Annotated in this window: 51 protein-coding genes (1 of these 51 cut by a window edge); 25 read left to right on the plus strand and 26 right to left on the minus strand. The window is 68.1% G+C overall.

All coding sequences use genetic code 11. From position 1 onward, the window contains the following. From VFZ09_RS04615 to VFZ09_RS04625, 3 genes are all read right to left on the minus strand, one after another. A protein-coding gene (locus VFZ09_RS04615) for an aldo/keto reductase (protein WP_329726243.1) crosses the window boundary here: on the minus strand, nucleotides 1-50 show its 5' portion. The gene continues 985 nt to the left of window position 1, outside the view; 50 of the gene's 1035 nt are visible here — the first part of the coding sequence; its start codon is at nucleotides 48-50; its stop codon lies off the left edge, out of view. A gap of 106 nt (nucleotides 51-156) precedes the next feature. Next, a complete protein-coding gene (locus tag VFZ09_RS04620; protein ID WP_329726244.1) occupies nucleotides 157-744 on the minus strand; it encodes an NYN domain-containing protein in 588 nt (195 codons plus the stop codon). Nucleotides 745-798: 54 nt separating this feature from the next. Next, nucleotides 799-1395: a dihydrofolate reductase family protein gene (locus VFZ09_RS04625; protein ID WP_329726245.1), complete on the minus strand. Its 597-nt coding sequence runs from the start codon at nucleotides 1393-1395 to the stop codon at nucleotides 799-801. Between the two features lie 276 nt (nucleotides 1396-1671). Between VFZ09_RS04625 and VFZ09_RS04630 the strand changes: the two genes are divergently transcribed. After that, a complete protein-coding gene (locus VFZ09_RS04630; protein WP_329726246.1) occupies nucleotides 1672-3390 on the plus strand; it encodes a trehalase family glycosidase in 1719 nt (572 codons plus the stop codon). A 17-nt stretch (nucleotides 3391-3407) separates the two neighbouring features. Here the strand turns inward: VFZ09_RS04630 and VFZ09_RS04635 are convergent, their stop codons facing one another. Then, on the minus strand, nucleotides 3408-4361 hold the full coding sequence (locus tag VFZ09_RS04635) for an alpha/beta hydrolase (protein WP_329726247.1): 954 nt from the start codon (nucleotides 4359-4361) through the stop codon (nucleotides 3408-3410). A gap of 60 nt (nucleotides 4362-4421) precedes the next feature. Between VFZ09_RS04635 and VFZ09_RS04640 the strand changes: the two genes are divergently transcribed. Together VFZ09_RS04640 and VFZ09_RS04645 are read left to right on the plus strand one after the other, a co-directional pair. After that, nucleotides 4422-5417, plus strand: coding sequence for an aldo/keto reductase (locus VFZ09_RS04640; RefSeq protein WP_329726248.1), 996 nt, complete (start codon nucleotides 4422-4424; stop codon nucleotides 5415-5417). 2 nt (nucleotides 5418-5419) lie between these two features. Next, nucleotides 5420-6211, plus strand: a complete 792-nt coding sequence (locus VFZ09_RS04645; RefSeq protein WP_329726249.1) for a phytanoyl-CoA dioxygenase family protein — start codon at nucleotides 5420-5422, stop codon at nucleotides 6209-6211. A gap of 6 nt (nucleotides 6212-6217) precedes the next feature. Here VFZ09_RS04645 and VFZ09_RS04650 read toward each other — a convergent pair whose 3' ends face one another. After that, on the minus strand, nucleotides 6218-8620 hold the full coding sequence (locus tag VFZ09_RS04650; RefSeq protein ID WP_329726250.1) for an ATP-binding protein: 2403 nt from the start codon (nucleotides 8618-8620) through the stop codon (nucleotides 6218-6220). Nucleotides 8621-8993: 373 nt separating this feature from the next. On the opposite strand from VFZ09_RS04650, the gene VFZ09_RS04655 reads away from it, so the two are divergent. After that, entirely contained in the window at nucleotides 8994-10112 is a 1119-nt protein-coding gene (locus VFZ09_RS04655; protein ID WP_329726251.1) for an endonuclease/exonuclease/phosphatase family protein, read from the plus strand. Between the two features lie 16 nt (nucleotides 10113-10128). Then, complete coding sequence (locus tag VFZ09_RS04660) at nucleotides 10129-10905, plus strand: WbqC family protein (RefSeq protein WP_329726252.1); 777 nt, start codon at nucleotides 10129-10131, stop codon at nucleotides 10903-10905. A gap of 93 nt (nucleotides 10906-10998) precedes the next feature. Here the strand turns inward: VFZ09_RS04660 and VFZ09_RS04665 are convergent, their stop codons facing one another. After that, a complete protein-coding gene (locus VFZ09_RS04665) occupies nucleotides 10999-12876 on the minus strand; it encodes an ATPase (protein WP_329726253.1) in 1878 nt (625 codons plus the stop codon). A 68-nt stretch (nucleotides 12877-12944) separates the two neighbouring features. On the opposite strand from VFZ09_RS04665, the gene VFZ09_RS04670 reads away from it, so the two are divergent. From VFZ09_RS04670 to VFZ09_RS04680, 3 genes are read left to right on the plus strand one after another with little or no spacing between them, the layout of a single operon-like run. Continuing rightward, nucleotides 12945-14606, plus strand: a complete 1662-nt coding sequence (locus VFZ09_RS04670) for an acyl-CoA dehydrogenase family protein (protein ID WP_329726254.1) — start codon at nucleotides 12945-12947, stop codon at nucleotides 14604-14606. Nucleotides 14607-14666: 60 nt separating this feature from the next. Then, complete coding sequence (locus tag VFZ09_RS04675) at nucleotides 14667-15716, plus strand: SIR2 family protein (protein WP_329726255.1); 1050 nt, start codon at nucleotides 14667-14669, stop codon at nucleotides 15714-15716. Continuing rightward, the gene (locus VFZ09_RS04680) at nucleotides 15713-17512 is read left to right on the plus strand and encodes an ATP-binding protein (RefSeq protein WP_329726256.1); all 1800 of its coding nucleotides are present in this window, start codon (nucleotides 15713-15715) and stop codon (nucleotides 17510-17512) included. The genes VFZ09_RS04675 and VFZ09_RS04680 overlap by 4 nt, the downstream gene beginning before the upstream one ends. A gap of 51 nt (nucleotides 17513-17563) precedes the next feature. Here the strand turns inward: VFZ09_RS04680 and VFZ09_RS04685 are convergent, their stop codons facing one another. Genes VFZ09_RS04685 through VFZ09_RS04700 form a run of 4 tightly spaced genes read right to left on the minus strand, consistent with a single transcriptional unit; the run spans nucleotide 17564 to nucleotide 20648 of the window. Continuing rightward, entirely contained in the window at nucleotides 17564-18391 is an 828-nt protein-coding gene (locus tag VFZ09_RS04685; RefSeq protein WP_329726257.1) for an alpha/beta hydrolase, read from the minus strand. A gap of 43 nt (nucleotides 18392-18434) precedes the next feature. Further along, complete coding sequence (locus VFZ09_RS04690) at nucleotides 18435-18806, minus strand: DUF2019 domain-containing protein (protein WP_329726258.1); 372 nt, start codon at nucleotides 18804-18806, stop codon at nucleotides 18435-18437. 43 nt (nucleotides 18807-18849) lie between these two features. After that, entirely contained in the window at nucleotides 18850-19221 is a 372-nt protein-coding gene (locus VFZ09_RS04695) for a DUF2019 domain-containing protein (RefSeq protein ID WP_329726259.1), read from the minus strand. After that, nucleotides 19218-20648, minus strand: a complete 1431-nt coding sequence (locus VFZ09_RS04700; protein ID WP_329726260.1) for a hypothetical protein — start codon at nucleotides 20646-20648, stop codon at nucleotides 19218-19220. The genes VFZ09_RS04695 and VFZ09_RS04700 overlap by 4 nt, the downstream gene beginning before the upstream one ends. Nucleotides 20649-20888: 240 nt before the next feature. Here VFZ09_RS04700 and VFZ09_RS04705 point away from each other — a divergent pair, with 240 nt between their 5' ends. Next, nucleotides 20889-21866 carry an SPFH domain-containing protein gene (locus VFZ09_RS04705; RefSeq protein WP_329726261.1) on the plus strand — a complete coding sequence of 326 codons (978 nt, stop codon included), beginning with the start codon at nucleotides 20889-20891 and terminating at the stop codon, nucleotides 21864-21866. Then, on the plus strand, nucleotides 21859-22785 hold the full coding sequence (locus VFZ09_RS04710; protein ID WP_329726262.1) for an NAD+ kinase: 927 nt from the start codon (nucleotides 21859-21861) through the stop codon (nucleotides 22783-22785). The genes VFZ09_RS04705 and VFZ09_RS04710 overlap by 8 nt, the downstream gene beginning before the upstream one ends. Nucleotides 22786-22851: 66 nt before the next feature. Here VFZ09_RS04710 and VFZ09_RS04715 read toward each other — a convergent pair whose 3' ends face one another. Continuing rightward, a complete protein-coding gene (locus VFZ09_RS04715) occupies nucleotides 22852-25881 on the minus strand; it encodes an error-prone DNA polymerase (RefSeq protein ID WP_329726298.1) in 3030 nt (1009 codons plus the stop codon). 245 nt (nucleotides 25882-26126) lie between these two features. Here VFZ09_RS04715 and VFZ09_RS04720 point away from each other — a divergent pair, with 245 nt between their 5' ends. Both VFZ09_RS04720 and VFZ09_RS04725 read left to right on the plus strand, forming a co-directional pair. Continuing rightward, complete coding sequence (locus VFZ09_RS04720) at nucleotides 26127-27248, plus strand: DUF3142 domain-containing protein (protein WP_329726263.1); 1122 nt, start codon at nucleotides 26127-26129, stop codon at nucleotides 27246-27248. After that, complete coding sequence (locus VFZ09_RS04725) at nucleotides 27235-29250, plus strand: hypothetical protein (RefSeq protein WP_329726264.1); 2016 nt, start codon at nucleotides 27235-27237, stop codon at nucleotides 29248-29250. The genes VFZ09_RS04720 and VFZ09_RS04725 overlap by 14 nt, the downstream gene beginning before the upstream one ends. A gap of 13 nt (nucleotides 29251-29263) precedes the next feature. On the opposite strand, the gene VFZ09_RS04730 is transcribed toward VFZ09_RS04725, so the two are convergent. From VFZ09_RS04730 to VFZ09_RS04740, 3 genes are read right to left on the minus strand one after another with little or no spacing between them, the layout of a single operon-like run. After that, the gene (locus VFZ09_RS04730; protein ID WP_329726265.1) at nucleotides 29264-30349 is read right to left on the minus strand and encodes a phosphotransferase family protein; all 1086 of its coding nucleotides are present in this window, start codon (nucleotides 30347-30349) and stop codon (nucleotides 29264-29266) included. 31 nt (nucleotides 30350-30380) lie between these two features. Beyond that, nucleotides 30381-31094, minus strand: coding sequence for a histidine phosphatase family protein (locus VFZ09_RS04735; RefSeq protein ID WP_329726266.1), 714 nt, complete (start codon nucleotides 31092-31094; stop codon nucleotides 30381-30383). Nucleotides 31095-31140: 46 nt separating this feature from the next. Then, nucleotides 31141-31908 (minus strand): glucose 1-dehydrogenase, encoded by a 768-nt coding sequence (locus VFZ09_RS04740; RefSeq protein WP_329726267.1) that lies wholly within the window; start codon nucleotides 31906-31908, stop codon nucleotides 31141-31143. A 105-nt stretch (nucleotides 31909-32013) separates the two neighbouring features. Here VFZ09_RS04740 and VFZ09_RS04745 point away from each other — a divergent pair, with 105 nt between their 5' ends. From VFZ09_RS04745 to VFZ09_RS04760, 4 genes are all read left to right on the plus strand, one after another. Beyond that, nucleotides 32014-32496, plus strand: coding sequence for an NfeD family protein (locus VFZ09_RS04745; protein WP_329726268.1), 483 nt, complete (start codon nucleotides 32014-32016; stop codon nucleotides 32494-32496). Next, nucleotides 32497-33564, plus strand: coding sequence for an SPFH domain-containing protein (locus VFZ09_RS04750; protein ID WP_329726269.1), 1068 nt, complete (start codon nucleotides 32497-32499; stop codon nucleotides 33562-33564). Nucleotides 33565-33756: 192 nt separating this feature from the next. Next, a complete protein-coding gene (locus tag VFZ09_RS04755) occupies nucleotides 33757-34143 on the plus strand; it encodes a hypothetical protein (protein WP_329726270.1) in 387 nt (128 codons plus the stop codon). A 185-nt stretch (nucleotides 34144-34328) separates the two neighbouring features. Continuing rightward, complete coding sequence (locus VFZ09_RS04760; RefSeq protein WP_329726271.1) at nucleotides 34329-35831, plus strand: ATP-binding cassette domain-containing protein; 1503 nt, start codon at nucleotides 34329-34331, stop codon at nucleotides 35829-35831. Nucleotides 35832-35839: 8 nt separating this feature from the next. Here VFZ09_RS04760 and VFZ09_RS04765 read toward each other — a convergent pair whose 3' ends face one another. After that, nucleotides 35840-36433, minus strand: a complete 594-nt coding sequence (locus tag VFZ09_RS04765; protein ID WP_329726272.1) for a DUF4136 domain-containing protein — start codon at nucleotides 36431-36433, stop codon at nucleotides 35840-35842. 112 nt (nucleotides 36434-36545) lie between these two features. On the opposite strand from VFZ09_RS04765, the gene VFZ09_RS04770 reads away from it, so the two are divergent. Then, complete coding sequence (locus VFZ09_RS04770) at nucleotides 36546-36713, plus strand: hypothetical protein (protein WP_329726273.1); 168 nt, start codon at nucleotides 36546-36548, stop codon at nucleotides 36711-36713. Next, the gene (locus VFZ09_RS04775; protein ID WP_329726274.1) at nucleotides 36710-37222 is read left to right on the plus strand and encodes an ATP-binding protein; all 513 of its coding nucleotides are present in this window, start codon (nucleotides 36710-36712) and stop codon (nucleotides 37220-37222) included. Before VFZ09_RS04770 ends, VFZ09_RS04775 begins: the two co-directional genes overlap by 4 nt. 3 nt (nucleotides 37223-37225) lie before the next feature. Here the strand turns inward: VFZ09_RS04775 and VFZ09_RS04780 are convergent, their stop codons facing one another. Continuing rightward, nucleotides 37226-38158 (minus strand): LysR family transcriptional regulator, encoded by a 933-nt coding sequence (locus VFZ09_RS04780; protein WP_329726275.1) that lies wholly within the window; start codon nucleotides 38156-38158, stop codon nucleotides 37226-37228. A gap of 78 nt (nucleotides 38159-38236) precedes the next feature. On the opposite strand from VFZ09_RS04780, the gene VFZ09_RS04785 reads away from it, so the two are divergent. The 3 genes from VFZ09_RS04785 to VFZ09_RS04795 all read left to right on the plus strand — a co-directional run bounded on the left by VFZ09_RS04785 (nucleotide 38237) and on the right by VFZ09_RS04795 (nucleotide 41608). Then, nucleotides 38237-39481 carry an acyl-CoA dehydrogenase family protein gene (locus tag VFZ09_RS04785; protein ID WP_329726276.1) on the plus strand — a complete coding sequence of 415 codons (1245 nt, stop codon included), beginning with the start codon at nucleotides 38237-38239 and terminating at the stop codon, nucleotides 39479-39481. Further along, the gene (locus tag VFZ09_RS04790; protein WP_329726277.1) at nucleotides 39478-40302 is read left to right on the plus strand and encodes an SDR family oxidoreductase; all 825 of its coding nucleotides are present in this window, start codon (nucleotides 39478-39480) and stop codon (nucleotides 40300-40302) included. The genes VFZ09_RS04785 and VFZ09_RS04790 overlap by 4 nt, the downstream gene beginning before the upstream one ends. A gap of 286 nt (nucleotides 40303-40588) precedes the next feature. Beyond that, nucleotides 40589-41608 (plus strand): DUF481 domain-containing protein, encoded by a 1020-nt coding sequence (locus VFZ09_RS04795; protein WP_329726278.1) that lies wholly within the window; start codon nucleotides 40589-40591, stop codon nucleotides 41606-41608. A 9-nt stretch (nucleotides 41609-41617) separates the two neighbouring features. Here VFZ09_RS04795 and VFZ09_RS04800 read toward each other — a convergent pair whose 3' ends face one another. The 9 genes from VFZ09_RS04800 to VFZ09_RS04840 all read right to left on the minus strand — a co-directional run bounded on the left by VFZ09_RS04800 (nucleotide 41618) and on the right by VFZ09_RS04840 (nucleotide 50124). Then, the gene (locus VFZ09_RS04800) at nucleotides 41618-42580 is read right to left on the minus strand and encodes an NAD-dependent epimerase/dehydratase family protein (RefSeq protein ID WP_329726279.1); all 963 of its coding nucleotides are present in this window, start codon (nucleotides 42578-42580) and stop codon (nucleotides 41618-41620) included. Nucleotides 42581-42677: 97 nt separating this feature from the next. Continuing rightward, complete coding sequence (locus tag VFZ09_RS04805) at nucleotides 42678-44036, minus strand: protoporphyrinogen/coproporphyrinogen oxidase (RefSeq protein WP_329726280.1); 1359 nt, start codon at nucleotides 44034-44036, stop codon at nucleotides 42678-42680. Further along, on the minus strand, nucleotides 44033-44758 hold the full coding sequence (locus tag VFZ09_RS04810; protein WP_329726281.1) for a glycosyltransferase family 2 protein: 726 nt from the start codon (nucleotides 44756-44758) through the stop codon (nucleotides 44033-44035). The genes VFZ09_RS04805 and VFZ09_RS04810 overlap by 4 nt, the downstream gene beginning before the upstream one ends. Beyond that, on the minus strand, nucleotides 44755-45372 hold the full coding sequence (locus tag VFZ09_RS04815) for a hypothetical protein (protein ID WP_329726282.1): 618 nt from the start codon (nucleotides 45370-45372) through the stop codon (nucleotides 44755-44757). The genes VFZ09_RS04810 and VFZ09_RS04815 overlap by 4 nt, the downstream gene beginning before the upstream one ends. A 7-nt stretch (nucleotides 45373-45379) precedes the next feature. Further along, the gene (locus VFZ09_RS04820) at nucleotides 45380-45970 is read right to left on the minus strand and encodes an FMN-binding protein (RefSeq protein ID WP_329726283.1); all 591 of its coding nucleotides are present in this window, start codon (nucleotides 45968-45970) and stop codon (nucleotides 45380-45382) included. Next, nucleotides 45967-46491, minus strand: coding sequence for a hypothetical protein (locus VFZ09_RS04825; RefSeq protein WP_329726284.1), 525 nt, complete (start codon nucleotides 46489-46491; stop codon nucleotides 45967-45969). Before VFZ09_RS04825 ends, VFZ09_RS04820 begins: the two co-directional genes overlap by 4 nt. Before the next feature lie 14 nt (nucleotides 46492-46505). Then, a complete protein-coding gene (locus VFZ09_RS04830) occupies nucleotides 46506-47891 on the minus strand; it encodes a hypothetical protein (RefSeq protein WP_329726285.1) in 1386 nt (461 codons plus the stop codon). A 5-nt stretch (nucleotides 47892-47896) separates the two neighbouring features. Further along, the gene (locus tag VFZ09_RS04835; RefSeq protein WP_329726286.1) at nucleotides 47897-48601 is read right to left on the minus strand and encodes a hypothetical protein; all 705 of its coding nucleotides are present in this window, start codon (nucleotides 48599-48601) and stop codon (nucleotides 47897-47899) included. Next, nucleotides 48601-50124 carry a glycosyltransferase family 39 protein gene (locus VFZ09_RS04840; RefSeq protein WP_329726287.1) on the minus strand — a complete coding sequence of 508 codons (1524 nt, stop codon included), beginning with the start codon at nucleotides 50122-50124 and terminating at the stop codon, nucleotides 48601-48603. The genes VFZ09_RS04835 and VFZ09_RS04840 overlap by 1 nt, the downstream gene beginning before the upstream one ends. Before the next feature lie 103 nt (nucleotides 50125-50227). On the opposite strand from VFZ09_RS04840, the gene VFZ09_RS04845 reads away from it, so the two are divergent. From VFZ09_RS04845 to VFZ09_RS04855, 3 genes are all read left to right on the plus strand, one after another. Further along, nucleotides 50228-51244, plus strand: coding sequence for an FAD:protein FMN transferase (locus tag VFZ09_RS04845; protein ID WP_329726288.1), 1017 nt, complete (start codon nucleotides 50228-50230; stop codon nucleotides 51242-51244). A gap of 85 nt (nucleotides 51245-51329) precedes the next feature. Beyond that, the gene (locus tag VFZ09_RS04850) at nucleotides 51330-52190 is read left to right on the plus strand and encodes a TIR domain-containing protein (RefSeq protein WP_329726289.1); all 861 of its coding nucleotides are present in this window, start codon (nucleotides 51330-51332) and stop codon (nucleotides 52188-52190) included. Next, nucleotides 52187-52723 (plus strand): hypothetical protein, encoded by a 537-nt coding sequence (locus VFZ09_RS04855; protein ID WP_329726290.1) that lies wholly within the window; start codon nucleotides 52187-52189, stop codon nucleotides 52721-52723. Before VFZ09_RS04850 ends, VFZ09_RS04855 begins: the two co-directional genes overlap by 4 nt. Nucleotides 52724-52787: 64 nt before the next feature. On the opposite strand, the gene VFZ09_RS04860 is transcribed toward VFZ09_RS04855, so the two are convergent. Continuing rightward, nucleotides 52788-53192 (minus strand): hypothetical protein, encoded by a 405-nt coding sequence (locus VFZ09_RS04860; protein ID WP_329726291.1) that lies wholly within the window; start codon nucleotides 53190-53192, stop codon nucleotides 52788-52790. A 209-nt stretch (nucleotides 53193-53401) separates the two neighbouring features. Between VFZ09_RS04860 and VFZ09_RS04865 the strand changes: the two genes are divergently transcribed. Further along, a partial coding sequence (locus VFZ09_RS04865; RefSeq protein ID WP_329726292.1) for a sigma factor-like helix-turn-helix DNA-binding protein occupies nucleotides 53402-53872 on the plus strand: 471 nt, incomplete at its 3' end.

Genomic DNA, 53872 nt, shown 5'->3' on the forward strand with positions numbered 1-53872 from the left:
CTGAGCACGGGGACCTTGAAGCCTGAGCCACCCAGTTGCCGGAATTCCATGCAGTCGACCTTCCCATCCAGAGGACCGCGCCGACGGGCGCGGTGACGCGCGTTCTAGCGAATCACCGGCGATCCTCAAGCAGGGAGCCCCATGGCCCCCCGTGGATTACAGGAAGAGCGTGGGATCGAACTCGTCCACGCGAACCGGGAGCAGACGCGGGAGCGGCCGCTGGAACACCTTCGCGTTCATCTCCAGGTCGAGGATCTCCAGCCCGGCGGGGACGAGCTCCCGGAAGCGCTGGCTCATGTACTCGCGCAGCCCCAGGATGGCCACCTGCCGCTTCTCCTCGAGGAGCAGGCGCAGGGCGTCCGCGAAGTCCGTCCCGTCGTGGCTGGCGAGCCCGACCGCCGCCTTGGGACGCTGGGTGCGGATGGCCTCCAGGAGCTTGAGGATGCCCAGATCCACCACCTTCTGATCGGGCCGGCCATGCAGGAGCGCCACGTCACAGCCGGCGGTCTTCAGGGCGCGCACGAAGCCGATCATCACATCCGGCAACTGCTCGCCCCGGGCATTCAGCACCACGATACAGCGCACGGGCTTGGGGAAGTGATCTTCACAGAAGGCCACCAGCCGATCGAACTGCACGCGATCCTGGGGCTCGGGCTTGCGTCCCACGACATTGGAGACGGCCCAGTCGACGTTCTCGGCGTCGATGAGGACGTAGGAGGCTGCGGGAGGACGAGAAGAGACCATGGCGCGGGAGAATACCGCGATCCCGCGCCATGCGAGGACGATCCTCGTCCTGCCTCAGTGCTTGACCGCGTACTGCAGGAGCACCACCCCGTTGCGGTACGCCTTGGTCGAGAGCAGCTCGAGCTCGGCCTTCCGGGCCAGATGCGGGGCGAGCGTCTTGCCCGCGCCGATCAGCACCGGGTTCAGCTTGACGATGACCTCGTCGACGAGGCCCGCGTCGAAGAGCGCCGCCGCCAGGGGTCCGCCGCCGCACAGGTAGATGTCCTGGGGGACGCTCATCTTCGCCGCAGCCACCGCGCGGCTCATGTCGGTCTGCTTGCCGGGACGCGACTTGAGTTCCCGGACGAAGGCGACGGGGTCCTCCCGGACGAGGTGCACGCGTGGATCCGGGCTCTCCTTCAGGGTACGCGAGAAGACGTAGGTGTCCAGGGAGGGATACGGATCCGTGACACCCGCCTTGAGCGCGGGCGCGTAGGTGCCACGGCCCATCAACACCGTGTCGTACTCGGACAGCAGGGAGTGGAAGTAGTCCATCACGTGCTCGGGCGAGAGGTTCGCGGGGAAGAAGTCGACCGAGTCGTCCTCACCGGCGATGAAGCCATCGAGCGTCGTGGCCACGTGGTACTTGAGCTTGCGCATCTGGGATTGCATAGGGTCTCCGCTCCTCGCATGCACATGCAACGACGCACCTGCCGGACGTGACAGACAGCGTCACACCCGAGGGTCGCTTCACGGAGCGGAGGTCTTCAGCGAAGGGAGATCATGGACGACACGGCTTCCCGTGCCGGCGCGCAAGGTCTCATGGGCACGCACTGGAGACAAGCATCTCCTTCACCTCGGTGTCTCGTGGCGAACGGCCCCCCTGTCCGTTGCCATCCCGGGCCCGCCCGGCCAGTTTGTCCTTCGGGACAGGCGCGGGAGGGGAACATGGCAGGCACTCGACGGTTGCGAGGACCCACGTGGGTTCCGGGACTCCTCGTCGTGCTCTCGATGGTGGCGAGCGCCGCACCCCAGCCGGTCTTGCCCGAGTACTGGGATGTCCGCGCGTACATCTCCCTCAACTGGGATGTGCTGACGCGCTCGCTGGACACGTGCAAGGTCCTGACGGATCCCAAGGTCCCGGACAGGTCCGTGCTCTACCTGCCGAAGGATCTGCCCGAGCCCGCGTCCATCCAGCCCCTGCGCGAGAGGTGCCCGCGGGTGCGGATCGAGCGTCTGCCCTCGGACATCACCCGGCCCGGGCAGGCGGACGTCCGGGCGATCGATCCACCGGGGCTGCTCTTCCTCGAGAACCCGTATGTCGTGCCCGGCGGCATGTTCAACGAGATGTATGGCTGGGACAGCTACTTCATCATCCGCGGGCTGCTGCGCGATGGGCGGCGGGAGCTGGCCCAGGGCATGGTGCGCAACTTCTTCTTCGAGCTCGAGCACTACGGGGCGGTGCTCAACGCCAACCGCACCTACTACCTCACCCGCTCGCAGCCGCCCTTCCTCAGCTCGATGGTGCTGGCGGTCCACGACTCGCTCGGGGAGGCGGAGAAGCGCGCGTGGCTGACCGAGGCCCTGCCCTACGTGGTCCGCGACTACGAGATGTGGGTGAAGGGAGAGCACCTGGCCGGGGACACGGGGCTGTCGCGCTACTTCGACTTCGGCGAGGGGCCCGTGCCCGAGCTCGACACGCACGCCCGCTACTACCGGGACGTGGTGATGTACTTCCTGAGCAACCCGGAGGCAGGCCAGCCCTACCTGCGCAAGGTGGATCCGGACAACCCGGAGGCGGCGGCGGTGGGCCCCGTCTTCACCGCGCAGATCTGCGAACGGCGAGTCGGGACGACCAGCTGCACGGCCATGGAGTCCTTCACGCTCACGGAGGAGTACTACAAGGGTGACCGCAGCATGCGCGAGTCGGGCTTCGACGTCGCCTTCCACCAGGGGCCCTTCAACGCGGACACGCACCACTACGCGCCGGTGGATCTGAACAGCCTGCTGTACAAGACGGAGACGGACCTGGAGCGCATCAGCACGATGCTGGACCGGCCCGCCGAGGCCCGTCAGTGGCGGGAGCGCGCCGCCCGGCGGCAGGAGCTGATGAACAAGTACCTGTGGGACGCCCAGCGGGGCATGTACTTCGACTACGACTTCGTGGCCGGCAAGCGCTCCACCTACGAGTACGTGACGACCTTCTATCCGCTCTGGGCGGGGCTGGCGTCGCGTGAGCAGGCCCAGGCCGTGGCGCGCAATCTCTCCCGCTTCGAGCAGCCCGGAGGAGTGGCGATGAGCCGCAACGAGTCACACACCCAATGGGACTACCCATATGGGTGGGCGCCCATCCAGCTCCTCACCGTCGAGGGGCTGCGCCGCTACGAATATGACGAGCCCGCCGACCGACTCTCCCGGAAGTTCCTCGACATGGTCGCCGAGAACTTCCGCCGCGATAAGAACATCCGCGAGAAGTTCGACGTGGTGAAGCGCACCACGGAGGTGGACATCAAGGGCGGCGGGTACAAGGAGAACGTCGTCGGCTTCGGGTGGACGAACGGTGTCTTCCTGGAGCTGCTGCACGGGCTGCAGCCGGAGCCAACGCCCCGCGTGGGCACCGGGACGCAGCGTCCACGGCGGGAGCAGCGGACGATGGGGCCTCCCTGACGCGGGCCCGGTGACCCTCAGTGGGTGAGCACCGGGTAGGCCGGGCCCACCCCGCACTTCTGCCGGAAGGCGCGCACGGTCTCGGCGATCTCCGTGCCCGCCTCCACCAGGCCCGCGTGGCCCGCGTCATCCACGAGCACCCATTCCGCGGCCGGCATCCGCTCGCGCATCCGCTCCATCTCGCGCAGGGGGATCAGGAGATCGTTCTTCGCGGCGACGATCTGCGTGGGCACGCGGATCTCCGGCAGCACGTCCCAGCACGGCGGGCAGTCCACCAGTCCGCGCATCATCATCCAGAAGGCCTGCGGATCCATCCGGCGCAGGGCCAGCATGAACTCCACGATGTCCGCGCGAGGGGCGCGGGCCCGCAGCAGGCCCGAGACACGTCCCAGCGGGTACGCCAGCCGCGAGGCGAGCACCTGGTGGACGAGCGGCGCCACCCGGGGCACCAGCGGCGTCAGCGTCTTCAAGGCCCGGCCGAGGGTGGCGTGTCCGCCCGGCAGGGGGATGAGCCAGGCGCTCGGATCCGGGGATCCGGGGCTGCCGGCGATGAGCGTCATGGCGGGCACCAGCTCCGGCCGCCGCCGGTACAGCTCCAGCACCACCCGGACGCCCATGGAGAACGCCACGTGGTGGGGCGGACGGCCATCGCCCCGGACCATCATCTCCTCGGTGACGCGCTCCAGGTCATCCACGTGGACGCGCAGCGCGTAGTCACCATTGACGGACAGCTGGCTGCGGCCGTGGCCCCGGTAGTCCCAGTGCACCACCCGGTGGTCCTGCTCCAGGTCCGCGACGATGTACCGCCAGAAGTTCTCCGATGTGCCAATCCCGTTGGTGAGCAGCACGGACGGCCGGGAGGCGAGCGCGGGTTCCGCCTCACTCTCCGGGGCATTGCCCACATGCGTGTGATACGCAACGCGGGTGCCATCGGGAGCGGTGACGAAGCGGGTGAGGCGGAGATAGGGCATGTTGCTCCCACCATTCGGCCGCTCCCCCCTCGGCGCAAGGTCCGGCGTTCACTAGTGACTATGATGACCCCTTCCCCACCCCTCTCGCGTTGGCTCGAGCCCCGTCCCCTGGAGCCCGGAGCGCCGCCCGCGGCCGTCTCCGTGGGCACGATGAACTTCGGGGCGCGCACCCCGGCGCCCGAGGCGCAGCGGATCATCGCCCGGGCCCTGGAGCGCGGCGTGATCTTCTTCGACACCGCCAACTCGTACGGAAACGGAGAGGCCGAGCGCCTCCTCGGCCAGGCGCTGCGCGGCCGGAGGGCGGAGGTGGGCATCGCCACCAAGGTGGGGCTGGCGCGCGTCCGGGGGAAGCCCGAGGGCCTCTCCCGGGAGCAGGTGGTCCGTGCGGTGGAGGACAGCCTGAAGCGGCTCGGGACGGAGTCCGTGGACGTGCTGTACCTGCATGCCCCGGATGCCGCCACGCCGGTGGAGGAGACACTGGAGGCCGTGCACGGGCTGCTGCGCGCCGGCAAGGCGAGGCACTGGGGCGTGTCCAACCACGCCGCCTGGCAACTGCTGGAGCTGCGCGGCCTGTGCGACGTGCGCGGCATGCCCCGGCCGGTGGTGTCCCAGGTGCTCTACAACGTGCTGGTGCGTCAGGTGGAGGTGGAGTACCTGCCCTTCACGAGGCGCTACCCCCTCCACACCACCGTCTACAACCCACTGGCCGGAGGGCTGCTCTCCGGGCGCCACGTGCCGGGCGGCGCCATTCCCGCGGGCTCGCGCTTCGACGGCAACCGCTTCTACCAGCGCCGCTACTGGTCCGAGCGCCTGCTGGAGCAGACGGTGCGCCTGCGCGAGGTGGCGGAAGCGGCGGGCCTCACGCTGGTGGAGCTCGCCTACGCGTGGCTGGCGAGCCGGCCCGGGGTGGACTCGGTGCTGGCGGGCCCGGCGACGGTGGAGCACCTGGACGCGGCGCTGGACGCCTGCGCGAAACCGCTGCCCCCGGAGGTGGCCTCGCGCGTGGACGAGCTCTCCCGGGAGTGGCTGGGCACGGACGCCACGTACGCGAGGTGAGCATGCTGGCGGTGGATGCGGAGACCTTCGACCTGAGCGGGCCGCTGGCGCACTACGCCGAGCACGGCTACGCGCGCCTGGGCCGGTTGCTCGGCCCCGAGGGCCTGGAGTCCCTGCGCGAGCGCGCGGACGATCTCATGCTGGGCCGGGTGAGCTACCCGGGCTTCTTCTGGCAGATGGACGCGCCCACGGGCCGCTACGAGGACGCGCCGCTGGGGCTCGGCTGGCAGGGGCCGTCGCTGGACTACCGCAAGCTGGAGAAGCTGGAGAAGGATCCGCGCTTCCTCGAGTGGATGGAGAACCCGCTCTTCGAGCGCCTCGCCCGGACGCTCATCCCCGGGGACATCTGCCTCTACCGGGCCATCCTCTTCCACAAGGGCCAGCGGGGCGGCAGCGAGCTGCCCTGGCACCAGGACGGAGGCAAGCTGTGGGGCCTCACGAAGGATCCCGAGCTGCAGCTGTGGACGGCGCTGGACGACGCGCCGCTGGACGGAGGCTGCGTGGAGGTGGTGCCGGGGAGCCACCGCTGGGGGCTGGCCACGGCGCTCGGGGGCGTGGTGCCGCCGGATCAGGTGGCGGCGCGCGGGGCGGACACCCGGGCGGTGCCGCTGCCGGTGGAGGCCGGGGAGGTGCTGCTGCTCCACAACTACGTGTGGCACCGCTCGGCGCCGAGCCGCACGGGCCAGCGGCGGCGGGGCTTCTCGGCCTGCTACATGAGCGCGGACACCCGCTGCGTGCGCAAGAAGAAGGCCCCTCGGGACTTCTTCCCGCTCTTCCGCCGCGCCTCGCGCTGAGCCGCCCTACCCCGCCGTCTTCAGCTTCTTGCGGATGGCGGGCAGGCTGATGCGGAAGGTGCTGCCCCGGCCCACCTCGCTGTGCGCGGTGATCTCCCCGCCGAAGCCGGTGATGATGCCGTGGCAGATGGACAGGCCCAGCCCCGTGCCCTCTCCCACCGGCTTGGTGGTGAAGAACGGATCGAAGATGCGATCCATCACCTCGCGGGGCATGCCACACCCGGTGTCCTTCACCTCGATGATGGCGTGGTTGCTCTCCGCGCGCAGGGTGACGCGGATCTCGTTCTTGTCCGGCTGGCCGGTGGTGATGGCATGGGCGGCGTTGATGAGCAGGTTGAGCACCACCTGGCCGAACCGGGCCTCGCTGCCCTCCACCAGCGGCACCTCGGACACGTCCCTCACCACGTTGGCGCGGTGGCGCAGCTCGCCGCGCGCCAGCATCAGCGCCGAGTCGATGACGCGCCGCAGATCCACCGCCGAGGGCTGCTCCTCGTCGCCGCGCGAGAACGTCTTCAGATCCTGGACGATCAGCCGCACGCGGTTGACGCCCTCGTTCGTCTCCCGGAGCACCTCCTCCACCTCGCCCAGCCGCCCCTCGGGCAGCAGCGAGGAGATGGCCTGCAGCTCCTCCGAGAGGAACGACAGGTTGGAGATGACGAAGGCCAGCGGGTTGTTGATCTCGTGCGCCACGCCCGCGGCGAGCGTACCCACCGAGGCCAGCCGATCGGCGACGACCAGGCGCGCCTGGATCTGCTTGCGCTCCGTCAGATCTCGCGCGCTCACCAGCGTGGCGGGCTGGCCGGCGAAGACGAGCCGCAGGCTGCTGATCTCCGCCGTGAGCAGACCGCCGCCGGGAGGCAGGAAGCGGACCTCGCGCACGCGGTTGGAGGCACCCCGGCCGGGCAAGCCATCGAGCGTGCCGGCGGCGGCGCCCCGATCCTCCGGGTGCACGAAGTCCAGCAGCGAGCGGCCCACCAGCTCACTGGCCTTGAGCCGCAGGAAGGAGCTCGCCGACGGGTTGACGTAGAGCAGCGGCCCGCCGCGGTGCACGAAGATGGCCTCGGGCGAGCCCTCGATGAGGGCGCGGAAGCTCTCCTCGGAGCGGCGCAGGGCCTCCTCGGCCGCCTTGCGCTCGGTGATGTCGAAGGACACGCCTCCGAGGAAGCGCCGGCCCGAGCTGTCGCGCGCGATGAAGCGGTAGGTGAGGAACTGGCGCGGCTCGCCCTCCGGCGTGGGCATCATGCTCTCGGAGACCGAGGGCTGGCCGGACTTGAAGGCCTGATCATCCTGCTCGCGCAGGTGGGCCACCGTCTCGGCCGGCATGAGCTGCTCGTCGGGGATGGTGCTCACGTCCACGCCGGGAGCCAGCCCGAAGAAACGGCGGAAGGGCTCGTTGACGAAGACGCGCCGGCCGGCCTCGTCCTTCATGTACGCGAGCGCCGGGTTGTTGTTGAGGAAGGAGTCGAAGAGGTGCTGGCTCTCCTGGAGCGCGGTGACGATGGAGGCCACCTCCGTCATCAGCGCCTGCTTCGCCGCGTGCTCGGCGGCGTTGCCCATGGCGGCCCCGAGCAGCCCGGCCATCAGCTCCAGCGTGCGCTCGTCCGAGTCCACGAAGGCGAACGGCACCTGGGAGGCGATGCTCAGCACGCCCACCGTCTGGTTGTCGCGCTTGAGCGGCACGTTGAGCATGGAGCGCACCTTGAGCCGGCGCGCCGCGGCCACGTTGGCGCGAGGATCCCGCTCGGTGTCGTCCGTGCGCATCACCTCGCCGCGCAGCACGCTGGTGCCGGCCATGGTGTTGGCGATGGGCAGGCGCGCGCCCTCGAACTGCTTCGAGTAGCCCGTGCACACCCGGTAGAACATCTCCTCGCCCTCGATGATGCCCACGGCCGCGCCGCCCGCGCCGCAGAGGATCATCGCCCGCTCGGCGATGAGCCGCATCACCACGTCCAGATCCAGGCCCGCCAGCGCGATGTCGTTCTGCGTCTGGATGATGGCGGCCAGCCGCTCGATCTCCCCGCGCGCGGACTCCTCGTGGGACTGCCGGCGCATGAAGGCGTAGCAGCGGCGCTCGAAGAGGGCGATGCGGGCGCGCACGTCCACCGGGTTGAAGGGCGCGACCAGGTAGTCGTCCACGCCGATCTCCATCAGCGGGGCGATGTCCTCCTCCGAGAGGCCGTCGGCCATGCCGAGCACGGACACCTCGGCGGCGCGGATCTGCGCGCGCAGCCGGGTGAACCACTCGGACTTCTCGCGCACCTGTTCGGCACCGACCACCAGCACGTCCACCAGGGAGATGGTGGCGGCGGTGACCTCGGGTCCCGAGGCGACCACCACCTCGTGTCCCATCCGGGAGAGCTCCGCCCCGATGGGGTGATCACCGTCGCGACTGAGGAGGAGAAAGCGCATGGAGGCAGGAGCGGATTCTTGGGAAACAGAAGATTGCTAGATCGGAGCCCTTCCGGTCCACCACGAGCGCCCGATTCCGGAAGAACCGCTCTCCGTTGGACGGAAGCCTAACCTCGTTCGCTCCGTGCGGGGGAGGGTTGGGAGGCGCAAGGGGGCACCATGGGCCGCCCGGGAGGCGGGCAAGCCGCCCGCATTATTGCCATGTGTCCAACGTTTGTGCGACCTCGACGTGCTCAATGGTGGTCGCCCGGGAGGAAGAAGGGGCTCGGCCCCCTGGCGTGCGAGCAGGTGCGCCCTATCTCAACGGTGCTGTCCGCCGCGGTCGAGCGCGGGCGGCTCGGAGCGGGGCCGGTCCGAGGGGGGAAGGTCACAGATGAAGTACGGCATCGCGGTGGGGCTGTGGATGGTGGCGCTCGGCGCCTGTCAGGTGGCGACGCTGCCCCAGGTGGTGGACGGACGGGAGGAGCACTCCGCGTCCGGGCTCTTCGATCGAGGCGCCCTCACGGTGATGACACGCGGCCTCTCGGGCGGGAAGCACCTGGAGCAGGTGCTGGAAGGTCCGCTGGCGGAGGAGCCGGTGCGGGCCGCGGAGCTGCTCGAGACGCTGCGCCAGGAGGACGTGCTCGCACGGGCGCGCGAGCTGGCGGATGAAATCCAATACGCGCGGCCGCACCTCATTGGCCTGCAGCAGGTGACGCAGGTACGGCTGCAGTCGCCGGGGGACGCGATCTTCGGGGGCACGCGGCCGGCGGAGGCGCTGCACCTGGACGTGTTGCCGGTGCTGCTGGGCGAGTTGGAGGCGCGCGGGCTGCACTACCGGGAGGTGGCGCGGGTGCGCAACGCGGACGTGGAGCTGCCGCTGCGCACGCGTGGCGCGCTGACGTTCGACGACGTGCGGCTGACGGACTTCGACGTGATCCTCGCGCGGGCGGACGTGGAGGTGAAGGAGGCACGGGCGGGCAACTACGTGGCGCGCCGGGAGGTGCGGCGGCGGGGCCAGGAGCCGGTGGAGCTGTGGAGGGGCTGGGCCTCGGTGGTGGCGAAGGTGGAGGGCCGGAAGTACCGCTTCGTGAGCACGCACCTGGAGCCAGCGAGGGACGAGCAGGGGCTGGGCGTGCAGGTGGCGCAGGCGGGGGAGCTGCTCCGCGGACTGAGGGGCGAGCCGCTGCCGGTGGTGCTGGTGGGGGACTTCAACACGCCGGCCAACCTGGGATTGATGGGGGCGCCCACGTACCGGGAGCTGCTGCTGGCGGGCTACGTGGACGTGTGGACGCACCGGCCGGGGAGCACGCGGCCGAGGGGAGCGGACCTGCCGCTCGCGATGGCGTCATGGGAGGAGCGCCTCAACCTGGTGCTGGTGCGCCAGCCGGTGGCGCCGGGCCCGCGCCGGGTGGGACCCGTGCTGGCATACGGAGTGGGAGGAGCGCTGGGGGAACGGTTCGGCCCCTGGAAGCCGGAGCTGGCGGGAGTGGTGGCGCGCCTGAGCATGTGACCCCTACACTGAGCGCGTGACGGAGCCGCACGCGGGAGTCCTGGTCGCCGAGCAACCCCACTACCTGCCGTGGCTGGACTTCTACGAGCAGGTGGCGAGGGCGGACACGCTGCTGGTGCTGGACAACGTGCAGTGGCTGAGGAGGGGCTGGCAGCGGAGGGCGCGGGTGGCACTGCCGCCGGGCACTCCCCTCCCCGCCTCCACCGAGCCAGCGTTCCAGTGGCTGACGATTCCGCTGGAGGGAGCGCACCGGGACACGCGGATCTCCGAGCTGGCGGTGGACCCGGGGCAGCGATGGACGCGCAAGCACCTGGCGACGCTGACGATGTTGTACGGAAGAAGGCCCTACTTCCGGAGCCAGGTGCTGCCGAGGCTGGAGGGCTTCTACGCGGAGGCGGAGAAGGAGCGAGGCCCGGGCTCGCTGCTGCGCACGCTGTTGGCGAGCATGGCGCTCTTCTACGAGCCGCTGGGCATCAACCCGAGGGTGGAGCTGGCGTCGAAGCTGGACCGCTCGCACCCGGACAAGACGGGGCGGCTGGCGTCGTACTGCACGCAATTGGGGATGGGGACGTACTACTCGGCGGTGGGGTCGCTGTACCTGAAGCCGGGGCCGTTCCGGGATGCGGGGGTGCGGCTGCTGTGGCAGAAGTTCCGCTATCCGGCGTACGACCAGGGGCGCAAGGCAGAACGCTTCGTGGTGGGCCTGTCGATCGTGGACGTGCTGTCGAACGTGCCGGTGGACGAAGTGCGCGAGTGGCTCGAACCCAACCCCTGGGGCCCCTTCGCGAAATAACCCCCACAATTTCCCCTCTCCCCCGGGAGAGGGACGGGGTGAGGGTATCCGTCCCCGTCCTCCCCACCGTGGGGAACACCGTGAGCCCGAGAATCAGCGCTTGTCCCCGCGCTCCTTGTCGAACCGGACGAAATAACTCCGGACCGCGGAATCAATGAGGTCCTGATCCAGCTGCGGCGCAATGCCCCGGTAGTGGGCCATGTCGATCATCTGATCGAGCAGGTCGCGGGGCTGACACGCGGCGAAGCGGCGGCCACTGGGCTTGTAGTGGGTGTCGATGAGGTACTGGACCATCTCGGCGTCATAGGGGACGCCGCGCTTGCGGCACATGACGTCGAAGATCTGATGGAACAGCTCCTCGTCGGGGGGCTGGACCTCGAGCTTGTAGCGGACGCGGCGGAGGAAGGCGTCGTCGACGAGGTCGCTGGGATCGAGGTTGGTGGAGAAGGCGGCGAAGACGTCGAAGGGGACCTGGACCTTCTTGCCGGTGTGGAGCGTGAGCATGTCCACATCGCTCTCGAGGGGGACGATCCACCGGTTGAGGAGATCCTTCGGGGAGACCTTCTGACGGCCGAAGTCGTCGATGAGGAGCATCCCGTTGGTGGCCTTCATCTGGAAGGGGGCCTCGTAGTACTTGACCTCGGGGGAGTAGACGAGGTCGAGCATCTCGAGGGTGAGCTCACCGCCGACGACGACGAGGGGCCGGCGGCAGCGGACCCAGCGCCGGTCATAGGACGGGGTGGTGTCATCGTCCTCGACGGGCTTGTGGAGGATGCTGTCGTAGATGCGGACGACGAAGTCGTCGATGAGGATGGCGTGGGGGATGAAGATCTCCCCATCGAAGCAGTTGACCATGCCCTGGCAGATGGCGGTTTTTCCGTTGCCGGGGGGCCCGTAGAAGAAGATGGCGCGGCCCGAGTTCATGGCGGGGCCGATGCCATCGAAGATGTAGTCGCGGATGATGAGGTCGCCGAACTGGTCCTCCATCCGGTTGCGGGTGATGCGGTTGCCGCGGACGGTCTGCTTCTTGACCGAGTCGATCCACTCTTGGAGGGTGACGGGAGCGGGGCCGTTGTAGCGGTTGCGATCGAGGATCTGCCGCAGCACGTCGGTGGCGAACGTGGTGAGCTGGTAGATCATCGTGGACTTGCCCACGCCCGAGCCGCCGCCGCCGCGGATGTCGATGTACTTCTGGCGGCGCAGGCCCTCGACGACCTCATCGATGATGGTGGAGGGCAGCTTGAGGCGGTTGGCGATGTCCATGCCCCGCATCTCGCCGGCGAAGAAGATGGCCTTGAGGACGAGCTCCTCCACCATGGTGGCGGTGAGCCCCGTCTCGGCGAGGGTGCGCGGCTGGGAAGGCCAGACGGTGGTGGAGCTCGGGGCGCCCCCAGGGTCGGCGATGGCGGCGCGGCGCATCGTGCCGGTCATCCTGCGCTCGGGGGCCGGTACGCCGGACGTGGGACGCCGCGGCTCGGCGGGGACGGGAGGCTGCTCCGACGTCGGGACGGGCGGGCCGGCGCGGCGCGGCTCCACGATGACGGAGGGCAGATCCATGGAGGGCACCGGCGGGGCCGAGCGGCGCGGATGCTCCACGGGGACGGGAGTCATCTCCATGCCGGGCATGGGAGGGGCCTGGCGGCGCGGCTCCGCGGGCACGGGGGGCAGCTGCTCCGTGGGGAGGTTGGAGGTGACGCGGCGGGCCTCGGGGCTGGGAGGGCTCGGGGCGCGGCGCTCGAGGAAGGGACTGGGACCGAGGGGACGGCGCTCGGGGGCACCGCCCTGGGCGGGAGGCCGCGCGGGGCCCCCCTGGGCGGGGGCCTGCCCCGGAGGCGTCCGGAGCTTGGGAGGCGCGGAGAGCACATTGCCCGCGGCGGGGGTCTCCCGTGCGGCGTTGTGACCCGTGTCGGTCTCGAATTCGGGGGACTCGAAAGGAGGGGGATTGCCCCCCGGCCTCCGCTGCTCGGCCATGGTTGCTCCGGGTTGAGGCGGGCGAGTCTAGCAGGAAGTGGCGGCGGCTCGATGGTAGCTTGCCGCGTATGAGCTTCTTCCAGGAACCGCCGAGGCTTGGAAACCAGTACGACGACGACGCCCTGCTGCGCGGGTACCTGGAGCGGGCACTGCCGGCGGACATGCGGACGGGGCTGGAGGACGAGCTCCGGGAGCTGGGCGAGCTGGGAGGCGGGGCCCTGTACCAGTTCCAGCTGAGGGATCGGACGAACGAGCCGGAGCTGACGCAGTGGGACGCCTGGGGGAACCGGGTGGACCACATCGAGGTGTCGCCGCTGTGGAAGGAGGCGGAGACGCTGGCGGCCAGGCGGGGCCTGGTGGCGGTGGCGTACGAGCAGAAGAATGGGGACCGCTCGCGCATCCACCAGTTCGTCCTGAACTACCTGGTGCAGCCGTCGCTGGACGTCTACTCGTGCCCGCTGGCGATGACGGACGGGGCGGCGCGGACGCTGCTGTCGCTGGGGAACCCGGAGCTGATTCAGCGCGCCCTACCCCACCTGACGTCGAGGGACCCGAAGACGTTCTGGACGTCGGGCCAGTGGATGACGGAGCGGACGGGCGGCTCGGACGTGGGGCTGACGCAGACGGTGGCGAGACAGTCCCCCGAGGGGTGGAGGCTGTACGGGACGAAGTGGTTCACCTCGGCGACGACGGCGCAGATGGCGCTGACGCTGGGGAGGCCGGAGGGGAACGGACCCGGGGGCAAGGGGCTGGCGATCTTCTACGTGGAGACGCGAGGGGCGGACGGGAGGCTGAACGGGATCCAGATCAACCGGCTGAAGGACAAGCTGGGAACGAGGAAGGTGCCGACGGCGGAGCTGACGCTGGACGGGACGCGGGCGGTGCCGGTGGCGGGGCTGACGGACGGCATCCGGAACATGGCGTGGATGCTGAACGTGACGCGGACGTGGAACGCGATGGGCGCGGCGTGGAGCATGAGGAGGGCGCTGGCGCTGGCGAGGGACTACGCGAAGCGGCGGGTGCAATTCGGGGCGCCGCTGGCGGAGAAGCCGCTGCACGTGGACACGCTGGCGGGGCTGGAGGCCGAGTTCCACGGGGGCTTCCTGCTGGCGTTCCGGGCGGTGGAGTTGCTGGGGAAGATGGAGGCGAGGACGGCGACGGAGGAGGAGCTGCTGCTGCAGCGGCTGGTGACGCCGTTGGCGAAGCTGACGACGGGGAGGCAGGTGGTGCACGTGACGTCGGAGGCGGTGGAGAGCTTCGGCGGAGCGGGCTACGTGGAGGACACGGGGCTGCCGAGGCTGCTGGCGGACGCGCAGGTGCTGTCCATCTGGGAGGGGACGACGAACGTGCTCTCGCTGGACACGCTGAGGGCGATGGCGAAGGGAGGCGCGCTGGAGGCCCTGTACACGGACGCGGAGCGGCGGCTGGGAGCGGCGAAGGACGCGGGCCTGAGGGCGTGCGTGGCGGCGGCGCAGGAGTCGCTGGAGAAGGCGCGGGCGTGGGTGATGAAGGCGATGGAGAACCCGGCGGGGGTGGAGGCCGGGGCGAGGCGGTTCTCACTGACGCTGGGCCGCACGTACGAGCTGGCGCTGCTGGTGGAACATGCCCAGTGGTGCCTGGACAACGGGCACGGCCCGAGGGCCATGGCGGCGGCGCGTCGGCTCATGCGCAACGGCGTGGACCTGATCGCCAACATGGACCTGGACGACGCGCGGCTGCTGATCGGATGATACCGAATCACCAATCATCTACCACCCACTCATAGCTCGACTCTCTTTGGTGAATAGTCCTTGGACATAGCTCTACTCAAAAAAACGCTTCAGGATCACTTTACTGACGGGCTGGCAATAATAATTGGCTCAGGACTATCAGCCGCATACGGGTTACCAACCATGTGGGCCCTGGAGAAGCATCTGCGCACAATTGTGCCGACGCTTATTCCCGATACCCTCAAAGGCCAATGGGCCGATGTAGAGGCACGACTTGCTGCTGGACGAGGGCTAGAGCTTGCTCTTCAAGACGTATATGTGTCATCCGAGCTTGAACGCATCATTGTAAAGGCCACCGGCGACTTCGTCGCCGAGAAGGAAATCGAAGCAATCTCCAAGAGGCTTTTGAGCGGGCAACTATTCCCATTTGCAAACCTTCTCAAGAAAGCCATTCTCCCAATAATACCATCAGACGGACTGCCGGTAATCAGCACAAACTATGATCGACTCATAGAGTACGCAATCGAATCCACTGGAACAGCCGTGAATTCACTGTTTCACGGCCATATGTGGGGCACGCTGGATCCCAAATCCAGCAAAGACGCACTGGTGGACAAAGTTCATCCGATCCGAAGAAACAATTACGTAGTCAGATACAGACCACATGTCAATGTCTACAAGCCACATGGCAGCCTGGACTGGTTCGAATACCAAGATTCACCAATTCGATGCCCACTATCCCTGAATGCCCCCAGACTCATAATCACCCCCGGCTCCGGAAAATACCGTAAGGGGTACGAAAAGGCCTTTGAAACACACAGAGCGCAAGCTAACGACGCCATCGAAAAAGCAAGCCGCTATTTGATTATAGGCTACGGCTTCAACGATGATCACTTAGAAACAAGGCTCCGCACTGAGATCAAGAAAGGCAAAAGCTGCGTATTGCTAACAATGGGACTCACTGCAAACTCAAAGCAAGTTACAGAAGCCTATCCCAACGTACTTGCAGTCACGCGATACGACACCGGGTCCGAGCAAGGGACCGAAGCATTTCAGAGCGGAAACACCTACCGATTTCCTGGTATCAATATCTGGAACCTCGAAGACTTCGTGAAGGAGGTATATTTATGACCACCACTGCAGCGCTCGTCTTTAACGATGCAGACAAACTGGGATTTGTCGCCAGCGTCGACACAAGTCGTATATACATCAACGTTGCTGACCATAGCCTTCTCGCCCGAGTTGGCGTAGGAAATCTGGTAGCCATCCAAGGGCAGACCGCACAGGAATTTCTCATTGGGATGGTGGAAAAGGTCACTCGCCTCACTCGCGAACAGGTGATGATCTATGAAAGCGAAGAGCAGGCAGCTCTGCCTTCCGACTCCCAGGAAGATACCATTCGCGCAGTGCTTGTTGGTACATACAAAACAATAGAGGGCACCTCCTCGAACATCTTCAAACGCGGGACCGACTCATTCCCTCAGATCGATCGGTCATGCTTCATTATTACCTCCAAAAACCTACAACAACTCATGGGCCTGCTCGCCAAGGATCTAGCCCCTGACAAGCGTTTGCAAATCGGCCACTACGTAGCAGATAGAACGGCTACCGCAGTCGCTGATGGCGACCGTTTTTTTCAACGCCACGCAGCAATACTTGGGAGCACAGGTTCCGGCAAAAGTTGGGCAACCGCATTAATCTTGGAGCGCGCGAGCAATCTACAGTACCCCAACATCATTGTTATGGATATGCATGGTGAATACAAGCCTCTCACCAAGAAATTCGGAGGCTACGCCAGTGGGCTTAGAATTGCAGGGCCTGGCGATCTCGCTACTCCTGACGATGACGTGCTGTTCTTGCCGTATTGGATTTTGAATCGCGAGGAACTGCTATCGCTGGTCCTCGATCGCAACGATCAGAACGCACCAAACCAAGCATCTCGCTTTACAACACAAGTCAGAAGGCTCAAAGAAAACACCCTAAAGACCGAGGGCAAGAACGATGTCCTCAGCACCTTCACGGTCGACTCTCCAATCCCTTACCGTCTAGAAGAACTGCTTGAAGCCCTCAAAAAAGACAACGAGGAGATGGTTCCGGGTGCCAAGCCCAATACAGAGAAACAAGGAGAATGGTACGGCAAACTGACTCGCTTCATCTCCAGATTTGAAACAAAGATGGAAGACAGAAGATACGGCTTTATGTTCAAGCCACCGCCAGTCACATTAGCCTACGATTGGCTCTCAGCGCTAGTAAGTCGACTGCTAGGAGCCGACAAAAGCTCTCCTGGGATCAAAATCATAGACTTCTCCGAAGTCCCCACCGACGTTCTACCTATCGTTGTTGGGGTTTTTGCTCGCCTGATTTACGATGTGCAATTCTGGCTTCCCCCAGAGGAAAGAACTCCTCTAACCATTGTTTGCGATGAAGCCCACTTGTATCTTCCAGCACGAGACGATGCAGATGTTGTGGCCAAACGCGCTCTCGAAATCTATGAGCGAATCGCCAAAGAAGGTCGTAAGTACGGCGTGTCACTACTAGTTGTTAGTCAGCGCCCCTCCGATGTAAGTCGAACCATCTTAAGTCAGTGCAACAACTTCATTGCACTGCGACTGACCAACGAACAGGATCAAGGCGTTGTTCGCCGACTGATGCCTGATTCAATGGCAGGCCTTGTGGACATCCTTCCACTGCTAGACGTAGGCGAAGCACTCGTTCTGGGCGATTCCGTTCTTCTTCCCACCAGAATCAAGCTTGAGAAGCCTAAATTGCAGCCTAGCAGTGCTACTAAGAATTTTTGGACTGATTGGGGTGCAGCTCCATCCGCTCCACACAAGTTCTCTGGAGCAATAGAGATTTTGAGGAAGCAAACGAGAACAAGTACCCCACCATCTACGGTTGCATCACCTACGCCCCCCAGTTCGCCCTGAGTGTATTCACGATAAGTGGTCGTTTTCAGGTCCCAGACGGCCCATTGCAGCCTACTGCTCGCCCTCACGCGCGAACCGCATCAGCGCTTGAAGGGTGGCGGGTTGATCGAGCACGTCATTGTGACGCTTGCCCTCAAGCAGGCGCACGGTGGCGTTCGGGAACAAGGCTCCCAGCGTCTGCCCCATGTCCACGGGGATGACTTCATCTTGTGTCCCGTGGACGATGAGCACCGGCAGTTTCAGCCCGGGGGCCTTGGCCGCGCTGTCGAACGGATCCCTCACGAGCAGGCTCGCGGGTAGCCACGAGAAGAGCCTCGCCCCCAGTTCCACGATGGAGGTGTAGGGCGTGATGAGCACCAGCCGCGAACCGTGGCCCCGCTTCGCCATCTCGACCGCCACGCCCGAGCCGAGTGACTGTCCCTGCAGCACCGTGCGCTCGCGAGGCACGCCCAGCTGTTGGTGTAGGTGCTCCAGCGCGGTCTCCGCCGCAGCGTAGATGCCTGTCTCCGAGGGCCCCTGCGCCGCCGCGAGCCCGTAGCCCGGGTACTCCACCGCGTAGAAGCCGAGCCCTGCCTCCTGGAAGCGCTGCGCCAGCCACGCCCCGTCCGCGAGCTGCTCGCCATTGCCGTGGAAGTGCACCACGGTCGGCGCCCCTGCCGGCGCGGATACATGGAACGCGAAGACCGTCGATCCCTCGGAGCCCGGGATGCGCAGGAGCGTGGCACCGGGCAGCGAGGGCTCACGAGCCCCTGGAGGCACCGGGAAGATCATGTGCCGCTGGTTGAGGAACACCAGCAGGCAGATGCCCACGTACGCAATGACCACGGTGACCAGCACCAGGAGCAGCATCCGCTTCGCTCCTCGGAGGAGACGATCCATGGCGGTACCTTACGCCAGATTGGTCTCCAAATCAGACCCCCACTCAAAGTGGCTTCAAAGTTCCCGCCCTCCACTCCTCCAGCGCCCACTCCGCCGAAAATCCAACCAGGCCACCAGCGCTTTTTGCGAGTTCGGTAAGCACCCGCCTCCCCTCCTCTGGCGCAAACTCCATGACCGCTGTCGCAGTCCAACAGCGAGTGCCCGGGTCTGAATCATCGAGCAACACCAACAATTGCCGCTGAGCTTCTATACCTCTTGCTCGCAACTCCCTGTGAATCGCAATGAGAAGATCGAACATGCGATTTCCGTCCTTGGGCTTGCCTGCATGAATGGCACGCATCCTCTCGGCGGAAATGGTCCTGGTCATTTCAACCAACTGCTCTATCGGAATTTTCTTCAACCGCGCTTTCTTCATGGAACGGGTCCAATCTGGCTCCTCGCCATTCGCGAAGAAAGCATCAAAGAGGTTTGAAGGTACCTGCTTTCCATTGCTCCAGCGTCAGCTCCGCGGAAAAACCCACCAAGCTGTCAGGCAGTTTAGCGAGTTCCGTAAGCACTCGCTCTCCCTCATCTGGAGCGAACTCCAAAACGGATACCGCAGCCCAACAACGGGTCCCCGGATCTGGATCATCGAGCAAACCCATCAGCCGTCGTTGGGCGTCCAGACCTCTCATTCGCAATTCCCTGCGAATTGCAACGAGAAGATCGAACATGCGATTCCCGTCTTTGGGTCTGCCTGCGTCAATGGCACGCCACCTCTCGGCGGAAGTGGCCCTGGTCATTTCAATCAACTGCTCAACCGAAAGCTTCTTCAACTGCGTCTTCTTCATGGGATGACCCCGAACCGCTTCAGAGTCCTCAATCCAAATGCACGTTGTTCCTCATAGGACTTTGTGCGGAGCCACTCACGAACCACCTTGCCACCCGTTTCCTCCAATTTGGACGAGTAGTATGCACTGACTTTGTCATGCAGTTCCTTCCTCACCACAATAACGTTCTCGGTATTATGAATGGCCTCCGGGCCGAAACGCTCAACGTTCACCTTGCGTTGTTCGACGATGTGGTGCCACTGCTTCCCTTCACCCGCAGAGCCCATGAAGTCCTTGAAATCATCGAAGGACTTGAACGCCCGGTGCCCATTCGGAAGCACCCTTCCCTCCTTGGGTGTCCCGCTCCCACCTCCAGAGGATTTGCCACCACCGCCCCGGGCCGACATGGCCACGGCAGTCATGGGGAGCACGGCCCGGAGTGTCCCCTCGGGCACGGACACGATGACCCGCTCGGCTCCGACCGCAGCCTCCATCAGGTTCCAGCCGGTGTTGAGCTCGACGGTACGTGAGGCCTGTCCGAAGCCCGGCAGCGTCGGAGCCCTGGACATGAGTGCCGCTGTCTCCCCTACCGCCACCGTCCCCACCAGCACGAGAATGCGCACGCTGTTGGGGCCTATGACCCGGCCGAACCGCTCGCCCACCTCGCGCAGCTCCTCGAACGTGGTGGCCCGCGCCGCTTCCTCGGAGAGCCGCCTGTAGGCCTGGATCAACTCGAAGAACTCGAACCCGAGGTATCCCCACAACAGCAACGCGGCCCCAGCCGCCACACCCTTGGTCAACACCGGATCCGGCGCCGCCACCAGCGCCATGTAGGCCGTGATGGAGATGCTGAGCGTCGCCAGCACCCGCGTCGGGTCGAGCATGGCCCTCACCTCCGCGTCCACGCCCTCCAGCGCCGGACCCACCGCCAGGGCCATGGCGATGCTCCGCTTGTCGTCCTCCTGGAGGAAGGGCCCGTCCTCGAGCCGCGTGAAGCAGTCGCCCGGCGTTCCGCGCCGCTCGCAGTGACGCATGTAGGACCGGGTCAGCTCCGCCTGCCACGCCTCTCCGCCCGAGCCCCCGGTGCCGGGCATCCACCGGCCGCCGCGCTTCTCAGGGGCGGAGGAGGCCACCCGCAGCGGCATGTCCAGCACCCTCCTCACCAGTGCGTCCTTGAACTCCGCCTCCCCGACTCGCACCGGCGCGAAGTCCGTGGGCAACCTGGCGAAGAGCAGCGAGTCATGACCCGCCCCTCCCCAGGCCGCCTCCGTCCACTCCCGGGTTTCCGAGGGCTGGCGCGGCCCTGGTGGCTGGTCGCGCTGTGCCATCAGCCGCCCCCCCGAGGACGCGCCCGGAGTGCACGCCCCCAGGAGCACCAGCGCCACCAGTGCCAACGCCCCCACCCGCGAGCGCTGCCGCTCACTCGAGGGATCTTGATGAGTAGACATGGCTGGACCTCTCTTGACCGGGGGGTCCAGATGTCAGGTGGCCACGAGTCCCACTGTCAAGCCGACGGATCCGTCAGGTGGCCGGATTGGTTACGCGCGGCACATCTCGTGGGGAAGACCCTCACCCCAACCCTCTCCCAGAGGGAGAGGGAGCATCCACGGATTCATTCCCTGTTGCGTACGTGTTCATTGGACACTATGTTGGTGTCAACAAAACACGAAGACGGAAAGAGTCCAGCCATGAGCATCCGGTACATGAAGGCGCCTCCAACGACGTACGTCATGCAGTTCAAGGATGGGCGGGTGAAGCGGGAGGGGCCGGGCCTCTCCTTCTTCTACTGGGCACCCACCACCACAGTGGTCGCCGTGCCGCTCGCCAGCTCGGACGTGCCCTTCGCCTTCAACGAGATCACCCAGGACTTCCAGGCCGTCACCCTCCAGGGCCAGCTCACCTACCGTGTCGCCGACCCCAAGCTGCTCGCCGGGCTGCTCGACTACTCCGTGAAGCCCTCGGGCGAGTACGCTTCGGAAGACCCCTCGAAGCTCGAGGAACGGCTCGTCCAGATCGCCCAGGTGCGCGCCCGCACGGTGGTGCAGTCCATGCCCCTGCGCGAGGTGCTCGTGCAGGCGGCCACCATCGAGGCCAAGGTGCTCGCGGGGCTGCGGGAGACGGAGGCGGTGCGGATGCTCGGTGTGGAGGTGCAGGGTTTCGCGCTGCTATCGGCGCGCCCCACCCCGGAGATGGCTCGGGCCCTGGAGGCCGAGGCCCGCGAGGCCCTCCAGCGGCGCGCGGACGAGGCCATCTACGCCCGGCGCAACGCCGCCGTGGAGCAGGAGCGGCGCATCAAGGAGAGCGAGATCGCCACCGAGCTGTCCGTGGAGGCCGGTAAGCGGCAAATCCGCGAGGCGCAGATCGCCGCGGACATCGCCGTGGAGGAACAGCGCGCCTCCTTCATGGATCGCTGGAGCGAGAACGAGCGCAAGGCCGCCGAGGCCAAGGCCTACGCGCTGGAGAAGACGCTCGCCCCGGTGCGAGACGTGGATTGGAAGGTGCTCATGGCGGCGGCCGGCGGAGGGAACGATCCCAAGCTGAACATCGCGCTCGCCTTCCGCGAGATGGCGGAGAACGCGGGGAAGATCGGCGAGCTGAACGTGTCCCCGGACCTGCTGCGCTCGTTGCTCTCGGCTCCGTCCGGCAACCAGGGCCGCCATGGCTGAGTACGAGAAGATCGTCCTCGTCACCCGCAAGACGCGGCTCGCCGAGCTGGTAGAGCGCTTCAACACGCGCTCGCAGGCGCGCTTCTACCTGGAGCACGCCGGCCAGGACTTCGAGGACTATGCGCGGGAGGATGACACCTACCGCCGCTCGCTCGATGCACTGCACAAGCTGCTGGAGCTCGGCCTGCCGGTGCAGCAGGTGGACCGCTCGCTGGTGCCCACCTTCCTCTTCACCGGCAAGGAGCTGGTGGTGACGGTGGGCCAGGACGGCCTGGTGGCCAACGTGGCCAAGTACGTGGGCTCGCAGCCCATCGTCGGCGTCAACCCGGACCCCGAGCGGTTCGATGGCGTGCTGCTGCCCTTCGGCGTCGACAAGGCGCGGGTGGCAGTGCGCCACGTGCTGGAGTCGCAGGCCCGCTTCCGTGAGGTGACACTCGCCGAGGTGGTGCTGAGCGATGGCCAGCGGCTGCTCGGGTTCAACGACTTGTTCCTCGGGGCGCGCACCCACGTCTCCGCCCGCTATACCCTGCACTACGAGAAGCGCGCCGAGTCCCAGTCCTCCAGCGGCATCATCGTCTCCACGGGGGCGGGCTCGAGCGGCTGGCTGTCCTCGGTGTTCACGCTGGCCCAGGGACTCACGGCAGCGACGGGTGGACAGCCGGGCCAACCGTGGCGGCTCACCTGGGAGGACCCGCGGCTGGCCTTCGTGGTGCGCGAGCCCTTCATCAGCCGGCACTCAGCGGCCAGCGTGGTGGCCGGATTCGTCAGCGCTCAGCAGGAGCTGGAGGTGGAGTCGCGGATGCCCTCGGGGGGCGTCATCTTCAGCGATGGCGTGGAGGAGGACTTCCTCGCCTTCAACGCGGGTACCACGGCTCGAGTGCGCCCGGCTGCCCAGCGCGCACGGCTCGTGGTCGCGTGATCCACGGCTCTCGAGGCAGACCCTCACCCCAGCCCTCTCCCTCTGGGAGAGGGAGCACACACGGTTTCAGCCCGGAAGCCCCTGGGCGAGCGGCTCCAGGTGCTGCACCTTCACGTTCAGCACCTTCCCCGTCTTCTCCAGTACCCCCTGCCCCACCAGGAACAGTGCGCCGTGGATGTCCTTGCGGAACCGCGCGTACGCGTCCGGCGCCACCACCAGGTTCGCGATTCCCGTCTCATCCTCCAGTGACAGGAAGCAGAATCCCTTCGCCGTCGGCGGCATCTGCCGGGTGATGAGCATCCCGCCCACCGCCACCCGGGCCCCCGCTCGCACCCGCTCCAATCCCGCCGCCGTCACCGCGCCTCGCTTGCGCAGCGCCGGTCTCAACAACTCCAGCGGGTGCTTCTCCAACGACACGCCCACCGTCTCGAAGTCCTTGCTCACCCGCTCCGCCACGTTCATCTGCGGCAGTTCCACCTGCGTCCCGTCCATCGCCATCCCGAAGAACAGGTCCGTCTCCTCCAGCGGGCCCAGCGCCTGGATCTCCCACAGCGCGTCCCGCCGTGAGCCGCTGATGCTCCCCAGCGCTCCCGACAGCGCCAACCGCGCCAGCTCGTGCCTCGGCGCCCGCGTCCGCCGTGCCAGGTCCCCGACACTCGCGAAGCGCCCTCCCTGTCTCGCCGCATCCACCCGCCGACCCGCTGCCTCCTGGAGCCCTCGCACCATCCGCATCCCCAGCCGCAGCGCCCCGCCCTCCTCCAACGTGCAGTCCCACCCCGAGTGGTTCACGTCCACGCCCAGCACCTTCACCCCGTGCCGCTGCGCGTCCGCCACCAGCGTGTGCGGCGCGTAGAAGCCCATCGGCTGCGAGTTCAACAGCGCCGCCGTGAAGGCCGCCGGGTAGTGGCACTTCAGCCATGACGACGCGTACGCCAGCAGCGCGAAGCTCGCCGAGTGGCTCTCCGGGAAGCCGTAGTGCGCGAACCCACGGAACTGCCGGAACAGCGTGTCCACGTACTCGGGCGTGTACCCCCGCGACACTCCGCCCTCCACGAAGCGCTGGTGGAACGGCCCCAGCCGCTCCTCCGCTCGCTTGTGCGACAGCGCCCGCCTCAGTCCGTCCGCTTCCGCCGGCGTGAAGCCCGCCACCGCCATCGCCAGCTTCATCGCCTGCTCCTGGAAGAGCGGCACCCCCAGCGTCTTCTGCAGAATCCGCCGCACGTCCTCCGACGGGTACTCCACCGGCTCCTTCCCCTCCCGCCTCCGCAGGTACGGGTGCACCATGTCCCCGACGATCGGCCCCGGCCGGATCAGCGCGATCTCCACCACCAGATCGTAGAAACACCGCGGCTTCAGCCTCGGCAGCATGTTCATCTGCGCCCGGCTCTCGATCTGGAACACCCCGATCGAGTCCGCGTTGCACAGCATGTCGTAGACCTTCGGATCCTCCGCCGGAATCGTGGCCAGCGACAGCTCGCGCCCGTGGTGCTCCTTGATCAGCGTCAGGCACTTCGCCAGCGCCGTCAGCATCCCGAGCCCCAGCAGATCCACCTTCAGGACGCCCACCGCCTCCAGGTCGTCCTTCTCCCACTGCACCACCGTGCGGCCCTTCATCGCCGCGTTCTCCACCGGGATCATCTCCACCAGCGGCTCACGCGTAATCACGAACCCGCCCACGTGGATGGAGAGGTGTCTCGGGAAGCTCTCGATCTCCTGCGCCAGCGCGAGCGTCTGCCTCACCCGCCGGTCCTCCTCCGACAGCCCCACCTCCTTCAGCAGCTCCAGCGACATCTCGCCGTGCGCCCCCGCCACCTTCGCCAGCCTGTCCACCTGGTCCAGCGACAGCCCGAGCGCCTTGCCCACCTCGCGCAGCGCCAGCCGCCCCCGGTAGCAGATGACCTCGCACACCATCCCCGCCCGGTGCCGGCCGTGCTTCTCGTACACGTACTGCAGCACCTCCTCGCGCCGCTCGTGCTCGAAGTCCACGTCGATGTCCGGCGGCTCCTTGCGCTCCATGCTCAGGAAGCGCTCGAAGAGCAGCCCCATCCGCACCGGATCGATCGCCGTCACCCCCAGCGCGTAGCACACCGCCGAGTTCGCCGCGCTCCCTCGCCCCTGGCACAGAATCCCCTTCGAGCGCGCGAACCGCACGATGTCCCAGATCGCCAGGAAGTACCCCGCGAAGTCCAACGCCGCGATCAGCTTCAGCTCGTGCTCGATCTGCTTCACCACCTCGGGCGGCACCCCTCCCGGGTAGCGCACCTGCAACCCCTGGTACGTCAGCTCGCGCAGCCACGTCGACGTCGTGTGTCCCGGCGGCAGGTCCTCCTCCGAGAAGTGGTAGCGCAGCCCGTCCAGCGTCGCGTTGCAGCGGCTCGCCAGCTCCACCGTGCGCTCCAGCGCCTCCGGGCAGTCCGCGAACAGCCGCGCCATCTCCTCCGGCCCCTTCAGCGTCCGCTCCGCGTTGGGCAGCCGCCTCGTCCCCAACTGCCCCAGCGTCGTCTTGTACCGGATGGCCGTGAGCACGTCCTGCAACGGCTGGCGGCTCCGCTGGTGCGTGTGCACGTCGTTGTGCGCGCACAGCGGCACCCCGAGCGTCTTCGCCAGCGCCTTCGCCCTCGCCACCCGCGCCTCGTCTCCCGAGGACAGCGTGCGGCACATGCCCACGTAGAAGCGATCCCCGAAGGACTCCGCCAGCGGCGCCACCCGATCCGCCGCCACCGGGTACGGCAGCAGCGCCAGCAACCCCTCGTTGCCCTCCGCCAGCTCGCGCCACGGCAGGCCCGCCTCGCCCTTGGGGTGCAGCATCCGGCTCTTCGAGATCAGCCGGCTCAGGTTCGCGTAGCCCCTCGCGTCCTGCGCGTACACCACCACCGGCGGGCCATCCATCAGTGTCAGCTCGCTGGCGATCAGGTATTTGATCCCCGCTTCCTTCGCCGCGAGGTGGGCCTTCACCGCTCCGTACAGGCCGTCTCCGTCCGCCAGCGCCACGGCGGACAGTCCCCGCTCGGCGGCGGCCTGGATCAGTTCCTCGGGGTGCGAGGCCCCGCGCAGAAACGAGAAGTTCGACCGGCAGACCAGCTCGGCGTACACGATCGCCACCCTACTGAGCAGCCGTTCAGGCGGAAGGTCCGCCCCGGTAGGTATGTTGGGTCTACCCGCCGTGTCACGTCACCGGGGAAGTGGGATCAGCCTGAGTGACCTTCTTGGCGAGTGTGGCTCGGGGGTGAACCTGGGATGTCTGCTCCACGAGGGAGAACCCGGGAGACAGATACCCTCACCCCGGCCCTCTCCCGGAGGGCGAGGGAGTGGGGGCGCGAGAACCGGGTTAGGATTCGACGGTGTCCTCGATACGACGATGCACCGGGTGGTGGCTGGGCTTGCTGCTCTTCGCGCTCGGCCTCTCGTGCTCGCGGGGGGACTCACCGCCGCCCCGGGCCCTCACCCACGAGGCCTATGTCTGGCAGCGCGACTGGAGCCCGGAGTTGGGACAGGCCGTCGCGGAAGCACCCTCGGAACTGGGCGCGCTCCGGGTGCTGGCGCGTGAACGCTCCGGGACAGCGCGCACGCCGGTGGATATCGCGGTGGATGTGGAGGCCCTGGCCCGCGGTGGCCGCGAGGTGGTGGCGGTGATGCGCGTGGATGGCACGGCGCCTCTCGAGGGCATCTCCCTCCAGGAGGTCGCCACCCACGCTCGGGCCTGGCGGGCGAAGGGCGTCCGCGTCCGGGGCATCGAGCTGGACCATGACTGCGCCACCGCCGCTCTGCCCGCCTACGCGGACTGGCTCGCGCGCGAGCGGACGGCACTCGGAGACCTGGCGCTCTCCCTCACGGCGCTGCCCACGTGGAGCACGTCCCCGGCACTCGCCCGGCTCGTCTCCATTCCCGACGGCATCGTCCTCCAGGTGCATGCCGTGCGAGCCCCCACGCTCTTCACCCCCGAGGAGGCCCGGAGTTTCATCGAGGCCTGGTCCCGAGCCACTCGCCGTCCCTTCCACGTGGCGCTCCCCACCTACCGGGTGCGGCTGCGTGACGGGACGCCCCTGTCCGCGGAGCCTCGCGAGGTGGCCCGCTTCCTCGCCGGGCTGCGCGAGCGCCCCGTGGAGGGGCTCACGGGCATCGTCTGGTTCCGGCTCGGCCACCGGGGCGATCCGGAGGCGTGGAGCCCGTCCACCCTCTCGGCGGTGGTGCGCGGTGAGTCGCTCGACCCGCGGTTCCTCCCGCGCCTGGTGGACGCGGGGGGAGGCACGCTGGACATCGTCATCGAGAACACCGGCCGCGTGGACGCCCCCGCTCCCGCGCGCCTCACCCTTTCTGGAAATCTCGAGGTCCTCGATGGCGTGGGCGGCTATACCCCGCGAGGAACCTCACTCGTGGCGCGCACGCCTCCCCGACTGCGCGCCGGCGAGCGTCGTGTCATCGGCTTCGTCCGGGGATCCGAGGTGGCCATTGCTGCTCCGTAGTGCACTGACGTTCCTGGTCTTCCTGGTGGTGCTCACGCCCGTGCGCCGCGCGCGCGCCTGTGGCCCCGACTTCCCGCACGATGCACTGGGCAACCGGGCCCGCACGCTGGCGGAGCTGCCGGACGGCGCCTTCATGCACGAGGCCTCGCACCTGCTGCCGAAGCCAGCGGACCCCTTCGTCGTCGTCGAGACCGCCGAGGAGCCGGAGGGCGCCCGGACGGGCGGCGGTGCCCGGGAGACGGCGCTGTACCAGGCCGGCGCCAGGGCCTTCCACGCGGGGCACTGGGACGAGGCGCGTGCCCGTTTCCTGGAGGTGCTCGCACTGCCCGCCGAGGAGCGCCGCCGGTTCTCCACCTTCGCGGCCTTCATGTTGGGGCGCATGGCGGGTGCGGGCACGGAGCTGGAGGAGGCCCGGCAGCGCTTCGCCGAGGTGCGCGAGCTGGTGCGCCAGGGCTTCGACGATCCAGCGGGCCTGGCGGTGGCCAGCCTGGGCGAGGAGGCGCGGCCGCTGTGGAGAGCGGGTGACGACACGGGAGCGATCCGGCTCTACGCGGAGCAGGCGGCCCACGGGAGCACGAGCGGAGCGACCTCGCTGCTGTTCCTGACCCGGGCCATCGCCCGTGACGAGGCGCGCCTGCGCCAGGTGGTGAAGGAGCCCCTGGGGCAGCGCCTGATGGCGACCTATGCCTGGACGCGGGGAGAGGAGACGCTGTGGTTGGACAGTGGTGAGTCCCCCACGCCGCTGCCGCGTCTGTTGGAGGCGCTCGCGGCCGTGCCCGGGCTGGCCGGGGCGGACCGGCTCGCCGCGAGTGCCTGGCGCGCGGGGCGCTTCGACCTGGCCGAGCGTTTCGCGGGACAGGAACAGACTCCGCTCGCCGCCTGGGTGAAGGCGAAGCTGGCGCTGCGGCGGGGAGACAAGGCGGCGGCGGATCGGTTCCTCGCGGAGGCCTCGGAGGGCTTCCCGGATCAGGAGAACTGGGCGCCCCACGAGTGGATGCAGCCGCTGCGTCCGCGGGCACACGTGGGAGGAGAACGGACCATCCTCGCGCTCCTGCGCGGCGATTTCCCGCAGGCGGCGGAGCACGCGTTGAAGACGTGTGTCTGGCAGGACATCGCCTACGTGGCGGAGCGCGTGCTGACGGTGGAGGAGTTGCAGCGGTTCATCGCGGCCCATGCCTCCAGCCCGGAGCTCCGGTGCAAGCCCGAGCCCGGCTTGTGGCTGGAGGAGAACGAGCGCCAGGACGTGGGTGCACAGCTCCGTCTGTTGCTCGCGCGGCGCCTGCTGCGCGATGGGCGTGGGCAGGAGTCCCTGGAGTACTTCCGGGGCACGAAGTGGGAGGAGCCCGCGCGCAAGTACGTGGAGGCGCTCGAGCAGGCCCGGTCCGCCTGGCGTGACCTGGATGAGGCCCAGGCGCTCTACTCGGCGGCGCGGCTCGCCCGCTCCACCGGAATGGAGCTGATGGGCACCGAGGTGGCCCCCGACTGGACCTGGGTCGCTGGATGGTTCGAGGTGGACGTGTGGAAGGCCGAGCTCCAGCGGGTCCCCGAGGGCTCCCCCGCACGGCCCGCCCTGGGAGATCTGCCGCTCAACTCGGAGGCGGAGCTCGCACGGCTGACCGCCAACGCGCCCCCGCACCCCCGGCGCTTCCACTACCGCTCCACGGCGGCGGAGCTCGCCGAGAAGGCCGCGGCGCTGGTGCCTCCCCGCAGTCAGGCGTACGCCGCGCTCCTGTGCCATGCCGCGCGGTTCGTCTCGAGCACCGAGCCGGAGCGCGTCCAGCGTCTCTGGAGCACCTACGTGAAGAACGGAGCGTTGATCTCCGATGCGATGACGTTCGGCCAGAGCTGCCCGGAGCCGGACTTCGAGCGGCTGCGCAACCAGAAGCTCGCCATGCCCTGGCGGACCTGGCGGCTCCGGACCGTGGCCACGGTGGGCACGGGCTTCCTGCTGCTGCCCATGCTGGGCGCCGTGGTCTTCCTGCGCCGCAAACGCCGCCCGTGAGGCACGCTTCCCCTCAGGGGCGGAGGTTTCCCGTCTCGAGGGCGCGGGCCGCCGTCCGGGAGAGCACCCGGACGCCGGTGATCATCGCCGCGAAGCGCTCGTCCTTCGTCAGGCCGTGCTTGAACCGCGAGTAGATCTGCTGCGCGATCACCGACACCTTGAAGAGTGACAGCACGTAGTGGAACGCGATTCCCCGCGTGTCCCGTCCGCTCTTCTCGGCGTAGCGCGCCACCAGCTCCTCGCGCGTCAGGTTGCCCGGGAGCATCGTCGGTCCGAACGGGAGCGCCCGCCGCTCCTCGGGATCCGACGCCTCGGCCCAGTACGCCAGCGCCATGCCCAGGTCCGACAACGGATCGCCGATCGTCGCCATCTCCCAGTCCAGCACCGCGCGGATGCTCGGGAGCCGCTCCGGATCCAACACCAGGTTGTCGTACTTGTAGTCGTTGTGGATCAGCGCCGGCGCCAGCTCCGCCGGGAGGTTCCCCGCCAGCCACTTCGCCACCTGCTCCATCTCGGGGATGTCGTCCGTCCTCGCCTTGCCGTAGCGCTCCGTCCACCCCGCCACCTGCCGGCCCAGGTACCCCTCCGGCTTCCCGAGCTCCCCCAGCCCCGCCGCGCGCCAGTCCACCGCGTGCAGCTCGACCAGGTTGTCCACGAAGTTCTCCGAGAGCTTCCGCATCAGCTCCGGCGTCAGCTCCAGTCCCTTCGGAGCCCTCGCGCGGATGATGACCCCGCTCACCCGCTCCATCACGTAGAAGGGCGCCCCCATCGGGGACTCGTTCTCTCCGCAGAACACCAGCGGCCGGGGCACCTTCGGGTACACCGGCAGCAGCCCGCTGAGGATCCGGTACTCGCGGCCCATGTCGTGCCCGGCCTTGATCGCCTTGGCTCCGAACGGCGGCCGGCGCAGCACCAGCTCCTTCCCGCCCATCCGCAGCAGGTACGTGAGGTTCGAGTGCCCTCCCGGGAACTGCTCCACCACCAGTGGCCCCGTCAGGCCCGGCACCTTCTCCGCCAGGTACTTCTCCAGCCACGCGGCGTCCAGCTCCTCTCCGGGGCGCACCGCGCGCGTCCGATCCAACCACTCCGGCGTGCTCATGACTCCCTCCCCTTCTTCGCTCGTCCTCGTCTCAGCGCATCGTCTGGAGCTCGGGCTCCAACAGGTGTGGCGTCGCGTTGAAGCTCCGCAACGAGATTCGATCCCCCGAGAAGAGGAAGTCCGTACAGGCCGTGTTCCACACCTGGAGGCTCAGCGCGAAGACCTTCTCCGCGCTCGCCTCCAGCGTCAGCCCCGTGGCCACCGCCATCGTCCCCGCCGACGTGAACGCCACCACCTCCGCCTTCCTCCCCGGCTGCCGCATCATCTTCCGCAGCCCCGCTTCCACCCTCGACACGAACGCGCTCCAGGGCTCCACCGCCGGATCCTCCAGCTCGCCCCGCGCCCACGCCCGGCCCAGGGGATCCAACAGGCGGAACAGCCGCCGCGCTCCGTCCGGCCCCTCCAGCGCGCCCGACTCCCTCATCTCGCGCACCTGCTCGTTCCGCTCCGCCAGCTTCGGCAGCAGCACCCGGAACAACGGCTCCGCCGAGTACTCGTCCAGCTCCGGCAACACCACCGGCTCGGGGAACCTCAACCCCCGGGCCAGGTAGGCCGCCCTCACCGCCTCGCACGTCTGCTGGTGGCGCCGGGCCGGCCCCACGTACACCGCCTCGAACGCGTGCTCCGCCGCCGCCCACACCTCGCCCAGCCGCGCCGCTTGGCGCATTCCCAGCTCGGACAGCCGGTCCCGATCGTACCACTCGCCGGACGTCTGCCCGTGCCGCACCAGGATCAACACTCCCATCCGCTACCTCCGCTCTCGAGGGTGTGCTCCAGGGTTCGAAGGTGGCTCACATCGCCGTGGTGCCACCGTCCACGACGAGCTCCGAGCCGGTCATCAGCTTGGACTCGTCCGAGGCCAGGTACAGCACCGCGTAGGCGATGTCGTCCGGCTCGCCGATGCGGCCGAGCGGAATCATGCGCGCGAGCCGCGCCTTGCCCGCCGCCATGTCGCCGCCCAGGCTGGCGAGGTCATCCACCATGGGCGTCTCGATGAACGTGGGGTGCACGGAGTTGCAGCGGATGCCGTAGCCCTTGCGCGCGCAGTGCAGCGCCACGGACTTCGTCAGCAGGCGCACGCCGGCCTTGCTCGAGCAGTACGCGGGCATGGTGTCCACCCCCACCAGCCCCGCCACCGAGCTGATGTTGATGATGGAGCCCTTCGCGCCGCTCTGGCGCATGCCGCGGATGGCGTGCTTGCAGCCCAGGAACACCCCGTCCAGGTTCACCGCGTGCACGAGCCGCCACTCTGCCAGTGAAAGCGACTCGATGTCCTTCGAGACGCCGATGCCCGCGTTGTTCACCACCACGTCCAGCCGGCCGAAGGTGGCCACCACCTCGTCCACCACCCGCTGCCAGTCCTGCTCGCGCGTGACGTCCAGCGCCCAGGCCTTGGCGGACGTGCCCAGCGCCCCGGCCACCTCGCGCACACCGGCCTCGTTGCGATCCGTGAGCGCCACCCGGGCGCCCTCGCGCAGCAGCATGGCCGCCGCGGCCTTGCCCAGGCCCGACGCCGCTCCCGTCACCAGTGCCACCTTGCCCTCGACTCTTCCGGCCATCACACCTCCAGGGGTACGACCAGGTATTCGACGGCGGCGCAGCCTACACGGTCCTGGCGCACCGCGTCTCGAAGGTGGCAAGCTCCCGGCCGCATAGGAGCGTTCATGGACATCCATGGCTGGCAGTTGTGGATTCTCGCGGCGATCATCGGGGGAGCGCTGGAGATGGCCCTCCCCGGCTTCGTGGTGCTCTGGTTCGCGGTGGGCGCGCTGGCCGCCAGCCTCATCGCGGCGCTGGGGCTGGGCATCAACGCCCAGCTCACGGTCTTCATGGGTGTGTCGCTGGCGCTCTTCGCCGGCTCGCGCACCCTCTTCAAGAATGCCTTCATGCGCAACGCCTCCAAGATGAAGACGGGCGTGGAGGCGATGGTGGGCCAGGAGGCCGTGGTGACCGAGGCCCTCGGCGAGGGGCTCAACGGCGGCACCGTGCGCATCAACGGTGAGCTCTGGTCCGCCCGCTCGCTGGGAGGCGGCGTGGCCCCGGGTGAGCTCGTCATCGTCGAGCAGGTGGAAGGTTTGAAATTGTGGGTGCGGCGTCCCTCCGCGTCCCTGGAAGTGTCTCCGAAACAGAAGAAGGAAGGTCGTTAGATGGGTACTGGCCTCTTTGTGATTGGTGCGGTGGCGGTGGTGTTCGCGATGATGAAGGGTCTGCGCATCGTTCCCCAGGCCAAGGTCATGGTGGTGGAGCGCCTGGGCAAGTTCCACCACGTGGCCGGCAGCGGGCCGAACATCCTCATCCCGTTCTTCGACTCGCCGCGCGTGATGGAGATGCGCGTGGGGCACAGCTACCACCGCAGCCACCTGGTGGATCTGCGCGAGCAGGTCATGGGCTTCGAGACCGTGCAGGCCATCACCCATGACAACGTCACCATGGAGGTGGGCTCGGTCATCTACTACCAGATCGTGGACGCCGCGAAGGCGCTCTACGCGGTGGAGAACCTGGCGCTGGCCATCGAGCAGCTGACGATGACGAACCTGCGCAACATCATGGGCGGGCTGACGCTGGACCAGACGCTCACCAGCCGCGAGACGGTGAACACCAAGCTGCGCATCGTGCTGGACGAGGCCACGGAGAAGTGGGGCGTGAAGGTGACGCGGGTGGAGTTGCGTGAGATCGAGCCGCCCGCCGCCATCAAGGACGCGATGGCCAAGCAGATGACGGCCGAGCGCGAGCGCCGCGCCGAGGTGACCAAGGCCGAGGGTGACAAGTCCGCGGCCATCCTCCAGGCCGAGGGCGAGAAGATCTCCCGGATCCTCCGCGCGGAGGCCGAGCGTGACGCGGAGGTGGCGCGCGCCGAGGGCCGCAAGCGTGCCACGCTGCTGGACGCGGAGGCGAAGGCCGATGCCACGCGGCTGGTGTTCGATGCGATCAACTCCGGTGGCGGCGCGACGCCCGAGGTGCTGGCGCTGCGCTACATGGAGACGCTGCAGGAGCTGGGCAAGGGCGACAACAAGATGTTCGTGCCCTACGAGGCCACGGCGGCGCTGGGCAGCATCGCGACGCTCAAGGAGGTGTTCGCGAAGGAGGCCACCCCGAAGGCACAGCCCGCGCCGAGCGCCGCGGCCCTGAGCGCGCAGTCGCTCTCGCGCACGCTGCAGACGCAGCCGCCGGCCGTGCCGGTGCGCAACCGCCCCGCGCTCCCCTCCGAGGAGTAGCCACGGAGCAATCCGAGCGGAACAATCCGCGCGAAACACAGCGCGGATCCATCCCCGCGGCCCCCTCCCCTCACCGCGTCAACATCCCCTCGCCCTCCGGGAGAGGGTCGGGGTGAGGGTATCTCGGTTCTGGAGTTGGAACCTTTCGCGAGCCCCATTGTCCGAGGGGGTGCTCATTCACAAGGAGAGCCCATGTCGATTTCGGATGCGTTCATCGCGGGTGGTTTCGGGATGTACCCCACGCTCATCGCGGGGGTGGCGCTGTTCGTGACCAGCGTGCAGTACGCCAGACGTCCCGAGTCCCGCTATGTCCCGCTGCTGATCAGCCTGGGGCTGTTCACGCTCTTCGCGGGAGGCCTGGGCTTCGTCTCCGGCGTCATCACCATGCTGCGCTTCTACGCGGAGATGCAGGGCGAGCCGAAGCCGGTCATCCTGTATTACGGGTTCCAGGAGTCGCTGCACAACATCGCCCTGGCGCTCCTGCTGACGACGGCGTCGGCGCTGGCCGCGTCCGTGGGCGCCTGGCGGCTCGCCCGGCAGGCTCGGGCCGCCGTGACCGCGACCGTGCCCGTCCGCTGAGGACGAGCCCGTCAGGGATTGCGTGGGGGCCCGTCGGTGGTTGATAGTCCCGAACCCCGAGGTCCGGGTCCCCGCGAATACGAGGCTTCGTACTCCATTGAAGATCCACTCCTGAATCGCCGGCGCTGTCTCCCAGCCAACCCCCGGGCCCCTCGTGCGTGCCCGGAACGATTCCGGAGTTCCTCGTGTCACTCGTTCGCGCCCACCGCGTCTCCTTCGCGTTCTCCGACGCCGTTTCCCTCTTCTCCGATGCCGAGTTCCACCTCCCCGCGGGCTGGACGGGCCTCGTCGGCTCCAACGGCGCCGGCAAGTCCACCCTGCTGCGGCTGCTCTCCGGGGAGCTGAAGCCCTCGGACGGGCACCTCCACTTCGAGCCCACCTCGGCGCTCGTGCACCTCTGTCCGCAGCGGGTCGAGGAGCTCACCCCCGACATCACCGCGCTCGCCGAGGCGTATGACTCCCGCTCCCGGCGGCTGCTCGGTCAGCTCGGGTTGGATGTGACGGCCCTGGAGCGATGGCCCACGCTCTCGCCCGGGGAGCGCAAGCGCTGGCAGATCGGCGCGGCGCTGGCGCGCGAGCCGGACGTGCTGCTGCTCGACGAGCCCACCAACCACCTCGACGCCGAGGCCCGTGAGTGGCTCATCTCCGCGCTGCGCCGCTTCCGGGGAGTGGGCGTGCTCGTCTCCCACGATCGCGAGCTGCTCGAGTCCCTCACCACGTCCACACTGCGTGTACACGGGGGCACGGTGCGCCTGTGGCCCGGGGCCTACACGGCCGCGCGCGAGGCCTGGGAGGCCGAGCTGGAGGGCCGCCGCCATGCCCGGCAGCAGGCCCAGGAGGAGCACCGGCGTCTCCAGCAGCGGCTCGACAAGACGCGCCGGGAGCAGGAGGCCACCTCCGCCGCGCGCAACGCGGGCGCCCGCATGAAGGACAAGTACGACAGCGACGCGCGCACCCTGGGGGCCAAGAACCTCGTGAACTGGGCGGATGCACGGCTCGGCCGCAGCGTGACCCTCGTCCGCCGCGAGGCCGAGCGCGCCGCCAGCGCCGTCGAGTCCATCGAGGTGGAGAAGACGCTCGGCCGCTCCATCTTCGTCGACTACGTCCGCCCGCCCCACGCGCTGCTGTTCAGCCTCGACGTGCCCCGGCTGTGCGCGGGCGAGGTGGAGCTGTTCGGCCCGCTGCGGCTGGACGTGCCGAGGGACGCCCGCATCCGCATCGAGGGCCCCAACGGCGCGGGAAAGAGCACCCTGCTGAAGGCCCTGCTCGAACAGGCGCGCGTGCCGCTGGAGCGCGTGCTGTACGTGCCGCAGGACCTGAGCGCGGACGAGGCCGAGGAGACGCTCGAGTCCGTGCGCGAGCTGCCTCCCACGGAGAAGGGCCGCGTGCTGTCCCTGGTGGCGGCGCTCGGGGTGGATCCGGATCGTCTGCTCGCCTCGGAGCAGCCGTCCCCGGGTGAGGCACGCAAGCTGCTCATCGCGCGAGGGCTCGGAGAGCACGCCTGGGCGCTGGTGCTCGACGAGCCCACCAACCACCTGGACCTGCCGTCCATCGAGCACCTGGAGGAGGCCCTGAAGGAGTACCCCGGGGCCCTGCTGTTGGTGACGCACGACGCGCACTTCGCGCGGCGCTGTACCACCACGCGCTGGCGGGTGCAGGCGGGCGGCGTGGACGTCACCTCGGACTGACGGCGCCCCTACTTCTTCTGGGGCTCGGGCGGGAATTTCTCCAGCAGCTCATCGGCGGCCTTGTTGATGAGCTTCTGGCTCTTCTTCGCGTCCATGTGCTCGGACAGCTCGGCTTGCGCCGTACCGCGCCAGACGAGCTTGTTCGAGGCGCCATCCACGACGTCGAGGATGAGCGTGCCCTCGCGGTACTCGCGGACGACGGGCTGGGACAACCCCGCACCGCCGTACGCGACCGGACCGAAGAAGGGGTCGTACCAGGGGTCCCAGGCGTAGCCGTAGAAGTTGTTGATGACGTCCACGTCCACCTTCTCATCGACGGCGCCGTGCCAGCCCACCTTGAAGTCCGCCTTCTGTCCCTCCTCCACCTTCTGGTAGCCGCGGGCCTGAAGCTCCCGGTCCACCGCCAGCTGGACGCGGGCCTGGATGATGGGGTTGTAGATGCGAGGATCCGCGCCCGCCTTCATCGGCAACCAGGCGTAGGTGCGGTACGAGTCCAACGCCTGCACGGAGTTGGGATCGTAGTTCGTGCTCGTACTGATGCTCGTGCAGGAGGCGAGGCCCAACACCAGCAGCGCACCGGCCAGACGTAACGGCAAGGACATGGAAGTCTCCTCGGCCCCGAGGGGCGGTTCACTCCCAGACAGTAGGCATCGGAAGCCTTCCACCACCGGAACAGGGGAACCTGCCTGCCCCTCCCTCCGGTTGGAGCCAGGAATGCAGATCGGTTTCGATGACCGGGTGAGCGGCGAGCAGCCGAGCTTGCGCCTCATCGAGAACGGGTCAGTATGCGTGGTGAGCCAACGTCTGGAAGACAGACTCGGCAACGTTGCGGAGTCCATCCACGCTGGGGCCACGGCCCCGACAGGAAAGCTGACGGCATGAGCAACTCGCGTCCGGTGCTGCACTTCATCGCGGGGAAGGTAGGCGCGGGAAAGACCACGTTGGCGCGCAAGCTGGCGCTCGAGGTCCCCGCGGTGCTCATCTGCGAGGATCAGTGGATCGCCTCGCTGGGCGGCGAGGTGAAGGAGCTGCGGGACTACGTGCGCGCCGCCGCACGCTGCCGCAACCTGATGGTGCCGCACCTGCGCGACGTGTTGCGCGTGGGGGCCTCGGTGGTGCTCGACTTCGCGGGGAACACGCCGCGAGACCGCGCCTGGGTGCGCGGCATCTTCGAGGCCGCCGGGGCGGACCACGTGCTGCATGTCCTCGACGTGCCGGAGACGCTGTGCCTCGAGCGGCTGCGCCAGCGCAACGCCGAGCGCCCCGAAGGCCTGTTCTGGGGCGAGGTGAGCGAGGAGCTCTTCCACCAGGTCACGAAGTACTACGTGCCCCCCACCGATGCCGAGGGCTTCCGCGTCGTGCGTCATGACGTCACGACAGGCGTGGAGTGATTCCTACGGCCGCTTCCCGGAAACGCGCGGGCGCTCCGACAGAGCCAGGAGCTCCGCGCGCAGCCATTGGTTGCGAGGCTCGTCGTCCACCTGCCGGTGCCAGTAGAGGTGAAGCTCCACGGGTGGGAGCGCCACCGGCATCGGCAGGAGGTGATTGCCGAGCGGAGCATTGAGCGCCGCCGCGTGGCGCCGTGGCATCGTGAGCAGCAGGTCCGAGTCCGCGACGATGCGGCAGGCCGCCTCTGGGTGCTGGCAACGCACGGCGATCTCTCGCTGGTAGCCCAGGCGGCTGAGCACCAGGTCCTCCAGCGCCAGGCCCGTGCGGCGCGAGGACACGGTGACGTGCCGCGCGGCCAGGTAGGCCGCCACATCCAGCCTCCGCTTCCGCGCGCTGACCACACAGAAGGTGTCGCGCAGCAGCACCGTGTGGCGCAAGTCAGCCCCGGTCGGCTGCGCCACGTCCACCGCCAGGTCCAGTCTCCCCGACGCCAGATCCCTCTCGAGGCTGGCCCGCTCCAGCCGCACGCTCGCGACCCGGACCTGGGGGGCACTCTCTCGCAGGCGTTTGACGAACCGTGGGAGCAATGACGGTTCCAGCTCGTCGTTCATCGCGAGCGTGACGTGGCCCGCGTCGCGCCGGGGCTCGAAGTGACGGGTGCGCGCCACCGCCTGCTGGAACAGTGAGAGCGCCTCCTGGATCCCCGGGGCCAGACGCTCGGCGAGCGGCGTGGGCGCCACCCCGCGCCCCTGGCGCACGAAGAGCGGGTCATCCAACCGCTCCCGCAGGCGTGCCAGGGCGTGGCTCACCGCCGACTGGCTCAGGAACAGGACCTCCGCGGCCCGCGTGAAGTTCCGCTCCCGGTAGACGACATCGAACACCCGGAAGAGGTTGAGGTCGAGCTGGGACAGCTTCCCTGTTTCATGCGCCCCATTCATGGCGACACATGACCAACATTCACTGGATTCATCAAGGGGCCTCGCCACAGGATGCGGCGACGATACAAGGGGCCTCTCATGAACTTCGAGCCGAGTGACCGTTCCAAGGACTACCGCGAGCGCGTGCGGCGCTTCATCCAGAAGCACATCCAGCCCGTGGAGGCGCAGTACTGGGCGCAGATCCGCTCGGCCAGCCACGGCGGCGACTGGCGCAAGTGGAAGATCCCCCCCGTCATGGAGGAGCTCAAGGCCCGCGCCAGGGCCGAGGGCCTGTGGAACCTCTTCCTGCCCGACGCGACGCTCGGGGCTGGCCTCAGCACCCTGGAATACGCCCCCGTCGCCGAGGAGATGGGCCGCAGCTTCATGGCCCCCGAGGTCTTCAACTGCAATGCCCCGGACACCGGCAACATGGAGGTGCTCTGGCGCTACGGCTCCGATGAGCAGAAGGCCCGCTGGCTCACGCCGCTGCTCGCCGGGGAGATCCGCTCCGTCTTCTGCATGACCGAGCCCGACGTGGCCTCCTCGGACGCCACCAACATGCAGGCCACCGCCACCGTCGAGGGGGACGAGGTGGTGCTCAACGGCAAGAAGTGGTGGTCGAGCGGCATTGGCGACCCTCGCGCGAAGATCATCATCTTCATGGCCCGCACCGCCAACGAGGGCGGCGACCGCCATCACCAGCACTCCATGGTGCTCGTGCCGCTGGACACGAAGGGCGTGGAGATCCAGCGCATGCTCTCCGTGTATGGTGACTACGACGAGCCCCACGGCCACGGCGAGGTGCACTTCCGTGACGTCCGGGTGCCGGTCTCCCACATCATCGCGGGCCCGGGACGCGGCTTCGAGATCGCCCAGGGACGTCTCGGCCCCGGCCGCATCCACCACTGCATGCGCTGCATCGGCGCCGCGGAGCAGTCGCTCGATCTGATGATCGACCGCGGCATGAGCCGCACCGCCTTCGGCAAGCCGCTGCTCAACCTCGGCGGCAACCGCGAGCGCGTGGCCGAGGCCCGCATCGCCATCGACCAGGCCCGTCTGCTCACGCTCTATGCCGCCTGGAAGCTGGACGAACTGGGCGCCCTGGGCGCGATGAACGAGATCTCCGCCATCAAGGTCGTGGCCCCCAACGTGCTGCAGAAGGTGGTGGATGACGCCATCCAGATCCACGGTGGCGCCGGCGTGTGTGGCGACACCCAGCTCCCGAACTTCTTCGCCCAGGCGCGCACCCTGCGCCTCGCGGACGGACCGGATGAGGTCCACAAGGGCGTCATCGCCCGCATCGAGCTCGCCCGGCGCGGATTCTCCAGGAGCCGCGAGTCATGAGCGACCAGCGCATCTTCATCACCGGTGGTGCCAGCGGACTTGGGCAGGCCATCGCCCTGCGCTACGCCCGCGCGGGTTGGCGCGTCTGCATCGCCGATGTCAACGACACCCGCGGGGCCGAGACCCTCGGGACCCTCTCTTCCCTCACGAAGCATGCGCACTCTCTGCGCTGTGACGTGAGGCGCGAAGAGGACCTGCGCGCCGCCTCCGAGTGGCTCGCCTCGAACTGGGGCGGCGTCGACGTGGTGGTCAACAACGCCGGTGTCGCCCAGGCCGGTGCCATCGACGAGGTCTCGCTCGACGACTGGCAGTGGATCATCGACATCAACCTCCTGGGCGTCGTGCGCGGCTGCAAGATCTTCACGCCGCTCTTCAAGCGCCAGGGCCACGGCCACTTCATCAACGTGGCCTCCATGGCCGGGCTGCTCGATGCGCCCATGATGAGCAGCTACAACGCGACCAAGGCCGCCGTCGTCTCGCTCTCGGAGACCCTGCACAACGAGCTCGCGGACCACCACATCGGCGTCAGCGTCGTCTGCCCGTCCTTCTTCAAGACCAACCTCGCCGAGTCCCTGCGCACCTCCAACGCCGGGCTGCGGACGGTCATGGGCAAGCTGCTCGAGCGCTCGCCCATCACCGCGGACGACATCGCCGATCAGATCTTCCGGGCCGTCGGGCGGCGGGACTTCTACATCCTCCCCCACTCCGAGGGCCGCCAGGCCTGGTGGATGAAGCGGCTCCTCCCGCGCAGCCTCTACGCCTCGGTGATCCGCAAGCGCACCCGCCGGATGCGCGGAGATGGAGGGGCGCAGCAGGCATGACTCCCGCTCTCGATCGCCCAGCAGATCTACTACCGCTACCACCACAAGCAGACGCGCAACCCGGCGTTCAAGAACTTCTGGATCCTCGTCAACTACTTCGACTGGCGTTGCCGGGGCATCCTCCGGAAGGCGTCTCGAAGCTCCCGCTGGCCCATCGGGGGGCTCAAATGATGAAAACAGGACTTTGCGCTCCGAGTGCTCCTGGTAGTAGACGCTGCGTCCTACCGGTGGCCAGGAGCGCTCGTCCTTCCAGCCGCTGACGTCACCCACATTCCGCGAGTCCGCCGTGCTTCCTGCCCACGCACTTCTTTCCGCCTTCCTGACGTTCCAGACTCCCGCACCCGCGCAGCCCGCTACCCCGGCGCAGGCCCCCACCTCCGAGGAAGCCGCCACCGCCGCCGAGCGCGCCGCGTCCTCCGCCGAGCGCGCCGCCGCCGCCGCCGAGCGCGCCGCCGAGGCCAATGCCCGCATGGCCGAGGCCATCGAGAGCCTCGCCCGCGGCATCGCCCGCACGGCGCCTGGCGCCGAGCAGCCCCCGGCCGAGCAGAAGCCCGAGACGGCCGCCGAGAAGAAGGAGGAAGCCCGCAAGGACGTCTGGGACGTCACCGTGGGCCTTGGCCTCATCTTCATCACCGGCAACGCCTCCACCGTCACGTTCAACGGCCTGGTCGCGGCGGAGCGCAAGTCGGAGCACTGGATCTACTCCGTCAAGGCCTCGGGCGTTTACGGCGAGAGCCGTCCGCCCGGGCTCCAGGGCGAGGTGGTGACGGTGGCGCAGGTGACGGCGCTCAACGCGGCCCTGCAGCTGCGCGGAGACCGCCGCTTCACCGAGCGGATCAGCGGCTACCTGCTGGGCGCCGCGGACACGGACCACGTGCGCAGCGTGGAGTTCCGCGGCTCGGGCGAGGCCGGCGTCGGCATCATCTGGTTGGACGAGAAGCGCAAGGACGGTGGTGAGGCCTTCCTGCGCACCGACCTCGCCTTCCGCTACGCCCGCGAGATGCGCTTCCAGTACTACCCCACTCCCACGAATCTGCCGGACGTGTCGATCGGGGGTCCTCGTCTCGGCGTGGCCTTCAAGTACGGCCTCTCCAAGGACGTGGCGTTCCTGGAAGAGTTCAGCGTGCTGCCCAGCCTCGTCGATGACTCGCGCCTGCTCATCAACAGCCAGACGCAGCTCACCGTGCGGCTGACGAAGGCGCTGTCGATCGCCACCACCTTCCTCCTCCAGTACGACAGCGTCCCGGCCGCGGGGAAGCTGCCCACCGACACCTCGCTGTCGGTGAGCGCCGCCATCACCTTCTAGGCGCTCCGCTCAGCCCTCGGTACCGCGGTACCACGCCACCAGCTTCGCGAGCCCCTGCTCCAGCGGTACCGAGGGACGGAAGCCCGTCTCGCGCTCCAGCGCCGTCACGTCCGCGCACGTCACCGGCAGCTCGCCCGGCAGCGCGGGCCGCAGCTCCACCCAGGCCTTCGTCCCCAGCTTCTCCTCCAGCAGGTCCACGAAGCGCGCCATCGTCACCGGCATGCCCCGCCCCACGTTGAGCACCCGGTACGGCGGCTCGCCCGCGGGCGGCTTGTCCAGCAGCCGCACCAGCGCCTCCACCACGTCATCCACGTAGGTGAAGTCGCGCTGCATGGTGCCCTCGCCATGCAGCACGATGGAGCGGCCCTCCAGCATCGCCCGGAGGAACAGCATCGGCGCCATGTCCGGCCGGCCCCACGGGCCATACACGGTGAACAGCCGCAGCCCCGTCACCGGCAGTCCGTACTGGTGGCTGTACACGTGCGCCATCAGCTCGTCCGCGCGCTTCGTCGCCGCGTACAGGCTCAGCGGGTGATCCGCCGGCGAGCTCTCGGAGAAGGGCACCGGCGTGCCCGCCCCGTACACCGAGCTCGACGAGGCGAACACCAGGTGATCCACCTTCGCCATCCGGCACAGCTCCAACACCTGCAGGAAGCCCGTGACGTTCGTCTCCGCGTAGTCCGGCGCCTCCGAGGGCATCGCCCGCACGCCCACCCGCGCCGCCAGGTGCACCACGCGATCCGGCTTCGCCCCGTCGAAGAGCTCCCGGCAGGCCTTCACGTCCCGGATGTCCATCCGGTGGAAGCCGAAGCCCGGCGACGCCTTCAGCCTCGACAGCCGCGTCGCCTTCAACGTCACGTCTCCCGACGTGTCCAGGTTGTCGACTCCAATGATCGTGTCCCCACGCGCGAGCAGCCGCTCACACACGTGATACCCGATGAAGCCCGCTGCGCCCGTGACGAGCACCTTCATGACTCGACTCCCACTTCGCGATCCAGGACCCCGGAACTGCTCTGGGAAGACCCTCACCCTGACCCTCTCCCAGAGGGAGAGGGGACATAGCACCGAGTCAGTCCTCGATCTGCGTTTCGAGAAATGGTTTCTGCCGGGCGCGCCAGACTCGGGAACTCGCGCCTTCCGAGACCATTCTCCCCACCGTCAGACCCGCCGCGCACGCGTGGTGCACGTTGTCGTGGACGAAGAGAGCGCTTCGCCCCACCGGGTAGAGGCCCTCCACCCGACTCAATTCGTTCAACGCCCGCTCGCGCGCCACCGCGAAGCCCTTGCGGTACAGGGGATAGGCCGCCGCCATGCGCCGCACCCGGGCGCCCAGCACCTCCACGCCCGCCAGCCCCGTCCGCTCCAGCGCCGGGCGCACCCGCTCCGTGAGCTCCTCCGGCGAGGCCCGCCAGAGGCCGTCCCCCACCGCGCACGGAAGGTCGAAGCCCACCACCGTCTGGCCTGAAGGCCCCGCGCCGCCCAGGAAGTTCCTCGCCTCGAAGAGCCGGTTGGCCGGGAGCCGCTCGTCCGCGAAGTAGTGCACGTCCTGCGGCGTGCCACGCCGCGTCGCGAGCAACAGGTACAACAGCGTCAGGGCCCGGTAATCCAGGCCCTCGGCCGCCTCGGGCCGCCCCGTCCACGCGCACAGCAGTGGCAGCGGCACCGTGGCCACCACCGACTCCGCCGGCAGCTCCCGCCCCCCCACCACCACCGCCCTCACCCGCCCCTGCTCCAGCACCAGCCCCTCGGCCGCCGCGCCACAACGCACCTCGCCACCGGCCCGGCGGATGCCTTCCGCGAGGCCCTCGGCCAGCGCGCCCACGCCGCCCTCCGGGTAGAAGTACCGCCGCCCCGCGGACGCGCCTCCGCGCCCGAGCGCCGCGCGCACCACCGCCAGCGGGCCCCCCTTCTGCACCCGCGCCCGCCCGAGCGAGGCGTCCAACTCCTCCGGCGCCAGGCCCCACACCTTCCTCGCCGCGGGCCCGTACAGCACCCTCGCCGCGTGCCGTCCCAGCCGCCGCGCCGCCTCGGCCCCGAAGTGGTTCCCCTCGGGTGGACGCAACCGCGCCATCACCGCCGACAGCCCGTGCCTCGCCACCTCGGAGAGCCCCAGGCCTCGCGCGATGCCGAGCAGCGACAGCGGATACGGCAGCCGCCTCCCGCCCACGTGCACCATGCCGCTGCGCGCCCTCACGTGCAGCGCGCCGCCCAGGGCTTCCCGGTAGAGCGCCAGCACCTCCGGCCCCGCCGCCTGGTGCAGCCGGTGCGGGCCGTAGTCCACCTTGAAGCCCGCGAAGTCGAACGAGCCCGACAGTCCGCCCACCTGCTCGGCCGCCTCGAGCACCACCACCCGCTTACCGGCCCGGACGAGCGCATGCGCCGCGGCCAGCCCCGAGGGTCCCGCGCCGATGACCACCGTGGCGCTCACCCCGTGCCTCCTACCGCCGGCAGCTCCAGCGCCGCGAGCGTCCTCGGGGCCCGGCCCTCGCGCAGCCAGCCGATGCCTCGCGCCACCGTGCGGCCCATCAGCCACGTGTCCCGCACCGGCCGCCACTTCGAGCGGCCCACGCGCGCGTGGTAGTCGATGGGCAGGAAGACGATGGGGTCTCCCGCCGCCGCCAGCGCCAGCGTCAGCGTCGTGGTGAGCGAGAAGCGATCCGGCAGCACCGGTGCGAGCGACAGCAGATCCGCCGTGCGCAGCACCCGCAGGCCCGAGTTGAGATCCGGTGCCTCGAAGCCGCCCAGCCACCGCACCGCGCCGCGGAAGAGCGCCTTCACCGCCGAGCGCGCGAAGGGCTCGGAAGCGCCGAGCTTCGGCCGCGCGCCGATCGCCTGCCGCGCGCCGCCTCGCACCGCCGAGAGCAACCGGGGCAGCGCCGCTTCCGGGTACGTGCCGTCCGCGTCGATGAGCGCCAGCAGCGAGCCATGCGCCTGGGCGGCTCCAGCCTTGATCGCCGCGCCGTAGCCCACGCCAGTCAACGTGAGCACCCGAGCCCCGGCCTCGCGCGCCACCGCGCCCGTGCCGTCCCGCGAGCCGTCATCCACCACGAGAATCTCATGCGCCTCCCCCGCCAACGCCGCGCCCACCCGCCGCACCACTCCGGCGATGGCGCCCACCTCGTCGCGTGCGGGGATGACGACGCTGATCATCCCGGCGCCACCTCCGACGAGGCTGGCACCGGCCGCCACATCTCCCACAGCGGCCACACCAGCATCGGAAACCACCCCACCGCCGCGCCCACCACAGACACCGGCATCAGCCAGCCCCACCGCGGCCCCACGAAGCGCACCAGCAGCGGCGCCAGCAGGTGCACGAACGTCGCCACCGAGGCCACCGTGATGACGCCCACCTTCAGCCGCACGGACAGCGCCGTCAGCATGAACAGGTGCCCGACGATCAGCAGCACCACCGGCACCGTGAACAGGTGGAAGTGGAACGTCTCCATCACCTGCCGAGCGGGCTTCTCCAGCCGCATGGGCGCGGTGGCCGCCGTCTCCCCGGGCAGGTCCATCGCCGGTCCATCCGGGGGCAGCTCCAGCGCGGGGCCTCCCGCCGCGTCTGCCCCGGGCGCGATCACGGCCTGCGCGGCACCGCCCCGGTAGTACTCCGTCGCGCTCCGCCCGGACAGGCCTCCGAACGAGTCCGCGTACAGCCACACCGAGGACACGAAGCCCAGCACCAGGAACAGCAGGAATCCGGTGTAGAGGACGCGCGCCTCGAGCGACAGGCGGGTGATGGGAAACGGCCGGGCGTACTGGCGCACGAGAAGGCTACCCCTTGGGCTCACCCGGATCGGGCTTGAGAATGAGCTCGTCCAGCAGCACGAGCGCGCGGCGCACCCCCATGGCCATCGACCTCGACGAGATGGTCGCTCCCGTCACCACGTCGATGTCCACCCCTGCCCTCACCGGATCCTTCGCCGTCTTCCCCTGGAACTGGCGGCGGAAGCGCGCGTCGGTGATCTCCTGGCCGTACGACTCCCGGTACACCATCACCTCGTGGCGCTCGACCACGCCCTCGGACGACAGCTTCACCGCGAAGGTGATCTGCTCGTGCTGGCCCAGCTCGTCGTCGATGATGGCGTAGCCGTCCACGTGCTCGCCCGTGGTGGCCACGAAGATGACGTACTCGGGCTTCGCCGGCTTGTAGCCCAGCCGCCCCTGCACCGCGGCCAGCTCGGCGGGCCCGAGCTTCACCTTGCGGTAGGTGACGCGCTGGCTCTTGGGGAAGAACTCCTTGAGCACCTGCGGCGTCGTGAAGAACGTCCCCGCCGCCCGCGCGGGCAGCGACGCCCCGAGCCCCAACCCCACCACCAATGCCAGCGCCAGGTGCTTCACGGTCATTCCCCTTACCACGCTCATGGCAACTCCCGAACCGCCTGGATGACGGCCTGCCGGACATGCGAGCGCCAATCCGTCCGGGCGCGATAGAGACTCTCCGACGTCGTGCTCCGGCGATCGTCGCTCGACAGGACCCGCCCATCCGGGCCCACCATCATGGACTCCAGCTCCACCTCGGCGCGCCCGAGCGGCTGCACCGACGAGAGATCCAACCGCGTCAGCACCAGCACCACTGCCGCCTGCGCGCCGTACTGGCGTGCCAGGGCCGCGGCCTGCTCCACCGTGGGCGCCGCCCCCGCCGTCAGCTCCACGCCCAGCACCTCGTAGCCGCGGGTGCGCAGGGCCTCGGCGCCCTCGCGGGCCACCACGTCGCGCGGATTCTCCGAGCCGAACACGTCTCCGGTGAACCCTCGCGGCGCGGGCCTGGGCACCACCGACGCACCCACCACCACCACCCGGGAGAGAGCCCCCTCCGGACGCACGGCCTTCCCGCCGCACGCGGCGGCGAGCAACACAGCGGTGGTGAGCAGCAAGGCGCGCATCGGTTCTCCGGCTCTCAGAAGAGGTAGGCCACGCTGGCGAGGAACGTCCCATGGCCCTCGCTCCAGAAGTCACCCGACCACGCGTGGGGCTGCACGCCATCGCCGCCGCTCTTCTCCCAGAAGAAGCTCGTCTTGAGCACGTAGGGCGGCAGTGGCCGGAAGTTCAGGCCGAGCGTCAGCCGCGCCACGTCTCCCGCGGTGATGAACTCCGTGTCGGTGTCCTTCTCCTCGTAGCGGAGTGAGGCGGTGAAGTGGCCCTCCTTCCACTCGTCCGGCAGCAGCCGGAAGAAGGGCTCGATGCGGAAGCGGTAGTTGGCCTGTCCGTAGTAGCCGAACATGCCCGTGGGCACCCGGTCGCGCGTGTTGGCCGTCGAGCCATTCGGGAAGCCCTGCACGAAGCCGGGATCGATGAAGGCGCGCACCACCTCGCCCGTGAGATCCCACGCGCCGAGCCGCCAGAAGACGTCGGCGTTGATCATGTTCACCCGGCGGCCCTCGGCGTCATACGCGCCCGTGTAGCCGGACAGGCCCGCCTCCAGCCCCAGGAAGGGCGAGACGGACACGCGGCCGGTGATGGCCTTGTCGTTGTTGTTGTCCTCCAGGTGGCTGCCGCGCGCCGCCCGGAAGCCCTGCCCGTCGAGGATCTTCGCGTCCAGGCCGTTGACCGCGTACACCTCGTAGGACAACCGCCAGTCCTGGCCCAGATCGAAGCCTCCGAGGAAGCCCGCGCCGGACTCGAACCAGGTGGTGGGCACGATCGTCGTGTACGCGATGGGGCGCTCGGGCAGCTCCTGCGCCGGAGCGTCGTGCCGCAGGTTGTACGCGCCCACCGGCACCAGGATGACGCCCGCCCGGAACGTGGCCCAGTCCGTCAACATCAGGTCCACCACCGAGAACTCGAGCAGCACCTCGCCCGCCCCCAGGACGCCGTCACGCTTGAGCGGGCTGCCCGCGAACTCGAACTCGATCTCCGTCGCCGTGGAGACGCGCTCGGAGATGTGGCTGTAGACGAAGAGCACGTACCGGTGGGCGCGGAACGTGCTCACGCCCTCCTGCGGCAGGATGAAGTCGTGCTCGGCGTAGCCGCCCAGCGTCGTCCGGTCGAGGATCGCCGCCACGCGCTGCGTCAGCGTGGTGGTGGGCTGGAGCCGCTCGGTGAAGGTGTCCTGCTCCGCCTGCCCCGGTGTCTCGGCGTTGGGCGTCGGAGCCGCCGTGCCCGTGTTGGCCGGATCCTCCAGTCCTTCCAGGTCCAGACGCGGGCCCTCCTCCTGCTTCGGCGCGTCCTGGGCGGGCCGGTCGGACGTGGAGCCCTCTTGCTGCGCGAGGCCCGTGAGCGGCGCGAGCAGCAGGGACAGCAGCAACAGGTGATGGCGGCCCGGCAGGGTGGCTCTCGAAGTCATACGCATCACTCGCCCGTCTCCACGTCCACGCAGCGGCCCCGCAGGCACGTCTTGCCCGTGGCGCACTCGCTCTCCGGGGCCGCGCCCCCACAGCACACGCCCACGCAGACGCAGCACACGGTGCCCTCGGGCGCGGTGCCCGCCAGACACTCGGGCGTCGCCTGGCAGCCCGGCGGATCCACGCACACCACCGCCTTGGGCGCGTTCGACTCGCCCACGTACGTGACCGTGCCGTAGTACGAGTCCACCACCTCGCGGCCCGGGCTCCCCATGTTGGTGTCGAAGTACTCGTAGACACCCGGCTTCGGGAAGGCGTAGCGCCAGTAGGAGAACGTCTGCCCGGACTCGGTGGCCACGTTGTAGGGGCGCACCAGGTTGGGGCTGAAGAGCGGCGCGGGCGACGACAGCGAGGTGATGTTGGTGGGCACCTCGGGCTGGTAGTTGCGGAACTCGACGATCTGCTCCGGCAGCATGGACAGCCCGCCCGCCCGGGTGAAAGCCGCCGTGCCCTCCGGCACGTCCACCGTGTACCGCGGCCCGATGCACATAGGCGTGATGGTACGGTAGCGGCCGTCGACGATGCGGTTGAGGGACACGGTGATACGGGGCGCCCCCTTCGCCGAGTCCTGGACGGGCTGGAAGTCCGCGGGCACGGGGCCCTTGCACGCGGCGGCACAGAGCGCGAAGGCGAGGAGCAGGCGGGCGCGCATCAGAGGACCTTCTCGGGGCGGGCCGGCGGCGCGGGCCGGTAGTGGAAGAGGACGATGTCGTGGGCGTGCGAGCGCACACGCCGGTCGCACGTGAAGCGCGACACGGGCTCCAGGTGGGGCGCGAGCGCCTCGGCCCCGGGAGCGGTGGAGGTGACGTAGACGTCCGCCCCGGCGGCGGCCACGCGCTCCACCTCGCGGCGCAGCTGCTCGCCCGTGGCGGGACGGCCGGCGCGGAAGTGGGGCACGTAGTGCTCGAAGAGCCGTGCCTCCTCGCCGGTGAAGAGCAGCGTGCCGGACGGGGCCAACTTGGAGGACACGTGCGCCACCAGCCGCGCCGCGGGCGAAGGCTCGCGGCCCTGCTCGAGCGCCACGGGCAGCATGACGGCCGAGGTGCTGACGGCGAGGGCCCCGGCCACGGAGAGGGACACCCGGGACGGCCGGGACGGCCGGGCGCGGGCGAGCACCGCCACGCCGACCGCTGTCAGCAGGGACAGCGCGAGCACCACAGGCAGGGCATGGCGCGCCTTGAGCAGGTTCTGCCCGAGGAACATCCACGCGGCGTAGGGGCCGCCGAGCGCCAGGGCCAGCAGGGCCACGCGACGCTCGGAGGCGGACAGCGACGCACGGAGCGCCGCATGGGCGAGCGCCACCAGGGCCGCGGTCAAGCCGAGTGCCAGGAGGAGCCGCGCGGCCAGCACGGGCACGGAGTCACCGCCCACGCCGGGCCAGGGAAGCCCGAGACCCGCGGCCAGGATGTCGAAGCCGAAGTGCTCCAGGCGCCAGCCGAGGTCCGGGCGCACGGCCACGGTGCCGCCCCACTTGCCCGCGTGGCCGAGCAGGAAGCCCGAGCAGATGCGCAGCAGCTCGGCCGGGCCCGTGAGGACCACCAGGGGGACGAGCCACGCCCCCACGCCGATGCCGCTGCCCGCGAGCGCCGCCAGCCGCTGGCCGCGAGGCACCACCAGGGCCAGTCCGAGCAGCGCCGGGAGGAACGAGGGCCGGGCCCCGAGCGCCACACCCGCCACCGCGCCCGCCAACACCGCCACTCGGGGCGCGGAGTCGGCCACGCTCAGCGAGGCACAGGCGGCGAGCACCAGGAACGCGAGGCCCGTCCCATCGGAGCCCGGGGTGGCGCCGAAGAGCACGGGCAGGGGCAGCAGGGCCAGCAGGGCCGCGGCCGCCAGCGCCCCGGTGTCCCCCAGGTACCGCCGCAGCACGAAGCCCAGCGCGCCGATGGCCACCGCGCCGAGGACGATTCCGGGCAGGGCCAGCGCGAGCACCTCGGAGGCACCGGCGGCCGAGGCCAGGCGGGCCAGGGCCACGTACACGGGGTAGCCCGGGAAGTGCGGAGCCTGCGCGGCGAGCTCGAAGCGGCCGAGGGAGCGCGCGAAGTTCACCGCGTCCAGGTCCGGCAGGAGCCTGGGCAGTGCGAGCACGCGCGCCGTCACTCCGGCCCCCACCACCAAGGCGAGGGCACCCGCGAAGGCCCCGGAAGGCGCGGAGTGAATGATTTTGAGATTCATTCTCAAAAACAGAGAATGCATGACGTACTACGCGTCCGGGCAGGAGGTCAAGTTGAGGGGGTGGGTGGCGCCAGTAGGGCATCTCATGTGACAGAGGGAGGCCATGATGCTGAGTGCCCTGCTGGTGGTGGTGATGGCCGCTGCACCCGCGCCGCGAGTCCGCACCGAGACGCGTCCGATGATGGGGACGACGGTGACGGTGACGCTGGTGGGAGGAACGCCGGAGAAGGCGCGCGAGGGGTTCGACGCGGCCTTCGGGGCCTTCGAGCGCGTCAACCAGGTGATGAACGAGTGGCGCCCGGACAGCGAGCTGTCGGCGGTGAACCGCAAGGCCGGGGATGGCGAGTGGGTGACGGTGCCCGAGGACCTGTGCGCGGCGCTGCGGCGCGGGGTGCAGGGGGCGGAGCAGACGGGAGGGCTGTTCGATCCGACGTGGGCGGCGCTGCGGGGGATGTGGAGGTTCGGGACGGACCTGACCCCTGCCCTGCCGGACGCAGCCGAGCTGAAGAAGCGGTGCGCGCTCATCTCGTACGAGGACCTGGAGTTCGCGCCGGCAGCGGACGGAGGGGCACCCGGGTGCGGCGTGCGGCTGAAGCGTGCGGGGATGCAGCTCGGGCTGGGAGGTCTGGCGAAGGGCTGGGGCGTGGACGAGGCGGTGAAGAAGCTACGGGCACAGGGGTTCAAGGACTTCTTCGTGCAGGCCGGAGGAGACTTCTACGCGGCGGGGAAGAAGCAGGGCCGGCCGTGGAAGGTGGGAATCCGGGATCCGCGAGGCGAGCCGGACAGCGTGTTCGCGGTGCTCGAGGTCTCGGACGCGGCGTTCTCGACGAGCGGAGACTACGAGAACTTCTTCGTGCTGGAGGGCAGGCGCTACCACCACATCATCGATCCACGGACGTGCTACCCGGCGACGGCCTCGCGCTCGGCGACGGTGCTCGCCCTGAGCGCGGTGGACGCGGAGGTGCTGACGAAGTCCGTGTTCATCCTCGGAGGCCAGGAGGGACTGGCGCTCGCGGAGAAGTACGGTGCGTCCGCGGTGGTGGTGACGGGGGACAACCAGGTGCTGGTGTCACCCAGGCTGGAGAAGAAACTGAAACGGCTGAAGACCCCGAGTCCCTAATTTCCAAGCCCTAGCACCTGAAACCAGATATCTCTATAATCAGAAGCAGAACCCAACCACCCCCCACACCTCAACACCACAAACAATGCCATCACCCACAAAAAAACCAAAGGTATTCCTGAGTTACGCAAGAGCAGACTCAGAGATAGCCAACAATGTAGCCAAGTTGCTTGAGCGTGAGGCGGTAGATGTTTGGCTTGAGCAAAAAGCGACTCCTGGAGCGAACATCTCCGAGCAACTCGACCAAGCCATGGCAGCAAGCGATTTCCTGGTGGTGCTCCTCTCGCGCCACACATCTAACTCCCGACTCATCAAGGCGGACATCGCCCTCGCTCAAGCCAGAGCACTCAAACAGCGCGACATCACTCTAATCCCTGTTCTCCTAGACCAAACTCCCCCCCCTCAAGAACTTGAGCAATACCTTCCGATCAAAGCTTATAACAAACCAGAACAGCAAATAAAGCTCCTGATCAACATAATAAAAAACGCCTCACTAATTGACTTCTCACACATAACACCAAAAACCTTCGAGTTGCTCATAGAGCAACTACTGCCGCATTTTGGATTTCACGACATCAAAGTCGCTTCGCCCAGTGATGGAGGATTCGATCTTCGGGCATATCTCACTAGACATAATCCACCAGGGCACCCACCAACCGAAGAACCCTGGTTCATTCTGATCAAGCACTACCGTCATGTACGACCTAGCTTAGCCCTAATACGCCAAATGGCAGCCACTCTAGAGCATCTCCCTCAAGACAGCCATATAGCGCTCATCACAAGCGTCGAACTGACATCCATTGCAAATGAATGGCTGGAACGAATCAATACCGAATCCAACGAGCGTCTTCGGGTAATCGAAGGCACCGAACTAAAGCGTATCCTGGTAGCTCACGAAGACCTGGTGAGAAAATTCTTTCCTCTTACCAACAAGAGGAAGCAATGAACACTCGCCAGTTGCTGAAAAAACTATCTAAATGCCCAGCAGGCCAAGACGGGTGGAAAGAATTCGAAGACATCTGCATTAAAATTCTTCAAGCACTCTTTGTCCCACCATTATCAAAACCTCACATCCAATCAAGAACACAATCCGGAACAGACAGGCGTGATGCAATCTTTCCCAACCGAATGCGTGATCACAAGAATGCATGGGGCCTAATCCACCTCGATCACGAGGCCAAATACATCCCCTTCGAGTTCAAGAACTACGACAAACAAAAAGTCACCAAAGAAGACGTCGAACAAATCAAAAACTATCTGACTTCAAAATTTGGGCGCCTCGCATTCTTATGCACCAGAACCATCCCAGGAAAATCCGCTCACATCAAAAGAAACGCTATCTACTCAGAAGAAAAGAAAATCATTATATTCCTAGAGCCTAGACATCTAATTGAAATGGTGGACTTGAAGGAGCGCGGACAAGATCCTGCCGATCTTTTGCTGGACTTGATTGATGCCTTCATGTTCCAGCACGAATGAACTCGCAAGAATGAATGACCCTCACCCCAGCCCTCTCCCAGAGGGAGAGGGGGAATACACAGGGTCAATCGAACAGGCCCTGGAGGTAGAAGCGGCCGTCCCGCGCGTCCCGAAACACCCACGCCGGGCCCAGTCCCTCGAAGTGCACCCGGTAGTAGTCCCGGCTGTACGGCCCCGCGTCCCACCAGTCCCCGCTCAGCCGCTCCGGGCCCACCAGCGCCATCACCCGGCGCCTCCAGCCCCCAAGTCTCGCCGCCAGCAGCACCCCCGAGGCCGTCATCTCCACGTCGATCGTGGCCGGTGTCCCCAGGCTCCGTGAAGGCCGCTCCCGCATGAACTCGGGCACCGGCTCCGCCGCCTCTACCGGTTGCAGCAGTTCCCCCTCCAGTCCGCGCCTCATGGGCGGTGGCCGGAAGGTCTTGGTCTCGTACGCGTCCTCGGGCCGGTGCATGTCCTCCAGCGCCGCCATGCGTGCACCGGACCATGTGGAACACCGATTCCGGGGCAAGTGGAACACTGATTCCGGAGCAAGTGGAACGCCCATTCCGGCCATGTGGAACACCGATTCCGGGCAAGTGGAACGCACCCGGCAGGTAGGCCGAGAGATGGGCGACACAGTGGAGCGTTGACGGTGCTGGACGAGCCGCCGCCTCTGACCTCCCCCCGAAGGAGGACTTGATGGCGGCAGAGAGGCTGTCCATGCGCAAGCTGAGAGAGTTGTTGAGGCAGAGGTTGGAGCTGAAGCTGTCGGTGCGGGAGATAGCGCGGAGCCTGGGCATCGGCGTGGGCACGGTGAATCGCTACCTGTACCGGGCGCAGGCGGCGAAGCTGACGGGTTGGCCGCTGCCGCCGGAGCTCGACGACGACGCGGCGCTCACGGCGCTGCTGTTCGCGGACGAGGGCAAGGAGGTGGCGAGCCGGCCCGAGCCGGACTGGGCGCACGTGCACGCGGAGCTGAGGAAGAAGGGCGTCACCAAGTTGCTGCTGTGGCAGGAGTACCGGGAGGGAAACCCGGAGGGCTACCAGTACAGCCAGTTCTGCGAGCGCTACGCGCGGTGGGTGAAGTGCGTGAGCGTCACCATGCGCCAGGAGCACCGGGCCGGGGAGAAGTGCTTCATGGACTTCAGCGGGGACGGGCTGGAAGTCCAT

It is taken from the genome of Archangium sp. (assembly GCF_036277355.1).
GTDB lineage: Bacteria > Myxococcota > Myxococcia > Myxococcales > Myxococcaceae > Archangium.

Excerpts from the sequence above, each read along its gene's own strand:
- VFZ09_RS04620 (WP_329726244.1), bottom strand. The coding sequence starts at position 744 with ATGGTCTCTTCTCGTCCTCCCGCAGCCTCCTACGTCCTCATCGACGCC.
- VFZ09_RS04625 (WP_329726245.1), bottom strand. The coding sequence starts at position 1,395 with ATGCAATCCCAGATGCGCAAGCTCAAGTACCACGTGGCCACGACGCTC.
- VFZ09_RS04630 (WP_329726246.1), top strand. The coding sequence starts at position 1,672 with ATGGCAGGCACTCGACGGTTGCGAGGACCCACGTGGGTTCCGGGACTC.
- VFZ09_RS04635 (WP_329726247.1), bottom strand. The coding sequence starts at position 4,361 with ATGCCCTATCTCCGCCTCACCCGCTTCGTCACCGCTCCCGATGGCACC.
- VFZ09_RS04640 (WP_329726248.1), top strand. The coding sequence starts at position 4,422 with ATGATGACCCCTTCCCCACCCCTCTCGCGTTGGCTCGAGCCCCGTCCC.
- VFZ09_RS04645 (WP_329726249.1), top strand. The coding sequence starts at position 5,420 with ATGCTGGCGGTGGATGCGGAGACCTTCGACCTGAGCGGGCCGCTGGCG.
- VFZ09_RS04650 (WP_329726250.1), bottom strand. The coding sequence starts at position 8,620 with ATGCGCTTTCTCCTCCTCAGTCGCGACGGTGATCACCCCATCGGGGCG.
- VFZ09_RS04655 (WP_329726251.1), top strand. The coding sequence starts at position 8,994 with ATGAAGTACGGCATCGCGGTGGGGCTGTGGATGGTGGCGCTCGGCGCC.
- VFZ09_RS04665 (WP_329726253.1), bottom strand. The coding sequence starts at position 12,876 with ATGGCCGAGCAGCGGAGGCCGGGGGGCAATCCCCCTCCTTTCGAGTCC.
- VFZ09_RS04670 (WP_329726254.1), top strand. The coding sequence starts at position 12,945 with ATGAGCTTCTTCCAGGAACCGCCGAGGCTTGGAAACCAGTACGACGAC.
- VFZ09_RS04680 (WP_329726256.1), top strand. The coding sequence starts at position 15,713 with ATGACCACCACTGCAGCGCTCGTCTTTAACGATGCAGACAAACTGGGA.
- VFZ09_RS04685 (WP_329726257.1), bottom strand. The coding sequence starts at position 18,391 with ATGGATCGTCTCCTCCGAGGAGCGAAGCGGATGCTGCTCCTGGTGCTG.
- VFZ09_RS04690 (WP_329726258.1), bottom strand. The coding sequence starts at position 18,806 with ATGAAGAAAGCGCGGTTGAAGAAAATTCCGATAGAGCAGTTGGTTGAA.
- VFZ09_RS04695 (WP_329726259.1), bottom strand. The coding sequence starts at position 19,221 with ATGAAGAAGACGCAGTTGAAGAAGCTTTCGGTTGAGCAGTTGATTGAA.
- VFZ09_RS04700 (WP_329726260.1), bottom strand. The coding sequence starts at position 20,648 with ATGTCTACTCATCAAGATCCCTCGAGTGAGCGGCAGCGCTCGCGGGTG.
- VFZ09_RS04705 (WP_329726261.1), top strand. The coding sequence starts at position 20,889 with ATGAGCATCCGGTACATGAAGGCGCCTCCAACGACGTACGTCATGCAG.
- VFZ09_RS04710 (WP_329726262.1), top strand. The coding sequence starts at position 21,859 with ATGGCTGAGTACGAGAAGATCGTCCTCGTCACCCGCAAGACGCGGCTC.
- VFZ09_RS04730 (WP_329726265.1), bottom strand. The coding sequence starts at position 30,349 with ATGAGCACGCCGGAGTGGTTGGATCGGACGCGCGCGGTGCGCCCCGGA.
- VFZ09_RS04735 (WP_329726266.1), bottom strand. The coding sequence starts at position 31,094 with ATGGGAGTGTTGATCCTGGTGCGGCACGGGCAGACGTCCGGCGAGTGG.
- VFZ09_RS04740 (WP_329726267.1), bottom strand. The coding sequence starts at position 31,908 with ATGGCCGGAAGAGTCGAGGGCAAGGTGGCACTGGTGACGGGAGCGGCG.
- VFZ09_RS04745 (WP_329726268.1), top strand. The coding sequence starts at position 32,014 with ATGGACATCCATGGCTGGCAGTTGTGGATTCTCGCGGCGATCATCGGG.
- VFZ09_RS04750 (WP_329726269.1), top strand. The coding sequence starts at position 32,497 with ATGGGTACTGGCCTCTTTGTGATTGGTGCGGTGGCGGTGGTGTTCGCG.
- VFZ09_RS04755 (WP_329726270.1), top strand. The coding sequence starts at position 33,757 with ATGTCGATTTCGGATGCGTTCATCGCGGGTGGTTTCGGGATGTACCCC.
- VFZ09_RS04765 (WP_329726272.1), bottom strand. The coding sequence starts at position 36,433 with ATGTCCTTGCCGTTACGTCTGGCCGGTGCGCTGCTGGTGTTGGGCCTC.
- VFZ09_RS04770 (WP_329726273.1), top strand. The coding sequence starts at position 36,546 with ATGCAGATCGGTTTCGATGACCGGGTGAGCGGCGAGCAGCCGAGCTTG.
- VFZ09_RS04775 (WP_329726274.1), top strand. The coding sequence starts at position 36,710 with ATGAGCAACTCGCGTCCGGTGCTGCACTTCATCGCGGGGAAGGTAGGC.
- VFZ09_RS04780 (WP_329726275.1), bottom strand. The coding sequence starts at position 38,158 with ATGAATGGGGCGCATGAAACAGGGAAGCTGTCCCAGCTCGACCTCAAC.
- VFZ09_RS04785 (WP_329726276.1), top strand. The coding sequence starts at position 38,237 with ATGAACTTCGAGCCGAGTGACCGTTCCAAGGACTACCGCGAGCGCGTG.
- VFZ09_RS04790 (WP_329726277.1), top strand. The coding sequence starts at position 39,478 with ATGAGCGACCAGCGCATCTTCATCACCGGTGGTGCCAGCGGACTTGGG.
- VFZ09_RS04800 (WP_329726279.1), bottom strand. The coding sequence starts at position 42,580 with ATGAAGGTGCTCGTCACGGGCGCAGCGGGCTTCATCGGGTATCACGTG.
- VFZ09_RS04810 (WP_329726281.1), bottom strand. The coding sequence starts at position 44,758 with ATGATCAGCGTCGTCATCCCCGCACGCGACGAGGTGGGCGCCATCGCC.
- VFZ09_RS04820 (WP_329726283.1), bottom strand. The coding sequence starts at position 45,970 with ATGAGCGTGGTAAGGGGAATGACCGTGAAGCACCTGGCGCTGGCATTG.
- VFZ09_RS04825 (WP_329726284.1), bottom strand. The coding sequence starts at position 46,491 with ATGCGCGCCTTGCTGCTCACCACCGCTGTGTTGCTCGCCGCCGCGTGC.
- VFZ09_RS04830 (WP_329726285.1), bottom strand. The coding sequence starts at position 47,891 with ATGACTTCGAGAGCCACCCTGCCGGGCCGCCATCACCTGTTGCTGCTG.
- VFZ09_RS04835 (WP_329726286.1), bottom strand. The coding sequence starts at position 48,601 with ATGCGCGCCCGCCTGCTCCTCGCCTTCGCGCTCTGTGCCGCCGCGTGC.
- VFZ09_RS04840 (WP_329726287.1), bottom strand. The coding sequence starts at position 50,124 with ATGAATCTCAAAATCATTCACTCCGCGCCTTCCGGGGCCTTCGCGGGT.
- VFZ09_RS04845 (WP_329726288.1), top strand. The coding sequence starts at position 50,228 with ATGATGCTGAGTGCCCTGCTGGTGGTGGTGATGGCCGCTGCACCCGCG.
- VFZ09_RS04850 (WP_329726289.1), top strand. The coding sequence starts at position 51,330 with ATGCCATCACCCACAAAAAAACCAAAGGTATTCCTGAGTTACGCAAGA.
- VFZ09_RS04855 (WP_329726290.1), top strand. The coding sequence starts at position 52,187 with ATGAACACTCGCCAGTTGCTGAAAAAACTATCTAAATGCCCAGCAGGC.
- VFZ09_RS04860 (WP_329726291.1), bottom strand. The coding sequence starts at position 53,192 with ATGGCGGCGCTGGAGGACATGCACCGGCCCGAGGACGCGTACGAGACC.